This window comes from Streptomyces sp. NBC_01288, assembly GCF_035982055.1.
Taxonomy (GTDB): domain Bacteria; phylum Actinomycetota; class Actinomycetes; order Streptomycetales; family Streptomycetaceae; genus Streptomyces.
This window is the reverse complement of sequence record NZ_CP108427.1, coordinates 4,867,286-4,922,777: the sequence shown is the minus strand read 5'-3', so window position 1 is coordinate 4,922,777 and position 55,492 is coordinate 4,867,286. Positions and strand designations below refer to the sequence as shown.

Annotated in this window: 55 protein-coding genes and 2 pseudogenes (2 of these 57 cut by a window edge); 36 read left to right on the top strand and 21 right to left on the bottom strand. The window is 70.5% G+C overall.

The window, feature by feature from the left end; genetic code table 11:
- A protein-coding gene (locus OG194_RS21910; protein ID WP_327402515.1) for a circularly permuted type 2 ATP-grasp protein crosses the window boundary here: on the bottom strand, positions 1–413 show its start. It extends 1,135 nt beyond the left edge of the window; the window shows 413 of its 1,548 coding nt (coding positions 1–413); its start codon is at positions 411–413; the stop codon falls past the left edge of the window.
- Between the two features lie 262 nt (positions 414–675).
- On the opposite strand from OG194_RS21910, the gene OG194_RS21905 reads away from it, so the two are divergent.
- Positions 676–1,737, top strand: a complete 1,062-nt coding sequence (locus OG194_RS21905) for a helix-turn-helix transcriptional regulator (protein ID WP_327402514.1) — start codon at positions 676–678, stop codon at positions 1,735–1,737.
- Here OG194_RS21905 and OG194_RS21900 read toward each other — a convergent pair.
- Positions 1,700–1,966 carry a hypothetical protein gene (locus OG194_RS21900; RefSeq protein WP_327402513.1) on the bottom strand — a complete coding sequence of 89 codons (267 nt, stop codon included), beginning with the start codon at positions 1,964–1,966 and terminating at the stop codon, positions 1,700–1,702. The two genes, OG194_RS21905 and OG194_RS21900, sit on opposite strands and share 38 nt — an antisense overlap.
- Positions 1,963–2,967, bottom strand: a complete 1,005-nt coding sequence (locus tag OG194_RS21895; RefSeq protein WP_327402512.1) for a helix-turn-helix transcriptional regulator — start codon at positions 2,965–2,967, stop codon at positions 1,963–1,965. The genes OG194_RS21900 and OG194_RS21895 overlap by 4 nt, the downstream gene beginning before the upstream one ends.
- Before the next feature lie 369 nt (positions 2,968–3,336).
- On the opposite strand from OG194_RS21895, the gene OG194_RS21885 reads away from it, so the two are divergent.
- On the top strand, positions 3,337–3,633 hold the full coding sequence (locus OG194_RS21885; RefSeq protein WP_327407160.1) for a (2Fe-2S)-binding protein: 297 nt from the start codon (positions 3,337–3,339) through the stop codon (positions 3,631–3,633).
- Between the two features lie 141 nt (positions 3,634–3,774).
- Here the strand turns inward: OG194_RS21885 and OG194_RS21880 are convergent, their stop codons facing one another.
- Entirely contained in the window at positions 3,775–4,212 is a 438-nt protein-coding gene (locus OG194_RS21880) for a pyridoxamine 5'-phosphate oxidase family protein (RefSeq protein WP_327402511.1), read from the bottom strand.
- Between the two features lie 121 nt (positions 4,213–4,333).
- On the opposite strand from OG194_RS21880, the gene clpB reads away from it, so the two are divergent.
- On the top strand, positions 4,334–6,931 hold the full coding sequence (gene clpB, locus OG194_RS21875) for an ATP-dependent chaperone ClpB (RefSeq protein WP_327402510.1): 2,598 nt from the start codon (positions 4,334–4,336) through the stop codon (positions 6,929–6,931).
- A 31-nt stretch (positions 6,932–6,962) separates the two neighbouring features.
- Here the strand turns inward: clpB and OG194_RS21870 are convergent, their stop codons facing one another.
- Entirely contained in the window at positions 6,963–7,421 is a 459-nt protein-coding gene (locus OG194_RS21870) for a hypothetical protein (protein WP_327402509.1), read from the bottom strand.
- A 108-nt stretch (positions 7,422–7,529) separates the two neighbouring features.
- On the opposite strand from OG194_RS21870, the gene OG194_RS21865 reads away from it, so the two are divergent.
- On the top strand, positions 7,530–8,063 hold the full coding sequence (locus tag OG194_RS21865) for a YbjN domain-containing protein (RefSeq protein ID WP_033284794.1): 534 nt from the start codon (positions 7,530–7,532) through the stop codon (positions 8,061–8,063).
- A gap of 90 nt (positions 8,064–8,153) precedes the next feature.
- Here the strand turns inward: OG194_RS21865 and OG194_RS21860 are convergent.
- The 4 genes and pseudogenes from OG194_RS21860 to OG194_RS21845 all read right to left on the bottom strand — a co-directional run.
- Positions 8,154–8,306, bottom strand: a pseudogene (locus OG194_RS21860) (aminotransferase); the annotation flags it as partial.
- A gap of 19 nt (positions 8,307–8,325) precedes the next feature.
- Positions 8,326–8,586, bottom strand: coding sequence for a Txe/YoeB family addiction module toxin (locus OG194_RS21855; RefSeq protein WP_327402508.1), 261 nt, complete (start codon positions 8,584–8,586; stop codon positions 8,326–8,328).
- Between the two features lie 10 nt (positions 8,587–8,596).
- Entirely contained in the window at positions 8,597–8,854 is a 258-nt protein-coding gene (locus tag OG194_RS21850; RefSeq protein WP_327402507.1) for a type II toxin-antitoxin system Phd/YefM family antitoxin, read from the bottom strand.
- 79 nt (positions 8,855–8,933) lie between these two features.
- Positions 8,934–10,142, bottom strand: coding sequence for a pyridoxal phosphate-dependent aminotransferase (locus OG194_RS21845; protein ID WP_327402506.1), 1,209 nt, complete (start codon positions 10,140–10,142; stop codon positions 8,934–8,936).
- A 129-nt stretch (positions 10,143–10,271) separates the two neighbouring features.
- Here OG194_RS21845 and OG194_RS21840 point away from each other — a divergent pair, with 129 nt between their 5' ends.
- From OG194_RS21840 to kynU, 11 genes are all read left to right on the top strand, one after another.
- Entirely contained in the window at positions 10,272–10,601 is a 330-nt protein-coding gene (locus tag OG194_RS21840) for a hypothetical protein (protein ID WP_327402505.1), read from the top strand.
- A gap of 429 nt (positions 10,602–11,030) precedes the next feature.
- The gene (locus OG194_RS21835) at positions 11,031–11,567 is read left to right on the top strand and encodes a DUF2617 family protein (RefSeq protein WP_327402504.1); all 537 of its coding nucleotides are present in this window, start codon (positions 11,031–11,033) and stop codon (positions 11,565–11,567) included.
- A gap of 92 nt (positions 11,568–11,659) precedes the next feature.
- Positions 11,660–13,261 carry a polyamine aminopropyltransferase gene (locus OG194_RS21830; protein ID WP_327402503.1) on the top strand — a complete coding sequence of 534 codons (1,602 nt, stop codon included), beginning with the start codon at positions 11,660–11,662 and terminating at the stop codon, positions 13,259–13,261.
- Positions 13,262–13,390: 129 nt separating this feature from the next.
- A complete protein-coding gene (locus OG194_RS21825; protein WP_327402502.1) occupies positions 13,391–14,290 on the top strand; it encodes an SRPBCC family protein in 900 nt (299 codons plus the stop codon).
- Positions 14,291–14,346: 56 nt separating this feature from the next.
- Complete coding sequence (locus OG194_RS21820) at positions 14,347–15,135, top strand: aldose epimerase family protein (RefSeq protein WP_327402501.1); 789 nt, start codon at positions 14,347–14,349, stop codon at positions 15,133–15,135.
- 10 nt (positions 15,136–15,145) lie between these two features.
- On the top strand, positions 15,146–15,694 hold the full coding sequence (gene pyrE / locus OG194_RS21815; protein ID WP_327402500.1) for an orotate phosphoribosyltransferase: 549 nt from the start codon (positions 15,146–15,148) through the stop codon (positions 15,692–15,694).
- A gap of 132 nt (positions 15,695–15,826) precedes the next feature.
- Positions 15,827–16,858: a class II fructose-bisphosphate aldolase gene (fbaA, locus tag OG194_RS21810; RefSeq protein WP_327402499.1), complete on the top strand. Its 1,032-nt coding sequence runs from the start codon at positions 15,827–15,829 to the stop codon at positions 16,856–16,858.
- A gap of 87 nt (positions 16,859–16,945) precedes the next feature.
- Positions 16,946–18,415 carry an MFS transporter gene (locus OG194_RS21805; RefSeq protein WP_327402498.1) on the top strand — a complete coding sequence of 490 codons (1,470 nt, stop codon included), beginning with the start codon at positions 16,946–16,948 and terminating at the stop codon, positions 18,413–18,415.
- A 64-nt stretch (positions 18,416–18,479) separates the two neighbouring features.
- Positions 18,480–18,893 carry a DUF3151 domain-containing protein gene (locus tag OG194_RS21800; RefSeq protein ID WP_327402497.1) on the top strand — a complete coding sequence of 138 codons (414 nt, stop codon included), beginning with the start codon at positions 18,480–18,482 and terminating at the stop codon, positions 18,891–18,893.
- Positions 18,894–19,062: 169 nt separating this feature from the next.
- Positions 19,063–19,902, top strand: a complete 840-nt coding sequence (locus OG194_RS21795; RefSeq protein WP_327402496.1) for a tryptophan 2,3-dioxygenase family protein — start codon at positions 19,063–19,065, stop codon at positions 19,900–19,902.
- On the top strand, positions 19,895–21,100 hold the full coding sequence (gene kynU / locus OG194_RS21790) for a kynureninase (RefSeq protein WP_327402495.1): 1,206 nt from the start codon (positions 19,895–19,897) through the stop codon (positions 21,098–21,100). The genes OG194_RS21795 and kynU overlap by 8 nt, the downstream gene beginning before the upstream one ends.
- Before the next feature lie 15 nt (positions 21,101–21,115).
- On the opposite strand, the gene OG194_RS21785 is transcribed toward kynU, so the two are convergent.
- On the bottom strand, positions 21,116–21,778 hold the full coding sequence (locus tag OG194_RS21785) for a TetR/AcrR family transcriptional regulator (protein ID WP_327402494.1): 663 nt from the start codon (positions 21,776–21,778) through the stop codon (positions 21,116–21,118).
- Between the two features lie 240 nt (positions 21,779–22,018).
- Here OG194_RS21785 and OG194_RS21780 point away from each other — a divergent pair, with 240 nt between their 5' ends.
- The 10 genes from OG194_RS21780 to OG194_RS21735 all read left to right on the top strand — a co-directional run bounded on the left by OG194_RS21780 (position 22,019) and on the right by OG194_RS21735 (position 31,870).
- Positions 22,019–22,936, top strand: a complete 918-nt coding sequence (locus OG194_RS21780; protein ID WP_327402493.1) for an alpha/beta hydrolase — start codon at positions 22,019–22,021, stop codon at positions 22,934–22,936.
- Positions 22,937–23,138: 202 nt separating this feature from the next.
- Positions 23,139–24,209 (top strand): alpha/beta hydrolase, encoded by a 1,071-nt coding sequence (locus tag OG194_RS21775; protein WP_327402492.1) that lies wholly within the window; start codon positions 23,139–23,141, stop codon positions 24,207–24,209.
- The gene (locus tag OG194_RS21770; protein ID WP_327402491.1) at positions 24,202–25,446 is read left to right on the top strand and encodes an acyltransferase family protein; all 1,245 of its coding nucleotides are present in this window, start codon (positions 24,202–24,204) and stop codon (positions 25,444–25,446) included. The genes OG194_RS21775 and OG194_RS21770 overlap by 8 nt, the downstream gene beginning before the upstream one ends.
- 10 nt (positions 25,447–25,456) lie before the next feature.
- Positions 25,457–26,848, top strand: a complete 1,392-nt coding sequence (locus OG194_RS21765; RefSeq protein ID WP_327402490.1) for a sensor histidine kinase — start codon at positions 25,457–25,459, stop codon at positions 26,846–26,848.
- Positions 26,845–27,522, top strand: coding sequence for a response regulator transcription factor (locus OG194_RS21760; RefSeq protein WP_327402489.1), 678 nt, complete (start codon positions 26,845–26,847; stop codon positions 27,520–27,522). The genes OG194_RS21765 and OG194_RS21760 overlap by 4 nt, the downstream gene beginning before the upstream one ends.
- Before the next feature lie 137 nt (positions 27,523–27,659).
- On the top strand, positions 27,660–29,045 hold the full coding sequence (locus OG194_RS21755) for a sensor histidine kinase (protein WP_327402488.1): 1,386 nt from the start codon (positions 27,660–27,662) through the stop codon (positions 29,043–29,045).
- A complete protein-coding gene (locus OG194_RS21750) occupies positions 29,042–29,710 on the top strand; it encodes a response regulator transcription factor (RefSeq protein WP_327402487.1) in 669 nt (222 codons plus the stop codon). The genes OG194_RS21755 and OG194_RS21750 overlap by 4 nt, the downstream gene beginning before the upstream one ends.
- Positions 29,711–29,911: 201 nt before the next feature.
- Entirely contained in the window at positions 29,912–30,556 is a 645-nt protein-coding gene (locus tag OG194_RS21745) for a hypothetical protein (RefSeq protein ID WP_327402486.1), read from the top strand.
- Between the two features lie 18 nt (positions 30,557–30,574).
- Positions 30,575–31,450: a glycine betaine ABC transporter substrate-binding protein gene (locus OG194_RS21740; RefSeq protein ID WP_327402485.1), complete on the top strand. Its 876-nt coding sequence runs from the start codon at positions 30,575–30,577 to the stop codon at positions 31,448–31,450.
- A 51-nt stretch (positions 31,451–31,501) separates the two neighbouring features.
- Positions 31,502–31,870: a hypothetical protein gene (locus tag OG194_RS21735; RefSeq protein WP_327402483.1), complete on the top strand. Its 369-nt coding sequence runs from the start codon at positions 31,502–31,504 to the stop codon at positions 31,868–31,870.
- Here OG194_RS21735 and OG194_RS21730 read toward each other — a convergent pair.
- The 4 genes and pseudogenes from OG194_RS21730 to OG194_RS21715 all read right to left on the bottom strand — a co-directional run bounded on the left by OG194_RS21730 (position 31,849) and on the right by OG194_RS21715 (position 38,017).
- Positions 31,849–32,724 (bottom strand): response regulator transcription factor, encoded by an 876-nt coding sequence (locus OG194_RS21730; protein ID WP_327402482.1) that lies wholly within the window; start codon positions 32,722–32,724, stop codon positions 31,849–31,851. The genes OG194_RS21735 and OG194_RS21730 overlap by 22 nt on opposite strands.
- A 112-nt stretch (positions 32,725–32,836) precedes the next feature.
- Positions 32,837–36,808, bottom strand: a complete 3,972-nt coding sequence (locus OG194_RS21725; protein WP_327402481.1) for an nSTAND1 domain-containing NTPase — start codon at positions 36,806–36,808, stop codon at positions 32,837–32,839.
- Positions 36,809–37,322: 514 nt separating this feature from the next.
- Positions 37,323–37,604 (bottom strand): hypothetical protein, encoded by a 282-nt coding sequence (locus OG194_RS21720; protein WP_327402480.1) that lies wholly within the window; start codon positions 37,602–37,604, stop codon positions 37,323–37,325.
- A pseudogene (locus OG194_RS21715) lies at positions 37,601–38,017 on the bottom strand (ATP-binding protein). Before OG194_RS21715 ends, OG194_RS21720 begins: the two are co-directional and overlap by 4 nt.
- A gap of 224 nt (positions 38,018–38,241) precedes the next feature.
- Here OG194_RS21715 and OG194_RS21710 point away from each other — a divergent pair.
- From OG194_RS21710 to OG194_RS21700, 3 genes are all read left to right on the top strand, one after another.
- Positions 38,242–39,093, top strand: a complete 852-nt coding sequence (locus OG194_RS21710) for a helix-turn-helix domain-containing protein (RefSeq protein ID WP_327402479.1) — start codon at positions 38,242–38,244, stop codon at positions 39,091–39,093.
- Positions 39,093–39,278 (top strand): DUF397 domain-containing protein, encoded by a 186-nt coding sequence (locus OG194_RS21705; protein ID WP_327402478.1) that lies wholly within the window; start codon positions 39,093–39,095, stop codon positions 39,276–39,278. The genes OG194_RS21710 and OG194_RS21705 overlap by 1 nt, the downstream gene beginning before the upstream one ends.
- A 352-nt stretch (positions 39,279–39,630) precedes the next feature.
- Positions 39,631–40,839 (top strand): cytochrome P450, encoded by a 1,209-nt coding sequence (locus tag OG194_RS21700; protein WP_327402477.1) that lies wholly within the window; start codon positions 39,631–39,633, stop codon positions 40,837–40,839.
- Between the two features lie 27 nt (positions 40,840–40,866).
- On the opposite strand, the gene OG194_RS21695 is transcribed toward OG194_RS21700, so the two are convergent.
- Positions 40,867–41,352: a MarR family winged helix-turn-helix transcriptional regulator gene (locus tag OG194_RS21695; protein ID WP_327402476.1), complete on the bottom strand. Its 486-nt coding sequence runs from the start codon at positions 41,350–41,352 to the stop codon at positions 40,867–40,869.
- Positions 41,353–41,560: 208 nt separating this feature from the next.
- Between OG194_RS21695 and OG194_RS21690 the strand changes: the two genes are divergently transcribed.
- Positions 41,561–43,024 carry an MFS transporter gene (locus OG194_RS21690; RefSeq protein WP_327402475.1) on the top strand — a complete coding sequence of 488 codons (1,464 nt, stop codon included), beginning with the start codon at positions 41,561–41,563 and terminating at the stop codon, positions 43,022–43,024.
- A 73-nt stretch (positions 43,025–43,097) separates the two neighbouring features.
- Complete coding sequence (locus OG194_RS21685; protein WP_327402474.1) at positions 43,098–43,526, top strand: hypothetical protein; 429 nt, start codon at positions 43,098–43,100, stop codon at positions 43,524–43,526.
- A gap of 36 nt (positions 43,527–43,562) precedes the next feature.
- Here OG194_RS21685 and OG194_RS21680 read toward each other — a convergent pair whose 3' ends face one another.
- The 4 genes from OG194_RS21680 to OG194_RS21665 form a co-directional block, all read right to left on the bottom strand.
- On the bottom strand, positions 43,563–44,060 hold the full coding sequence (locus OG194_RS21680) for a hypothetical protein (protein ID WP_327402473.1): 498 nt from the start codon (positions 44,058–44,060) through the stop codon (positions 43,563–43,565).
- Positions 44,057–44,845, bottom strand: coding sequence for a hypothetical protein (locus OG194_RS21675; RefSeq protein WP_327402472.1), 789 nt, complete (start codon positions 44,843–44,845; stop codon positions 44,057–44,059). The genes OG194_RS21680 and OG194_RS21675 overlap by 4 nt, the downstream gene beginning before the upstream one ends.
- Positions 44,846–44,985: 140 nt before the next feature.
- The gene (locus OG194_RS21670) at positions 44,986–46,596 is read right to left on the bottom strand and encodes an ABC transporter permease (protein ID WP_327402471.1); all 1,611 of its coding nucleotides are present in this window, start codon (positions 46,594–46,596) and stop codon (positions 44,986–44,988) included.
- Positions 46,593–47,480: an ABC transporter ATP-binding protein gene (locus OG194_RS21665; RefSeq protein WP_327402470.1), complete on the bottom strand. Its 888-nt coding sequence runs from the start codon at positions 47,478–47,480 to the stop codon at positions 46,593–46,595. The genes OG194_RS21670 and OG194_RS21665 overlap by 4 nt, the downstream gene beginning before the upstream one ends.
- 74 nt (positions 47,481–47,554) lie before the next feature.
- On the opposite strand from OG194_RS21665, the gene OG194_RS21660 reads away from it, so the two are divergent.
- On the top strand, positions 47,555–48,049 hold the full coding sequence (locus OG194_RS21660; protein WP_327402469.1) for a GbsR/MarR family transcriptional regulator: 495 nt from the start codon (positions 47,555–47,557) through the stop codon (positions 48,047–48,049).
- Between the two features lie 136 nt (positions 48,050–48,185).
- Here the strand turns inward: OG194_RS21660 and OG194_RS21655 are convergent, their stop codons facing one another.
- Entirely contained in the window at positions 48,186–49,697 is a 1,512-nt protein-coding gene (locus OG194_RS21655; protein WP_327402468.1) for an APC family permease, read from the bottom strand.
- Positions 49,698–49,857: 160 nt separating this feature from the next.
- Between OG194_RS21655 and OG194_RS21650 the strand changes: the two genes are divergently transcribed.
- From OG194_RS21650 to OG194_RS21640, 3 genes are read left to right on the top strand one after another with little or no spacing between them, the layout of a single operon-like run.
- Positions 49,858–51,246 carry an ethanolamine ammonia-lyase subunit EutB gene (locus OG194_RS21650; protein ID WP_327402467.1) on the top strand — a complete coding sequence of 463 codons (1,389 nt, stop codon included), beginning with the start codon at positions 49,858–49,860 and terminating at the stop codon, positions 51,244–51,246.
- The gene (gene eutC / locus OG194_RS21645; protein ID WP_327402466.1) at positions 51,243–52,049 is read left to right on the top strand and encodes an ethanolamine ammonia-lyase subunit EutC; all 807 of its coding nucleotides are present in this window, start codon (positions 51,243–51,245) and stop codon (positions 52,047–52,049) included. The genes OG194_RS21650 and eutC overlap by 4 nt, the downstream gene beginning before the upstream one ends.
- Entirely contained in the window at positions 52,046–52,654 is a 609-nt protein-coding gene (locus tag OG194_RS21640) for a Uma2 family endonuclease (protein WP_327402465.1), read from the top strand. Before eutC ends, OG194_RS21640 begins: the two co-directional genes overlap by 4 nt.
- Here the strand turns inward: OG194_RS21640 and OG194_RS21635 are convergent.
- On the bottom strand, positions 52,635–53,597 hold the full coding sequence (locus tag OG194_RS21635; RefSeq protein WP_327402464.1) for a diacylglycerol kinase: 963 nt from the start codon (positions 53,595–53,597) through the stop codon (positions 52,635–52,637). The two genes, OG194_RS21640 and OG194_RS21635, sit on opposite strands and share 20 nt — an antisense overlap.
- 186 nt (positions 53,598–53,783) lie before the next feature.
- Here OG194_RS21635 and OG194_RS21630 point away from each other — a divergent pair, with 186 nt between their 5' ends.
- Together OG194_RS21630 and OG194_RS21625 are read left to right on the top strand one after the other, a co-directional pair.
- On the top strand, positions 53,784–55,067 hold the full coding sequence (locus tag OG194_RS21630; protein WP_327402463.1) for an adenylosuccinate synthase: 1,284 nt from the start codon (positions 53,784–53,786) through the stop codon (positions 55,065–55,067).
- 187 nt (positions 55,068–55,254) lie between these two features.
- Positions 55,255–55,492, top strand: partial view of a bifunctional metallophosphatase/5'-nucleotidase gene (locus tag OG194_RS21625; RefSeq protein WP_327402462.1) — the 5' portion only. 1,580 nt of this gene lie beyond the right edge of the window; 238 of the gene's 1,818 nt are visible here — the first part of the coding sequence; the start codon lies at positions 55,255–55,257; its stop codon lies beyond the right edge, outside the window.

Below are 55,492 nucleotides of genomic sequence, written 5' to 3'. Positions count from 1 at the left end.
GGTGGCTCGACCCCCTGCGCGGCCCGATGGAAGTGGGCCGAGTTGAGGAGCAGCCGCCAGGGCACGACACCGTCCTCGAAGGCACGGCAGTGCGCGTAGGCGTCGGAGAGATAGGCCTCCAGGGCCCGTACCCGTTGCGCCACCCCGCGCTGGATGAGATCCCACTCCAGCGCGTCGATGATCCTCGGCACCAGGTCCAGTGGCCAGGGCCGTTCCTCGCCCGCGAAGGCGTAGGTCACGCCGCGGTCGGTGAACGCGCGGGCCATCTGGTCCGCGCGGAAGCGCAGTTCACTCGGCTCGATGGGCTGGAGTGCCGCCAGTACCGGCTCGTAGGCGGTTCTGACCTCACCCGGCCGCACAAACATCTCGTCCCACGCATCGGCCAATGCGTATGCGTCAAATATGTCCGCCATGAGGGGACGTTAAGTGCGATACGTAACACGGTGATCTCTGAGTGATTTCCGGCAGCTCACGCGGAAAGTGATACGAGGAGAGACTCGGAGTTACTGGCCGGTCACCCCCCAGCTTGTTGCAAGGCGAGGTACGGAGGCCGGGAGATAGCGGTCGATATCGGAGGTTTTCGGGGGCTGTTCTAGGGGGAGCCGTGTTGCGGAGCAGGACCTGTCCGCGCATAGTTGCGCTGCAAAGAGCCGGGAACCGGGGGTGGGATGGGCGATGGCCGGGCACGCGACGGACGAGCATCCACACGGTGCTGACCGACTCTGCGACGCCGGGGACCGCGTGTACTCCCGGGCCGTACGGCGGGGCCGCGTACCGCGCACGGACGCCGAACCGGTGCCGTGCCTGCTGGAGCTGGCCCTCCTCCACCCGGACCCCGACGACATGGACTGGCTGGTCCCGACCGCCCCGCAGGAGGTCATGACCCGGCTGCTGCGCGGGGTCTACGACGAGGTCAGCGAGAGCCACCGGCGGGTGGGTTCGGCGGTCGCCGCCTTCGAGTGGTACGCCGGTCTCGGCCGCCGTATCCAGGCGTCCGCGATGGCGTCGGCGTCGCTGGAGGGCGGTGCCGCGATCCGCGTCCTGGACGGGCTCTCCCGGATCCAGGCCGCGATGGACGACGCGACGGAGGCCTGCACCCGCGAGGTCCTCACCGTCCAGCCGGGCGGCATCCGCCGCGAGCCGGAACTCACGGAGGGCCTGCACCGGGCACTCACCCTGCGCTCACGCGGGGTACGGATGCGCGACCTGTACACCCACGTCGCCCGGCACGGCCAAGGCCTGCTGAACTACCTGGAGTTGATGGGCGACGCGGTGGAGGCGAGGACGCTCGACGAGGTCGTCGACCGCCTGATCCTCTTCGACCGCACGGTCGCCTTCATCCCCGCCAACGCCGACCACACGATGGCCCTGGAGCTGCGCCACCCCGCGCTGATCGAGTACTTCGTCACGGTCTTCGACCGCCTGTGGCGCCTCGCGATCCCGGTCGCGGCCGCCCTGCCGGACACCGGCATCGAGGGCATCTCCCACCGCGAACAGTCCATCGCCGCCCTGCTCGCGGACGGCCACCAGGACGCGGTGATCGCGGAACGGCTCGGCATAAGCGTGCGGACGTGCCGCGCCCACATCGCCCGCCTGTCGGAGACCCTGGGCGCGGCGAGCCGTACCCAACTGGGCGTCCGCATAGCCCAGGTCGGCCTGGACGGCGCCTCGTCCCGCCTGCCGGACGTCCCCGTGCAGCTCACCCCGGCGGATCGAGAATCCCCGACTGCCCGATGAGATAGCCGAGTTGGGCCCGGCTCTCGCTGCCGAGGGTGGCGGCGGGCGCGACGGGGCGCAGCCGGCCGGGGGCGTTCCCGGGCTCGGGGTCCAGCAGGCCGAGACCGACCAGGCACGGTGCCTCGTCGGTGTCGTCGGTACTCACCCGTCCGACGCGCAGGGCTCGGACATACAGGGTCAGGCCCGCCCCGCACAGGTCGTCCGCTCCGTGCGTGTGCGCCTCCGTCACGGTGTGCCGTCTCCTCCCGGTGCGGGGTCGTCCTTGTTCAGGATCCCCGACTGGGCTATGAGAAAGCCGAGCTGGGCGCGGCTGCCGCTGCCGAGGGCCGTGGCGAGCTTGGCGATGTGGGCCCGGCAGGTCCGCACGTTCATGCCCAGCCGGCGGGCGATGGCCTCGTCGACGTGGCCCTCGATGAGGAGCTTGGCGATGGAGTGCTGGATGTCGGTGATGCCGTCGGGAGCGGTTTCGTAGGGGGCGCCGGCGCTCAGCGGGACCGCGCGGCTCCACATGAACTCGAAGACCTTGATCAGGTAGCTCACGAGACCGGGGTGACGCAGTTCCAGGGCGACCTGGCGGTCGTCCCGGATGGGGATGAAGGCGACGGTCTCGTCGCAGATGATGAGGCGCTCGACCAGTTCGTCGATGGTGCGGTACTCCACCTTGCCGTCGGTGAAGTTGTCCACCCACGCGAGCCGCTCGGGGCTGTACCTGGCCGTGTGCTGGTAGAGGGTCCGGATGCGCACCCCGCGCTCGATCAGCGGCCTGTCGCGCTCCAGCGCCTCGACGAGCCGGCGTTCCGGGTGACGGTGGCTCGGCTGCACCGCGAGCACCTCGTTCTGGCACTGCGCCGTCGCCAGGTCGAGCGCCGCGTTGATGCGGTCGAGTCCCTCCAGTACGGAGATCGAGTGAGTGGACTCCGTCACCTGGGCGCTCAGCGCCATAAACGGCTCGAAGACGTCGGCCATGTCGATGGACAGCCGTCGGCGGTCCGTTATCTCGCGTTCGATCGGATTGAGCCGCTGAGCCAGGGCGACCGCCGGGGGAACCGGGCACAGCCAGTTCGCGTCGTCCGGATCCGGGTGGAGCAGGGCGAACTCCATCAAACACGGGGCAGGCTCCACGTCTGCGCGTGCGATACGTCCCGTGCGGAGTGCGTTCGCGTAAAGACGACCTCCTTCCTCACACAACTCCGTCACAGCGTGGGGATGTGTCGCTTTGGTCCGATTCATTGTCAAATCTCCACCCCCCAGGGTCCTGAACATGCAGGAACATGATGCACCGATCGTGTGGCCATGACGTGCCCGAATGAGCCATCGTCTTACTCGACGGGGGAAGAGGGGACCTTCAAGTGAGGACGAAGCCGACTATGCGTAAGAGAATGCTTCGCTCGGTGCTTGTCGCCGCCTTCTCCGCCGTTGTGGCCTTCGGAACGCTGAGTGGCCTCTCTGGTGCGAAGAGTGAGGTGCGACAGGACACCGCTTGGTCACTCGCGGCCGACACCGCGACCGTGACCGCGGGCGACACTTCTGTGACAGCAGATGACACTGCGTGGAGTTGACGTGACCACCCCACCCGACGACCGCAGTTTCCGCCGCGAAATGGCCACGGCCTACCGGTCCGGCTGGCACTTCATCGATCTGGCCACCGCCATCCCCCACAGCGGTGACTCGCTCATGGTGACCGTGTTCGGTGAGCCGGTCGTCGTGACGCGGGACGAGGACGAGGACGTACGGGCGTACCGGTGTCTGCGGCGGCCTCGGGGGGCGCCGCAGCCAGTGCGATGTGCCATCCGGTACGGAATGATCTTTGTGAATCTTGACCAACGAGACCACCGGCTGGTGGAACCGGATGCCCCCGACATCCAGACCATCTCAGCCACCCCCCGCAGTGCCTGACGCGATTCCCCCGTCGTAACAAGATCGCTCAGGTGCTTCCCCCCGCAGCGGCGTCACCGTGACCTGAACACGGTGACGCCGCTGCAGTTTGTGCGAAATCTCCGGGTATCGGCCGATCCCGGGTGGCTGAAAATCGGCGCTTCAGCTTTTCCCCGCCGCCTTCGCCACGGCCTTCCCCATCGCCCGCGTCAGCTCGATCTCGATCACCACCCGGGACGGGTTCGGCGACGGCGCCCGCTCGTAACGCTCCGCGTACCGGCGCTCCGCCTCGGCGACCCGCTCGCGTTCGACGCGTACGAAGGCCCGGCCCTCCAGCGTCGCCCAGCGCCGCCCGTCCACCTGGCACACGGCGACCCGTGCCCCCTCGGGGCCGGCGGCCAGGATGTTCGCCACCTTCCTGCTCGACTTGTTCGCGATGACCCGAGCAAGGCGTGCCTCCGGGTCGTATGTCACTCCGACAGGGACGACGTGCGGGCTGCCGTCCGCGCGCGGGGTCGTGAGCGTGCACAGGTGCCGTTCCCGCCAGAAGCCGAGGTACGACGGGTCGGGATCGCCCGGGTCCACCGGATATGCGGCCATGGTCCCGGAACTTAGTCCCTCGATCCTCCCCGCCACTGCCTTGAGTGGAATAGACTCAACTTTGTGCACGTTGACCGTGTCATTCTGTGTACGAAGGTCGTAGGAGGAGGAGTACGCGAACGTGGACGCCGAGCTGACCAACAGGAGCCGGGACGCGATCAACGCGGCCAGCAACCGTGCCGTGACCGGGGGGCACGCCGATCTGACCCCGGCGCATCTGCTGCTCTCGCTGCTGGAAGGGCAGGACAACGAGAACATCACCGACCTGCTGGCCGCCGTCGACGCCGACCAGGCCGCCGTACGGTCGGGTGCCGAGCGGGTGCTCGGTTCGCTGCCCAGCGTGACCGGGTCGACCGTCGCGCCGCCGCAGCCCAGCCGCGAGCTGCTGGCCGTGATCGCGGACGCCGGCCAGCGCGCGAAGGAGCTCGGCGACGACTACCTCTCGACCGAGCACCTGCTGATCGGTATCGCCGCGAAGGGCGGCGCGGCCGGGGACGTACTCTCCCAGCAGGGGGCCGGCGCGAAGAAGCTGCTGGACGCGTTCCAGAAGAGCAGGGGAGGGCGCCGGGTGACCACACCCGACCCCGAGGGGCAGTACAAGGCGCTGGAGAAGTTCGGTACGGACTTCACGGCCGCCGCGCGCGAGGGCAAGCTCGACCCCGTCATCGGGCGGGACCAGGAGATCCGGCGGGTCGTCCAGGTGCTGTCCCGCCGCACGAAGAACAACCCCGTCCTCATCGGCGAGCCCGGCGTCGGCAAGACCGCCGTCGTCGAGGGGCTGGCCCAGCGGATCATCAAGGGGGACGTGCCGGAGTCCCTCAAAAACAAGCGGCTGGTCGCGCTGGACCTGGGTGCGATGGTCGCGGGGGCGAAGTACCGGGGCGAGTTCGAGGAGCGGCTGAAGACCGTCCTCGCCGAGATCAAGGACTCCGACGGCCAGATCATCACCTTCATCGACGAGCTGCACACCGTCGTGGGCGCGGGCGCCGGGGGCGACTCCGCGATGGACGCCGGCAACATGCTGAAGCCGATGCTCGCCCGCGGCGAACTCCGCATGGTCGGCGCGACGACCCTCGACGAGTACCGCGAACGCATCGAGAAGGACCCGGCGTTGGAGCGCCGCTTCCAGCAGGTGCTGGTCGCGGAGCCGAGCGTCGAGGACACGATCGCGATCCTGCGCGGCCTGAAGGGACGCTACGAGGCGCACCACAAGGTCGTCATCGCGGACAGCGCGCTGGTCGCCGCCGCCACCCTCTCCGACCGCTACATCACCTCCCGCTTCCTCCCCGACAAGGCCATCGACCTCGTCGACGAGGCGGCCTCCCGCCTCCGCATGGAGATCGACTCGTCCCCTGTGGAGATCGACGAACTCCAGCGCGTCGTCGACCGGTTGAAGATGGAGGAGCTGGCGCTCGACAAGGAGACGGACGCCGCCTCGATCCAGCGCCTGGAGAAGCTGCGCCGCGACCTCGCCGACCGCGAGGAGGAGCTGCGCGGCCTCAACGCCCGCTGGGAGAAGGAGAAGCAGTCCCTCAACCGGGTCGGCGAGCTGAAGGAGAAGCTCGACGAACTCCGCGGCCAGGCCGAACGCGCCCAGCGCGACGGCGACTTCGACACCGCGTCCAAGCTGCTCTACGGCGAGATCCCTTCCCTGGAACGGGACTTGGAGGAAGCCTCCGAGGCGGAGGAAGAAGCCTCCAAGGACACGATGGTGAAGGAGGAGGTCGGCCCCGACGACATCGCGGACGTCGTCGGCTCCTGGACCGGCATCCCCGCGGGCCGCCTCCTGGAGGGCGAGACGCAGAAACTCCTGCGCATGGAGGAGGAGTTGGGCCGCCGCCTCATCGGCCAGCGAGAGGCCGTACAGGCGGTCTCCGACGCCGTACGACGCACCCGCGCGGGCATCGCGGACCCGGACCGCCCCACCGGCTCGTTCCTGTTCCTGGGCCCGACGGGCGTGGGTAAGACCGAACTGGCCAAGGCCCTGGCCGACTTCCTCTTCGACGACGAGCGGGCCATGGTCCGCATCGACATGTCGGAGTACGGCGAGAAGCACAGCGTGGCCCGACTGGTCGGCGCCCCGCCCGGATACGTCGGCTACGAGGAGGGCGGGCAGCTCACCGAGGCGGTGCGCAGGCGCCCGTACTCGGTGATCCTCCTCGACGAGGTCGAGAAGGCGCACCCGGAGGTCTTCGACGTCCTGCTCCAGGTGCTGGACGACGGGCGGTTGACGGACGGTCAGGGCCGCACGGTCGACTTCCGGAACACCATCCTGATCCTCACCTCGAACCTGGGCAGCAACTTCCTGATCGACCAGACAACGGGCGAGGACGAGAAGAAGGACCAGGTGCTTCAGGTGGTCCGGGCGTCCTTCAAGCCGGAGTTCCTGAACCGGCTGGACGACATGGTGGTCTTCTCCGCCCTGAACCGGGAGGAGCTCGGCCGCATCGCCGCCCTCCAGATCGGCCGCCTCGCCAAGCGCCTCGCGGAACGCCGCCTCACCCTGGAGATCAGCGACGAGGCCCTGACCTGGCTCGCGGACAACGGCAACGACCCGGCGTACGGCGCGCGACCGCTCCGCCGCCTCGTCCAGACCGCGATCGGCGACCGGCTCGCCAAGGAGATCCTGGCGGGGGAGGTCAAGGACGGGGACACGGTGCGGGTGGACGCGTTTGGGGACGGTCTGATCGTGGGGCCGGCCACCGGGAAGACGTTGTGACGCCCGGTGTTCAGGTCGTGACGTCCGGCGCTCAGTAGGTACTCGCGTCGAAGGTGACGAGGGCGGTGTCCCCGGCGGACCCGCCCTCGTAGCGCACGCTCACCGTCACGTCGTAGGCGCCGGCCGTGTGCGGGTCGCGGACGGTGCGGACGCACGGCTCGCCGTCGTCCTCGCAGGAGATGCCCACACCGTCCGGGAACGACGCGGTCAGCCAGCCCTGTACGGCCGCGCGCGGTATGCGGAAGGTGCCGTCGTGGGCCTGGCCTCCCCAGGTGTACGAGGTGCAGTGCGCGTCCCGGGTGTCCTCGGGCAGCGTGGCGCCGGCGAAGTCCATGGCCTCGGCGCAGCCGGCCTTGCCGACGGTGTCGGGAGGGTCGTCACCGGAGGAGGCGTGGAGCGTCGCCTGGACGAACGACCAGCCCGCCCACACCACGAAGACCAGGCAGATCCACCACAACCCCCACAGCGGCCACCGCGTCCCCCTCCGCATGGGCATGACCGTATCCGGTCAGCCCGTGGCGGACAGGTCCGTCAGGGGTTGCCACCCCCCTCCCCGGATGGGGGAGGATGGCGGAATCCGTACGAAGGGAAATACACGGTGAGCATCGACCCGTCCTCGATTCCGAACTTCGGGGGCCAGCCCGAGCCGAACCCCCAAGGACCGGCGGGCCCCGTCGTCCCGGATCAGGACCTCGTGAAGCAGCTCCTCGACCAGATGGAGCTGAAGTATGTCGTCGACGACGAGGGTGACCTCGCGGCGCCGTGGGAGCAGTTCCGTACGTACTTCATGTTCCGCGGTGAGGACGACCAGCTGGTCTTCTCGGTGCGGACGTTCTACGACCGCCCGCACGACATCGACGTCAAGCCGCAGCTGCTGGAGTCGATCGACGACTGGAACCGCCGCACCCTGTGGCCCAAGGTCTACACCCACACCCATGACGACGGCACCGTCCGTCTCATCGGTGAGGCGCAGATGCTGATCGGCACCGGCGTCGACCTGAACCACTTCGTGTCCTCGACGGTCAGCTGGGTGCGCGCGGCGATCGAGTTCGACCGCTGGCTCGTCGAGCAGCTCGGCCTCACCGAGGAGGTCGACGAGGCCGTCGAGAAGCCTGAGGACGACGAGGAGTAGTTCTCGTCAGTACCGCTCAGTCCCGCATGACGTAGGGCCGACGCCCGTCCACAGCCTGTGGACGGGCGTCGGTCGTCATGCCGCTCCGTCTCAGCCGGCCAGCTTCTTCAGCCGTCCGACCGCTTCCTCCAGCACTCCCACCCGCTTGCAGAACGCGAACCGCACGAAGGGCGCGCCCTCCTCCCGGTGGTCGTAGAAGACCGCGTTCGGGATGGCGACGACACCGGCCGGCTCCGGCAGTGAGCTCGGTCCTTGGGTCCTGTCAGCCTTCGTAGCGGTAGCGGCACTGCGCGATGAGGACGCCGTCCTCGGTGGCCTTGTAGACCAGTCGGTGCTCGTCGTTGATGCGGCGCGACCAGTAACCCTGGAATCCGTGCTTGAGCGGTTCCGGTTTGCCGATTCCCTCGTTGCCGTTCCGGGTGATGTCCGCGATGAGCGTGTTGATGCGCTTCACGATCTTCCGGTCCTGAAGCTGCCACCACAGGTAGTCCTCCCAGGCACGGGAAGAGAAGGTGATCTTCAACTCGCGGCCCCTACTCGTCGGTCGCCAGCTCGCGCACGGTGCCGCCGCCGTTTTCCAGCTCGTCGATGGACGTGAGCAGGCGCCGGGCGTTGGCCGGACTGCGCAGCAGGTATGCCGTCTCCTTCAGGGACTCGTAGTCCTCAAGGGAGACGATGACGACCGGCTCATGTCCGGCCCGGGTGATGACGACCTCTTCGCGGTCGTCGGTGACGGAGTTGAGCACCTCGGCGTACCGCGCGCGCGACTCGGAATACGTCATGGTCTTCACGATCGAACCTCCTTCGACGTACAGGAAATTGTACGTCGATGCCTTCAGTCCGGGCAAGCGTCGGAACGGCGGACGACGGTCAGTGTGCGAATGCCTTGCGGAGCCGTTCCGTCGCGTCCGCCAGTACCTCGGTCCGCTTGCAGAACGCGAACCGCACGAAGGGCGCGCCCTCCTCCCGGTGGTCGTAGAAGACCGCGTTCGGGATGGCGACGACACCGGCCAGCTCCGGCAGCGCGCGGCAGAAGGCGAAGCCGTCGCCGTTTTTGGACAGCTCCGTGCCGAGGGGGCGGATGTCGGTCGTGACGAAGTACGTGCCCGCCGGGCGGAAGACCTCGAAGCCCGCCTCCGTCAGGCCCGTCGCCAGGACGTCCCGCTTGGCCAGCATGTCCGTGCGGAAGGCGTCGAAGTACGAGTCGGGGAGGGAGAGGGCCTCCGCCACCGCGTACTGGAACGGGCCCGACGCCACGTACGTCAGGAACTGCTTCGCCGAGCGCACGGCGGTGACCAGTGGTGCCGCGGCGGTCACCCACCCGACCTTCCACCCCGTGAACGAGAACGTCTTGCCCGCCGAGCCGATCGACACCGTCCGCTCCCGCATCCCCGGGAAGGTGACGAGCGGGATGTGCTCGGCGGCGTCGAAGACCAGGTGCTCGTACACCTCGTCGGTGATCACCAACAGATCGCGTTCTACGGCGAGTTCGGCGATGGCGGCGAGTTCCTCGCGGGTGAGGACGGTGCCGGTCGGGTTGTGCGGGGTGTTGATCAGGAGGAGGCGGGTGCGGTCGGTGACGGCGGCGCGCAGCTCGTCCAGGTCGAGGCGGAAGCTGCCTTCGGAGGGGCGCAGGGTGACCGGTACGCGGGTGCCGCCCGCCATCGCGATGCAGGCCGCGTAGGAGTCGTAGTACGGCTCGAAGGCGATGACCTCGTCGCCGGGTTCCACCAGGGCCAGGAGCGCCGCGGCGATCGCCTCCGTCGCGCCCGCCGTGACCAGGACCTCGGCGTCGGGGTCGTAGGAGAGGCCGTAGCGGCGCTGCTGGTGGGCGGCGATCGCGGTGCGGAGTTCGGGGACGCCGGGGCCCGGCGGGTACTGGTTGCCGCGTCCGTCGCGCAGGGCGCGGACCGCCGCCTCGCGGATCTCCTCGGGGCCGTCCGTGTCGGGGAAACCCTGGCCGAGGTTGATCGAACCGGTCTTCAGGGCCAGGGCGGACATCTCGGCGAAGATCGTCGTCCCGAACTCGGCGAGCCGGCGGTTGAGGAGGGGGCGTGCGGTGGAGGTCATGCCCGTCATCCTGCGCCCAAGCTCTGGAGTTCCTCAACTCTGCTTTGGCAGGTGAGACGGCCGGGCATCCCTGTGTCACGCACCACACGAGGCGCCCACGGGGGGCCGCTTCGGGGGAATCGGAAGGAGGGTGACGCCATGTTCAGCATCCTCGGTGGAGGCATGTTCTTCTTCGTCATCCTGGCGGTCGTCGCGGCCGCCTTCATCACGGCGATCGTCCGCGCAGGGCGCAAGGACAAGCTCAGCAAGGGATCGGGCCGTCGGGCCGGGTCCTACGGCGGTAGCGCCGCCGGTACGAGCAGCAGCTGGTGGGCGGGGGACGGGGGTTCGTCGTCCTCGGGCGGCCACTCCGGAGGGCATCACGGGGGCCACCACTCCTGCGGTGGCGGCGGGCACTCGTCCTGCGGGGGCGGGTCGTCGTGCGGCGGGGGATCGTCCTGCGGGGGCGGCTGCGGCGGCGGCAACTGAGCCGGGCGCGGTGACCGACCGGGCCGGACGCGGTGACCCGGTGGCCTGGTGAGCCGGACGCGGTGACAGCTGACACGGGGCAGCTGAGCGCCGTCGACGGGGATGGGACGGGGGTCGGGGCGCCCGTCGGGAGACCGCTCCCGGCGGGCGCTCCGGCGCGCGCCTGACACGCCTGGGCGTACGCCTTGGTTGAACAGTTGAGCTGTGCAGCCCCCTGAGGGATGGAAACCCCACGAAGTTGGGTAAAAACGCTGTGGTGGCGCCACCGCTCATGATTCCCTCTAACACACCGACGCAGCCCCAACGCAGCCCCTCGGGCGCCTGCGGACACCTTCTCCTGACTGGGCCGACCGGGCCGATGCCCGGTGTCGGCCGGGGTGTGCCGGACCCCACACCTCCCCTTTCTTTGCGTGCTAGCGGAGCCGATCCATGCTCACGACCCTGAAGACCTCCTACACCGATACGCGCGCGGCCGACCTCGCCTGGACCCTGGGGCGCGAGCCGCTTCCCGCCCTGGCCACGCTCGATCTCGAACTGGCCGGTGCGAAGCTCCAGTTGAGACTGCTCGGCGCGTCCCACCAGGTACTCCTGGACGAGGAGCGGGGCTGCTGTTCGGAGACGGTCGCGTGCATCCCGGGTTCCAGCACACCGCTGCCGCTCGGGGTGGCCAAGCGGGTCGGCGACTGGGAGTACGAGTTCGCGGCCCGGGTCGAGGTGCTGTCCCCGGGGCAGTTCGCGGGCCGCGCCCAGGAACTGCTGGCCCTCGTCGCCGACCATCCCAACGGCCTGGCCGGGGTCTTCCCCGGCAGCCCGCACGCCTTCACCGCGATGCTCGCCCAGCGGCACGAGGGGCAGGTGCACTGGCGCACCTGGCACGCGTATCCGCAGGACGGGCAGCTGGTGGCGACCCGGACGCGGGTGGGGGTGCGGGTGCCGGTGGGGCACGCGGTGCCCTCCCCTGCGTGAGTTGTACGGCCGACACCGACCCCGGTCGCCGTAAACACATTCCACACGTGTGGGTGACGAAGCGTGCCCGTCATGTGACGTAACGTCGCAGCGTGATCGAACCGCACGCGCCGGCCCGGCCGGGTACCCAGCCACCGTGGGCAGGCCCCGCGCGGCTGCCCGTACGGCCGGGCACGGGCCGGTTCCTGGTGCTCGCGGGTGTCTTCGTCTGCGCGGCCTGCGGACTCGTGTACGAACTCGAACTCGTCGCCCTCGCCTCGTACTTGATCGGCGACTCGGTCACCCAGGCGTCCGTCGTCCTCTCCGTGATGGTGTTCGCGATGGGCATCGGCTCGCTCGGCGCGAAACGGCTGCGCTGGCACGCGGCGGCGGGTTTCGGCGCGGTCGAGGCGGCCCTCGCGCTGATCGGCGGGTGCAGCGCGATGGCGTTGTACGCGGTCTTCGCCTGGACCGGGAACTGGGGCGGCCTGTGGGCGCAGGGCCCGCGCTGTCTCCTGGTCGCCTTCTCGCTCGCCATCGGGCTGCTGATCGGCGCGGAGGTCCCGTTGCTGATGGAGCTGATCCAGCGGATCCGCCGCCAGGACGCGGGGGGTGCGGTGGCCGACCTGTTCGCGGCGGACTACGTCGGCGCGCTGGTCGGCGGCCTGGCGTTCCCCTTCCTGCTCCTGCCCTTCCTGGGCCAGCTGACCGGCACCCTGCTCACCGGCACGGTCAACGTGGTCGCCGGCGGCTGCCTGGTCCTGGGCCTGTTCCGCCGCGACCTCTCCCGCCGGGGCCGCTGGCTCCTGGTCATCACCAACCTCACCGTCCTCGGCCTGCTCGCCTCCGCCGCCGTACTGGTCGACGACTTCGAACGGGCCGCGCGGCACGCGGTCTACGGAAAGGACGTGCGGGTCGCGCTCCAGACCGACGTCCAGGAGGTCGTCCTCACCGGCGGCGACCACGGCCGCCCCCTCGACCTCTTCCTCGACGGCCGCCTCAGGGTCAGCGGCCGCGACGAGAACCGCTATCACCAGGCGCTCGTCGCCCCCGCGATGAACGGCCCCCACGCGCGCGTGCTCGTCCTCGGCGGCGGAGACGGCCTCGCGGCGCGGGAAGTGCTGCGCCACCGGGGCGTGCGCCGCGTCGACATCGTCGAACTCGACGCGGGCGTCGTCCGGTTGGCCCGCCACGACAGCGCCCTGTCCGCCCTCAACGGTCATGTCTACGACGACCCGCGCGTCCACGTGACCACGGGTGACCCCTTCGACCGGCTGCGCGCGGTGCGCCCGGGGTCGTACGACGTGGTGATCGCGGACCTCCCGGACCCCGGCATCACCGCCAGCACGAAGCTGTACTCCCAGGAGTTCTACGGCCTCGCGCGCCGCGCCCTCACGGAGCGGGGGCGGCTGGTCGTGCACGCGGGTCCCGTCTCCTCCCGGCGCCATGTCTTCTGGACGGTGGTCTCGACGGTTCGCGCGGCCGGGCTCCACCCCGTCCCGTACCGGGTGGGCGGCCGTGCCTCGGGGTTCGCGGCGGGGCCGGACCGTACGACGGGCACGTCCCGGGCGCCGCGCGACTGGGGGTTCGTGCTGGCGACCCGGGGGGTGGCGCCGGTGGAGCCGGGACCGGGGCTGGCGAGCGAGGAACGGGCGGCGGAGCGGACGCGGGTGCCGGGGCTGGCGGCTTCCACGTTGGTGCATCCGCGGTACTGAAGTCCTGTGTGCGGGAGGGACGCCCGCTTTTCGGCGCGGGTCGGCGTCATCCGACGCCCGCGTCAACACGCCGGCACTTCCGGGCAACGGCAGGTGTACCCCCGGTCAACCTAGGTAGGCTCGGCAAGCATGGAGCATGAGGTGTACGTTCCGGTTCCCGCCGAGCGACTGTGGGCCGCGTTCGCGGACCCCGCCCGGGTCGCCCGCGCCGTCCCCGGCTTCCAGCAGGACGCCGGTACCGAACCCGTCGCCGGACGCCTGAAGGTCCGCGTCGGCGGCCACTCCATCACCTACCGGGGTTCCGCGCGCGTCTCCGCGCAGGACGACGGTACGTACGCCGTGGAGGGCGACGCGACCGAGGCCCGCGGCACCGGTTCCGTGAAACTCGCGCTCACGTTGCGCGTCCGCGAGTCCGACGGCGGCTGCACCCTCGTCTTCGACGGTACGGCGACGGCGGACGGCCGGATCACCGAACTGGCGCCGGACGCGGTGCGGGCGGCGGCGACCAGGCTGCTGGACCGGTTCGCGGACAACCTGGGGGCGGAAGCGGAAGGGGAGACGGATGGGGTGGCGGAGGGGGAGGCGGAGGAATCGGGTCCGGCCGAACTCGCCGACCCCACCGCCGTGTTGGAGCCACTGGAGGCCGAGGTCCCGCCTCCGCCCACGGGCCCACTGGCCGACGAGCCCGATGAGATCGACGACAACGACAACGACGGCATCGACGACGGCATCGATGACATCGACGAGCCCGTGGCCGGCATCGGTGGCCTGGACGAGCCCGAACCGCACGTCTCCGAGACCTTCGCCGACACCCCCGAACCCCCCGCCGAAGCCGCGCACGCGCGCCGCACGATGATCGGGCGCAGCGCGGAGGAGGTCGACCACGCACCCCCGCGCGGCCGTTACGCCCCCGTCCCCGCCCCGCAGACCGTGGCGGCGAACGCCACCCTCCGCTGGGCCGCTCCGGCCGCGGCGGTGCTCGTGGCCTCGGCGATCGTGGTCAACAGGGTGTTGCGCAAACGCCGTTGACGGTTCGCCGTTCGCCCTCTTGATCGGACCGTCGATCCGCCCAGTAGGGTCGTGCCGTGAGTAACGAAGAGATCACGCTGACCGCGGGTGACGCGGAAGTGACGGTGCAGCCGGGCAACGGCGGCCGTATCGGAGGGCTCCGCGTCGGCGGCACCGAACTCCTGCGCCAGGGCGAGCGGTTCGGGTGCTTCCCGATGGTCCCCTGGTGCGGCCGGACCCGCGACGGCCGCTTCCTCGACGGCGGCACCCTCCGCCAGATGCCGCTCAACTCCCCGCCGCACGCCATCCACGGCACCGTCCGCGACGGCGCCTGGCGCACCGCCCGCAGGTCGGCCGACGAGGCGGTCATCACGTACGACCTGGTCGAGCCCTGGCCCCACCCGGGCCGCGTCACCCAGGTCGTCGCGCTGACCGGGGACGCCCTGACGCTCACGATGGCGGTGGAGGCGTACGACGACTCGTTCCCGGCGCAGATCGGCTGGCACCCGTGGTTCCACCGCAACCTCGGCGGCGAGGACGTGACCGTCGACTTCAGCCCCGCCTGGCAGGAGGAGCGCGGCGACGACCACCTCCCCACCGGCAAGCGCATCGACGTGCGGCCGAGCCCCTGGGACGACTGCTTCGGCATGCCCGGCGGCGTCGACGTCACGCTGACCTGGCCGGGGCAGCTGGAGCTGAAGGTGACGAGCCCGGAGGAATGGGTCGTCGTCTACGACGAGCAGGAGGCCGCCGTGTGCGTGGAACCGCAGACCGGCCCGCCGAACGGCCTGAACACCCTGCCCCGGCTGGTCACCCCGATCGAGCCGCTGGAAGCCACGATGACCTGGGCGTGGACCCGCCTCTAAGCTGGGCGGCATGACGGACGTACGCGGCGTGGTGCTGCAGCAGATCAAGGACAAGGCCGTGGTGCACGGCAAGGTGACCCTGTCGTCGGGGCTGGAGGCCGATTACTACATCGACCTCCGCCGCGTCACCCTCGACGGCGAGGCCGCCCCGCTCGTCGGGCAGGTGCTGCTGGACCTGACCGCCGACCTCGACTTCGACGCGGTCGGCGGGCTGACCATGGGCGCCGACCCGGTCGCCACGTCGATGCTGCACGCCGCCGCCGCGCGTGGGCGGAAGCTGGACGCCTTCGTCGTGCGCAAGGCCGCGAAGGCGCACGGCATGCAGCGTCAGGTGGAGGGCCCCGAGATCAAGGGCCGCCGCGTCCTGGTCGTCGAGGACACCTCCACGACCGGCGACTCCCCGCTCACCGCGGTCGAGGCCGTGCGCGCGGCCGGTGCGGAGGTTGTCGGCGTCGCGACGATCGTGGACCGGGCTACCGGCGCCGCCGAGAAGATCGAGGCCGGTGCGGGAGTGCCGTATCTCTTCGCCTACTCCAAGGACGAACTGGGCCTGGACTGACCGCCCACTCTTAGCATCAGGCCCCGTCTGGAAAGATGGGCACGACGATGACGTCGCACCCAAGGTCTAGGTCAGGGCCGTAGCACGCAGATCGCGAAGATCGCCAACCCGCACATACCAAGGAGCGGACAGATGCCCATCGCAACCCCCGAGGTCTACAACGAGATGCTCGACCGGGCGAAGGCAGGCAAGTTCGCCTACCCGGCCATCAATGTGACCTCGACCCAGACCCTGCACGCTGCGCTGCGCGGCTTCGCGGAGGCCGAGAGCGACGGCATCGTCCAGATCTCCACGGGTGGCGCCGAGTTCCTGGGCGGCCAGTACGCCAAGGAGATGGTTCTGGGTTCCGTGGCCCTGGCCGAGTTCGCGCACATCGTCGCCGAGAAGTACCCGGTCACGGTCGCGCTGCACACCGACCACTGCCCCAAGGACAAGCTCGACGGCTACGTCCGTCCGCTGATCGCCGTCTCCGAGGAGCGCGTGAAGGCCGGTGGCAACCCGCTGTTCCAGTCGCACATGTGGGACGGTTCGGCGGAGACCCTCGCCGACAACCTCGCCATCGCGCAGGAGCTGCTGGCCCGCGCGGCCGCCGCGAAGATCATCCTTGAGGTGGAGATCACCCCGACCGGCGGCGAGGAGGACGGTGTCTCGCACGAGATCAACGACTCCCTCTACACCACGGTCGAGGACGCGATCCGTACGGTCGAGGCGCTCGGCCTCGGCGAGAAGGGCCGCTACCTGCTGGCCGCGTCCTTCGGCAACGTGCACGGCGTGTACAAGCCGGGCAACGTCGTGCTCCGCCCCGACCTGCTCAAGGAGCTGAACGAGGGCGTGGCCGCGAAGTACGGCCAGCCGGCCGGCAGCAAGCCGTTCAACTTCGTCTTCCACGGCGGCTCCGGCTCCACGCCGGAGGAGATCGCCACCGCGCTGGAGAACGGCGTGGTGAAGATGAACCTCGACACCGACACCCAGTACGCGTTCACGCGCCCCGTCGCGGACCACATGCTGAAGAACTACGACGGTGTCCTGAAGGTCGACGGCGAGGTCGGCTCCAAGAAGACCTACGACCCGCGCACCTGGGGCAAGCTCGCCGAGGCGTCGATGGCGGCGCGCGTCACCGAGGCGTGCTCGAACCTGCGCTCCACGGGCACGAAGATCAAGTAACCGTCTCTTCGAGGCGTTCACGAGGGTTTACGGCGCCCTTTTCGCGAGCCCGGTGCTACGGCACCGGGCTCGTTGTATACCTGGGTCATGTCCTCCGACGTCCGGCTCGCCTCGCCCCAGGGCAAGTGGATCCTGCTGACCACGGTGCTCGGCTCCAGCATGGCCATGGTGGACTCCACCGTCGTCAACGTCGCCCTGCCCCGCATCGGCCGCGATCTCGACGCCGACCTGGCCGCCCTCCAGTGGACGGTCAACGCGTACATGCTGACGCTGGCCGGCCTGATCCTCCTCGGCGGTTCGCTCGGCGACCGCTACGGCCGCCGCAAGATCTTCGTCCTGGGTGTGGTGTGGTTCGCGGCGGCGTCCCTGCTGTGCGGACTCGCCCCGAACGTGGGCGTCCTGGTCGCCGCCCGCGCCCTCCAGGGCATCGGCGGCGCGCTCCTGACCCCCGGCTCCCTCGCCCTGATCCAGGCCTCCTTCCACCCCGACGACCGGGCCAGGGCGGTCGGCCTGTGGTCCGGCTTCGGCGGCATCGGCGCGGCGATCGGCCCGTTCCTGGGCGGCTGGCTGGTGGACGGCCCCGGCTGGCGCTGGGTGTTCCTGATCAACGTCCCCATGGCCCTGATCTGCGCCCCCATCGCCGTACGCCACGTCCCCGAGTCCGCGGACGGCCGCAAACACGGCCGCTTCGACGTCCTCGGCGCGGCACTCGGCGCCGTAGCGCTCGCGCTCGTGACGTACGCCCTGATCGAGGCGCGCAACGGCTCGCTGGTGGTCGTACTGACCGCCCTGGCCGGTGTGGCGGCGGGCATCGCCTTCGTCTACGTCGAGAAGCGCAGCGCCGACCCGATGATGCCGCCGGACATCTTCGCGTCGCGCCAGTTCACGGCGGTCAACCTCGTCACCCTCTGCGTCTACGCGGCCTTCGGCGGCTTCTTCTTCCTCACCGCGCTCCAACTCCAGGTAGTGGCGGGCTACTCGGCACTCCAGGCCGGCACGGCGCTCCTCCCGACGACGGCCCTGATGCTCCTGTTCTCGGCCCGCTCGGGCGAACTGGCCCAGCGCATCGGCCCCCGCATCCCCCTCACGGTCGGCCCTCTGCTCTGCGCGACGGCGATGCTGCTGATGCTGCGCGTCGGGCCGGACGCCTCCTACCTCGTGGACGTCGTACCGGCCCTCCTGGTGATGGGCGCCGGCATGGTCACCCTCGTCGCCCCGCTCACGGCCACGGTCCTCGCCTCGGTGGACACCGCACGGGCGGGCCTGGCCAGCGGCATCAACAACGCGGCGGCCCGCGCGGCGGGCCTCATCGCGGTGGCAGCCCTGCCCCTGCTGGCAGGCATGGGCCCGGACGCGTACCGCTCGGCGACCGCCTTCGACCACGCCTTCGACCGGGCGATGTGGTGGTGCGCGGGGGTGCTGGTGGTGGGGTCGGTCCTGGCCTACGCGACCGTCCGCCGCCCGGCCCCGGACTGCCGCCGCCCGGAGTGCCTCACGCACGGGTGGGTGACGGCTCCGCCGTTGGAGCCTCGGGTGGGGAAGGGGCGTCTTGAGTAGCGGCTTGATGCCGTGCGGCACTGGGATGCCAGGCAATCGCCACCCCTGGGGGAGACTGGAACCCATGACGATTCACGAGAACCTCCTCGGGGGACCGCCCCCGACCCACCTCCCCGAAGATCCCGGGCCGCGCGACCTCCTCGCGAGCGGTGCGACGCCCGCCGATGTCGCCGCGAAGTACCCGACCTCCTCGCTGGCCTGGGCGCTGTTGGCCGATGACGCGTTCGAGCGCGGCAGTGTCGTGGAGTCGTACGCCTATGCCCGTACGGGCTACCACCGCGGGCTGGACTCGCTGCGCCGGAGTGGATGGAAGGGGCACGGCCCCGTCCCCTGGGAGCACGAGCCGAACCGTGGGTTCCTGCGCGCCCTGCACGCCCTCGCCCGTGCGGCGCAGGCGATCGGGGAGCAGGAGGAGTACGCGCGGTGCAGCCAGTTCCTGAAGGACTCCTCGCCCACGGCGGCCCAGACGCTCGGCTAGTCCCGTAGTCCCGTAGTACGTGGGTATTGATGCAGGTCCGCCTGGTGTGACCAGGCGGACCTTGCGGTCTCGGGGGACGATTGGGGAGGATGCCCGTTGGGGACCGGGGCCACCGTGTCGAAAACGGCAGGGGCGGACCGCTACCCGGAGTACGCATCAGGAGACAGCGATGTCCCAACCGGCTCAGGAACCTCAGGAGCCCGAGGCCCCGCATCTCGACTTCCAGGGGACGACCCCCTACGAGGACTACGTCCAGGCCGACGTCCTCACCCACCTCCAGCACACCCGCTCCGACGACCCCGGCGAGATGGTCTTCCTGGTCACCACCCAGGTCATGGAGCTGTGGTTCACCGTCATCGTCCACGAGTGGGAGACCGCCGCGCGGGCCCTGCGCGAGGACCGGGTGCCGGTCGCGATCGACGCGCTGAAGCGTTCCGTACGGGAACTCGACGCGCTCAACGCCTCCTGGCGGCCCCTCGGCCAGCTCACGCCGGCCCAGTTCAACTCCTACCGCGCCGCCCTCGGCGAGGGCTCCGGCTTCCAGTCCGCGATGTACCGCCGCATGGAGTTCCTCCTCGGAGAGAAGTCCGCGTCCATGCTCGTCCCGCACCGCGGAGCGCCGCGCGTGCACGCCGAGTTGGAGAAGGCCCTGCACGAACCGAGCCTCTACGACGAGGTGTTGAGGCTCCTCGACCGGCGCGGGCACGCCGTTCCCGAGGCCGTACTGACGCGTGACGTGACGCTGCGGTACGAGCCGTCGGACGCGGTGGAGCAGGTGTGGACCGCCCTCTACTCCGGTGACGCCGACGACGAACTCGCCCGGCTCGGCGAGGCGTTGACCGATGTCGCCGAACTGGTGTGGCGATGGCGCAACGACCATCTCGTCGCCACCCGGCGCGCGATGGGCGCGAAGACCGGGACCGGCGGGTCCGCGGGCGTGGCCTGGCTGGAGAAGCGGGCCCAGAAGAACGTGTTCCCCGAGCTGTGGACGGCGCGGTCCCATGTCTGAACTCGCTCTGAAGGCCGAGAAGTTGGACGCCGGTGACGAACTGGCCGGTGTGCGTGCGCAGTTCGTCCTCGACGGCGTTGTCTACCTCGACGGGAACTCGCTCGGCGCGCTGCCGGTCGGTGTTCCCGGGCGGGTCGAGGACGTCGTGCGGCGTCAGTGGGGCGAGTTGCGTATCCGCTCCTGGGACGAGAGCGGCTGGTGGACCGCGCCCGAGCGGATCGGTGACCTGATCGCTCCGCTGGTCGGGGCGGCGGCCGGGCAGATCGTCGTCGGCGACTCCACAAGTGTCAATGTCTTCAAGGCACTTGTGGCGGCTGTGCGGATGACGGCCGGCTCGGGGCGGGACGAGATCGTCGTCGACGCCACGACCTTTCCCACGGACGGGTACATCGCCGAGTCGGCGGCCCGGATGACCGGGTGCACGCTGCGGCCGGTGGCCCCGGCGGAGGTGCCGGGCGCGCTCGGCGACCGTACGGCGGCGGTGCTCCTCAACCACGTCGACTACCGCACCGGCCGGCTGCACGACCTGCCCGCGCTGACGGCCACGGTGCACGCGGCGGGTGCCGTGGTCGTCTGGGACCTGTGCCACAGCGCGGGCGCCCTGCCGGTCGGGCTCGACGAGCACGGGGTCGACCTCGCGGTCGGCTGCACCTACAAGTACCTGAACGGCGGCCCGGGTTCACCCGCGTACCTGTATGTGCGCCGGGAGTTGCAGGACCGCTTCGACTCGCCGCTCCCCGGTTGGAACTCGCACGCCGAGCCCTTCGGCATGCGTTCCGAGTACGAACCCGCCACCGGTGCCCTGCGCGGTCGTGTGGGTACGCCGGACATCCTGTCCATGCTCGCCCTCGAAGCGGCCCTTGAGGTGTGGGACGGCGATGGCGATGGCGGCGGCGTCTCGATCGAGGCGGTGCGCGCCAAGTCCCTTGCCCTGACGGACTTCTTCCTGGAGTGCGTGGCGTCGTACGTCCCCGACGGGCGGGTGGAGTCGGTGACTCCGGTGGCCCACGCGGAGCGCGGCAGCCAGGTCGCGCTGCGGTGCGCGGACGCCGGGGACGTGATGAAGCGGCTGATCTCGCGGGGCGTGGTCGGCGACTTCCGGCATCCGGACGTGCTGCGGTTCGGATTCACGCCGTTGTACGTCGGGTTCGGGGACGTGGAGCGGGCGGCCCGGACGCTGGGAGACGTGGTCCGCTAGAAGCTGTACCTCGATCTAACCGCCGTAGGACATGGGAGCGGTTAGATCGTCGGAGAGGCTGATGACGTACACCCCGGCCACGGCGGCGGCCCGCGCGGCGAGCGCGGCCCGCTCCGCGGCGGGGGTGTCCGGAGCGGTCCCGGTGGTCAGCAACTCGTAGTAGAGGGGCGCCGATACGGCCCGTACGACCTGAGAGGGATCGGTACCGGCGGGCAACTCCCCGCGCGCCACGGCCTGTTCGACGCAGGGCGTCCACTCGGCGACCCGCACCTCGTAGAAGTGGCGCAGGGCCTCGGCCGTACGGGCGTCGCAGGTCGCGGCGGCGATGACGGCGCGGAACAGGGCACCCTGTCGGGGATCGGCGAGGGTGCGCTGCACGAGCAGGGCGTTGGCGCGCAGGTCGCCGAGCAGCGAGCCCGTCTCCTCGCGCGGCAGCGACTGTTCGGCCATGTCTACGAGGAGGTCCGCGACCAGCGCGGTCACCGAACCCCAGCGCCGGTAGACCGTGGTCTTGCCGACCTCCGCCCGCCGCGCGACGTCCGAGAGGTCGAGCCGGTCGACGCCCTGCTCGGCCAGCACGTCACCCGCGGCCCGCAGTACCGCCGTACGCACGCGTGCCGTGCGGCCACCGGGGCGCAGGGTGCCGGGCTCGGGTTCGGGTTCGGGTTCGGCAGACATGATGGGCTCCTGGGGGCGCTGATGAGGTGCCGTGACGGGCACGGCGTCAGCGTAACGAAACAGCAGAACCGTTTAACTCTCACCCAGCGTGACATCCGCGTGTCCGCGCACGTCACCGGCCTGATAGCGTCCCGCCAACGGCCGCAACCTTCCCCAGGTCCGCCACATCCGAATCGTCCAAATCCTCCCCCAGTGCCGAAAGCCTGGGAGGTGCCCCCATCGTCGCTGAGAGGTTGGAGCATGCCGGACGCCGCAGCCGCACGTGCCGCCGCAGAAGAGGAGTCGGCCTTCTCGCATCCCGCCGTCGACCCCGACAGCACCGCCGCGTACGGCGACCACCCCGACCAGGTGATCGACTTCTACGCCCCGCGCGGCGAACGCCTGCCGGGCGAGGCTCCACCTCTGGTCGTAGTACTGCACGGGGGCGCGTGGCGCGCCCCGTACGACCGCCGGCACATCACCCCGTTCGCGGACTTCCTGGCACGACGGGGGTTCGCGGTGGCCAACGTCGAGTACCGGCGGGGGCCCGCGAGTCCTGCGGAGGGCGCCTCAATTCCGGCGCAGGGCAGTGCGATTGGCGCTACCGGAGGCCCGATCGCCGGGCGCTGGCCCGACACCTTCGACGATGTCGCCGCCGCGCTGGACGCGCTCCCCGCGCTGGTACGGGAGGCGCTGCCGCAGGCCGATCCGCGCCGCACGGTGATCACCGGGCACTCGGCGGGCGGCCACCTCGCCCTCTGGGCCGCGGCCCGGCACGTCCTCCCGAAGGACGCCCCCTGGCGCACCGACGCCCCCGCCGCGCTGCGCGGCGTCGTCGCGCTCGCCCCGATCGCCGACTTCACGGTCGCCGAGAAGCTGGCGGTGTGCGACGGAGCGGCCGCTCAACTCCTGGGCGGAGCAGCCAAGTTCGCCGAGCGCCTGCCGTACGCGGACCCGTCGCTCCTCCTCCCCAGCGGCATCGCCACCACCCTCGTCCAGGGCCGCGCCGACATCGTCGTCCCCCAGGCGGTCGCCGAGTCCTACGCGGACGCGGCGGCGAAGTCCGGCGAGGTCGTCGGCCTCACGCTGCTGGAGGACATCGGCCACTTCCCGCTGATCGACCCGGCGGCGGACGCGTGCGCGGTGGTGGCGGAGGAGATCGCGCAGTTGGCCTGGTGAGCGGCCGGGGGAGTGGTGGGTGACCGGGTGGGTGGCTGCCGGTTGTCGGTTGTCGGTCGGCCGTCCCGGTCATACCCGTAATACCTGAGAGCTACGGCGCAGATGAGCTCCCTGGTGTGACGCGGACGACGACCTCGGATCCGTAATTTTCCTTCCAGATGATCCAGCCCGACAACCGGGCGGACGGGGAGGGGAGACCGGGATGGGTACGGGGGCGGGGCTCGACACAGGGCTCGATACGGGGGCGGCCGAGGCGGCAACTGCCGAGCTGAGTGCGGAAGTTGCCGTCGCTTCCGTGCGGCGGCCGGGCAGGCGTCGCCGTACCGGCAGATGGCGTCGCGCCCTTCTCGCCGCGTTCGTCACCGGTGCCGTAGTGATCCCCCTCTCGGCCGCGGCGCAGCCCGAGATCCCCGCGCCCTCGCCCGCCGTCCTCGCCCCGCTCACACCGGCCACGCTGGACGAGGCCTACGCGGCGAACCGGGCCAACGCCGGCGAGGCGTCCCGGATGGCCGCCGCCAACGGCGACGACCGTCGCGCTACGGCGGACCGCGCGATGGCCGACCCGGACCGGAACCTCCTCACCTTCGACGGTCGGGGCGAGGGCCAAGCGACCGAAGTCTTCGGCGACTTGGCGCACGCCGACCGCGTGGCCGTCCTGGTCCCGGGCTCCGACACCACGCTCGACACCTACGACCGCTTCCGCGCGACCGCGCTCAACCTGCACCGCCAACTGGCCCTGGAGGCCCCCAAATCCCGTACGGCGGTGGTGTCCTGGCTCGGCTACCGGACCCCGCGCACGGTGAGCAGCACGGTCCTGACGGCGGACAGAGCGGACCAAGCGGCCCCGCACCTACGGGAGTTCATACGGCAACTGCACGCCGTCACCGGCCGCGAAGCGCACATCACGCTGGTGTGCCACTCCTACGGCACGGTGGTCTGCGGCCGAGCCGCCCCCGGCCTGGCCGTGTCCGACATCGCCCTCATCGGCAGCCCCGGCACGGGAGCCGACTCCGCCGCCGGTCTGCGCACCCCGGCCCGGGTCTGGGCGGGGCGCGGCGCCGACGACTGGGTCGGAGGTGTGCCGCACGTCAGCGCGGACCTGTTCGGCACGACCGTCGGCTTCGGCACCGACCCGGTGTCCCCGGCGTTCGGCGCCCATGTCTTCGCGGCCGGCGACGTCGGCCACAGCGACTACTTCACCCCGGGCACGGCCTCCCTGGCCAACCTCGCCCGGATCGTCCTGGGCGAGACCTCGGAGGTGACCCATGCGTGACCGGACCCTGCACGGTACGACGGACGGGATCGGGACACGGCACGGCGGCCTGCACGGCATACGGCGTGGCACGCACGGCATACGGCGCTCCGCCGCCCGAGTCGACGCCACGACCCCGCCCGACCGGGACCGCGCCGTGGACGCCCTGCGCGCCCTCGCGATCCTCGGTGTCGTCCTGGGCCACTGGCTGGTGACGGCCCTGGTCGCGGACGGCGGCACGTTGCACACGGCGAGCCCGTTGCAGCACATGCCGTGGCTGGCGCCCATCTCCTGGGTGTTCCAGACACTGGCGGTGTTCTTCCTGGTGGGCGGCCATGTGGCGACCCGGGGTTACGCCTCCGCGCGGGCCCGGGGTACGACGTACCGTCAATGGCTGACCGCCCGGCTGGCCCGGCTGTTCAGACCGGCGGCGGCGCTCCTCGCCCTGTGGACGGTGACGGCGATCGCGCTGCTCGTGTCCGGCGCGGACTTCGAGACGGTGCGCACCCTGGTCAAGCTGGCGCTGTCGCCGATGTGGTTCCTGGTCGTGTTCGCGGGACTGACGGCGGTGACTCCCCTCGTCGCCAGGCTGAACCCGCTGTGGCCGCTGGCCGTCGTACTACATGTGGACCTGATCCGTTTCGGACTCGGCGGCCCGTCCTGGCTCGGCTGGGTCAACGTGGCGGCGGGCTGGCTGGTGCCGTACACCCTGGGCGCGGCCTGGACCCGGGGCGAGTTGGACCGCGCCCGCGCGGGCTGGGTCCTGCTGGCCGGCGGTACGGCGGCGACCGCGATGCTCGTCCTCCGGGCGGGCTACCCGGCATCGATGGTCGGCGTCCCCGGCACCACGGTCTCCAACCTCGACCCGCCGACCCTGGCCGCCGTCACCTTCGGGCTGGCCCAGTGCGGCCTCGCCCTGCTCCTCCGCGACCGGCTGCGCCGCACGATGCGCCGTCCGCTCGCCTGGTCGGCGGTGGCCCTGGTCAACCTCTCCGCGATGACGATCTTCCTTTGGCACCAGACGGCCCTGATGGCCACCACGGCCACGACCCTCCCCACGGGCCACCTCCCCGGCCTGCACACCCACCCCGACGACCTGATGTGGGTCGCCGCCCGAGTGGCCTGGCTCCCGGTGTTCGCGCTGGCCCTGACGATCTGCTGGACGGCGTTCCGGACGTACGAGCAGGACCCGCGCCCGATCCGTACCGGCATCCGCACCCGCATCCGCATCCGAGCCAAGAGCCTTCACCGTGCCTAGGGTTGCCCAGGTGAACGCAGCCGCCGACGGTGCCGAGCCCCAACAGGGGACCTCCGCCTCCGCCTCCGCGCCCGCACCACGGCTCTCCGAACGCCGATGGGTCCGCCGACTGGCGTATGCCCTCCTCTCCCTCGTCGCCCTCGTACTCTCCCTGTCCGGCATGGACGAGATGATGAGCGACTACGAACTGAGCGTGCCGCAGGGCTTGCTGGCCGGCTTCGGGCAGGGGGTCGCCCTGGTTCTCGCCGTGCGGCGCCCCATCCCCGCCTGGGCCCTGTCCCTCGTTGTCACGGCCGTCACCGCTCTGTCGGCGGGCCCGGCCCTGGAGGTTCAACCTGCCCTGGCCCACGGCCCGTTCCCCGGCCCCAACTGGCCCTGGAGCACGTCCGAAGTCGTCGTCCAGGCCGCCGTCCTGCTGATCCTGTCCCTGCGCGAACCTGCCCGCAGAGCCCTCGCGGCGCTGGCCGTGACAGGGCTGACGACGTTCGTCGTCCAGGGCCTGATCGGCGCCCAGCGTTTCACCTCGACGGGCGTGGTCGCGGTCGCCGTCTGCGCCGTGGCCGTCCTCGTCGGCACCGCCCTGCGCGGTCGCAGCGAGGCCCGTACCCAGCTCGTCGAGCAGGTGACGATCACGGCTGAGGAGCGACACCACCGCACCCTCCTGGAGGAGCGCAGCCGTATCGCCCGCGAACTGCACGACGTGGTCGCACACCACATGTCGGTGATCTCCATCCAGGCCCAAGTGGCGCCCCACCTGGTCGAGAACCCGTCGGACGAGCTCAAGGAGAACCTCGACGGCATCCGGCAGAACGCCCTCGAAGCCCTCGCCGAACTGCGCCGGGTCCTCGGCGTGCTCCGCTCCGAGAACCCGGAGTATCCGGAGGACCCGTACGCCATCGCCGCCCCCGGCACCGGTGCCGCCCCCCACTCCCCGCAGCCCACCCTCGACCGGCTCGACGCCCTGATGGAGAACACCAGGGCCGCCGGGCTCGACGTACACAGCGACATCAGGGGCGAGGCGCGCCCGCTGGCACCCGGCGTGGAGCTGTCGGCGTACCGGATCATCCAGGAGGCGCTCAGCAACGCGTTGCGTCACGCGCCGGGTTCCACCGTCGCCGTCGAGGTCACCCACCTCGCCGAGGGGCTTCAGCTGACCGTCACCAACTCCCGCCCGCGGCAAGCCGTCCAGCCCTCCCCTGGCGCCGGTCACGGCCTGCTCGGCATGCGGGAGCGCGCGTCGATGCTCGGCGGACACCTCACCGCGACGAGAACACTCCACGGCGGCTTCGCGATCGTCGCGTTCCTGCCCCGGGACGGCGTCGCGCTCCCCGACGAACCCGTCGATCCCGACGGACTCCCCGTCCCCGAGATCATCTTCCCGACAGGAGACGAGAACCCATGACGAGCGGCACCATCCGCGTACTGATCGCCGACGACCAGCAGATGGTCCGGCAGGGTTTCACCGTGCTGCTCAACGCCCAGCCCGGCATAGAGGTGGTCGGCCAGGCGGTCGACGGCCTGGACGCGGTGGCCAAGGTCACCGAACTCGCCCCGGACGTCGTCCTCATGGACATCCGCATGCCCGAACTCGGCGGCATCGAGGCGACCCGCCGCATCACCGCCGAGACCCCGCAGATCAAGGTCCTGGTGCTCACCACCTTCGACCTCGACGAGTACGTGTACGAGGCACTGCGCGCCGGTGCCTCCGGCTTCCTCCTGAAGGACGCGTCCGCCGACCAACTGGCCGAGGCGGTACGGGTGGTGGCGGCCGGCGACGCACTGCTCGCACCCGGTGTCACCCGCCGGCTGATCGCCGAGTTCTCCCGGCTGAACGGCACCCCGCGCACCCCGCTCAAGTCACGCGTCGGCGACCTCACCGAGCGCGAGACGGAGGTCCTCGCACTGATCGCGCAGGGCCTGTCCAACGCGGAGATCGCCGAGCACCTCGTCGTCGCCGAACAGACCGTGAAGACCCATGTCGGCCGCATCCTGGTGAAGTTGGGGCTGCGGGACCGTACGCAGGCGGCGGTGTTCGCGTATGAGTCGGGGCTGGTCCGGCCGGGCGGTGGTCGCTGAAGCCACGGCGGCCACGGCAGCCACCCAAGCCGCTGAAACCAGCCCGTCAGGCATACCCGTAGTACTTGAGACGGACGGCCCAGGACCCTTCTCACAGGTGACGACGGCTACCCGCCCCGACGCCTACCGTTTTGAACGTGACCGAGACGACCCAGCAGTTGCCGCCAGGCGCCGCCGCCAAGCCGCGCAGCCCGGAGTTCAGGCTGGCCGCGGACGCCCTGCGCGGGCTGCGGCAGGACCTGCTCCACGACGCCTTCGCCTACCGCCCGTTGCCCCGCTCCACCGCCGACGGCCCGCTCACCCGGCGCCTCAAGGGGCGGCAGCGGGAGTACGCGACCTGGAGCCCGCACGCCCTGATCATCGCGGCCGGCCTGCTCGCGATGCTCATCGCCTCGGACAACGGAATCCGCGGCGCGGGCAGCAACACGATCCTCGGCCTGCTCGCCCTGCTGCCGGTGCTGCTGACCATGGTGCGGCCGGTCGGCGCGTTCTGGCTGTCCATGGTCGCCACCCCGGTCGCCACGATGCTGGCGAACGAGTGGGACGACTCGTGGCCGTGGCTGGCCGGTAGTTTCGCCTGTCATCTGTTCGTGCTGACGATCGTGGCCATACGCACCCGGCCGCGCACCGCCGCCTGGATGTGGGCACTGACGGCGGTCTACGGCTTCATCGCCGGCAACGTCTCCGACGGCCGCGATTTCCGCTCCGACACGGCGGAGGTGCTGTTCAGCTCCGCGCTGGTCCTGCTCGGCGTCGCGGTCTGGCAGATACGCCGCGAGGCCCGCCAGGAGGTGACCGCCCAGCAGACGGTCACGGCCCACGAGCGGTCCCGGCGCACGCTGCTGGAGGAGCGCACGACGATCGCCCGTGAGCTGCACGACGTGGTCGCCCACCACATGTCGGTGGTCGCCATCCAGGCGGAGGCCGCGCCCTACCGCGTGGAGAACCCGCCGCCGGAGCTGGAGCGCGCGTTCGTCACGATCCGGGAGAACGCGGTGGCGGCCCTGACCGAACTGCGCCGGGTCCTGGGCGTGGTCCGCGCGGAGGACTACGAGGCGCCCGACGCCCCGCAGCCCACCCTCGCCGACATGGACGCGCTGCTCGCCAATGTGCGCGACGCCGGCCTGAGCGTCGACAAGGCGGTGACGGGAGCGGTGCGTGAACTCCCGCAGGGCGTCGAGCTGTCGGCGTACCGGATAGTGCAGGAGGCGTTGAGCAACACCCTGCGGCACGCGCCCGGTGCGAGCGCCCGGGTGGAGATCGGTTACGTGCTGGGCGGGCTGGGCCTGCGGATAGTCAACGGCCCGATGCCCGAGCCGAGCCTGGTGAAGCCCTCGCCGGGTGCGGGGCACGGCATCACCGGGATGCGGGAGCGGGTGTCCATGCTGAACGGCGAGATGACGGCGGCCCCGGCGGACGACGGCGGTTACGAGGTGACGGTGTTCCTGCCGGTGCCGAGTGCGAGTGAACAGGTGTCGAGCGCGAGCGAACCGGTGCCGGGTGCGAGGGGAGGGGACGCATGACGATCCGCGTACTGATCGCGGACGACCAGATGATGGTGCGCGAGGGCTTCTCGGTCCTGTTGGGCGCGATGCCGGACATCGAGGTCGTCGGCGAGGCGGTGAACGGGCGCGACGCGGTCGAGCGGGTGCGCGAACTGGCCCCGGACGTCGTGCTGATGGACATCCGTATGCCGGAGATGAACGGCATCGAGGCGACCCGGGAGATCGTCGCGGCGGACGGTGCGGCGAAGGTGCTCGTGCTCACCACGTTCGACCTCGACGAGTACGTGTACCAGGCGCTGCGGGCGGGAGCCTCCGGCTTCCTCCTCAAGGACGCCTCCGCACGCCAACTCGCCGACGGGGTAAGGGTGGTGGCGGCCGGCGAGGCGCTGCTCGCGCCCTCCGTCACCAGGCGCCTGATCACGGAGTTCTCGAAGCTGTCCGAGACGCCCCGCCTGATGCCGGCCGCGCAGCAGGGGACGTACGGGGATCTCACCGAGCGGGAGACGGAGGTGCTGGTCCTCATCGCGCAGGGGCTGTCGAACGGGGAGATCGCCGAGCGGCTGGTGGTCGCCGAGTCGACGATCAAGACCCATGTCAGCCGGATCCTGGTGAAGTTGGGACTGCGGGACCGTACGCAGGCGGCGGTGTTCGCGTACGAGGCGAGGCTGGTGAGACCAGGCTAGGGACAGGCTCCCCGCCGGTCCGGGCAGGCCGCGGGGACGCCGGGACGCTGCGGACGGGCTCTGAGGAGACTCTGATGGAACGCTGAGGTGACTCTGTGCCGGGCTCTGAGGGGACGTTGATCAGCGGCGGAGGATTCCGTCCGAGAGTGGTGGACAGCAACTGGTACTTCCACCGAACTCCCCCTCTCGATGGAGTGATCCATGGCATTCGCCCCGCGCAAGAAGAAATCCGCCCGGTACCTCTCACCCCGTGCGCTCGGCGTGCTCGGTGCCCTCACCGTGGGCGCCTCGCTGCTCACCGCTCCGCAGGCACTCGCCGCCGACACCCCGACCAACGCCGAGCTGTTGAAGGCGTGCAACTGGGCCAGTTTCTGCAAGTTCCGCCCGCAGAGCTACTGGGGCTACACCGGCCCGGCGCACCAGGTGGGCAGCACCGCGTACAACTGCGGCACCCAGACCAACCAGCACCGGATCGACTGGGCGGACACGACGAGCGCCGCCAACACGGTCGGCGTGACGGTCTCGGCGAGTTACAAGTTCGCCGAGGTCTTCGAGGTCCAGGTCGAGACCAGTTACAGCCACACCTGGACGAACTCCCACACCGACACCGAGTCCAACACGGTCAACATCCCCTCGCAGAGCGTCGGCTGGATCGAGCGCGGCACGTCGAAGCAGCAGGCGAAGGGCTGGTGGGAGATCCAGTTCAAGGACAAGTACTACGGCCACTACGACTGGTACGTCTACGACTACCAGGAGTCCGGCTTCAACAACGACAACCCCAGCTACGGGTACGTCACCTTCAAGGACCGGCCGATGACCTTGGCGGAGCGAGGGCGGCAGTGCTGACGGGCAGGGCGTGACGTGATGGTGCGCATCACCGCGTTCGCCGTCTGCTCGCTCCTCCTCCTGACCGGGTGCGCGACCGCGAACGCCGAGGGCACGCACGTCGGTTACGCGGACAGTGCGGGGCCGGCGGTGATCGGTACCGACGGTTCGGCACAGAGCCGGGTGGTGGCGGCGCTCTACGGCGAACTCCTCACCCGGGCAGGGCAGAAGGTGCGGACGGCGGACACCCCGTACGCGTCGCCGATCGACACCGCACAGGCCGTGGTGGACGGGCGGATCAGCATCGCGCCCGCCTACGAGTCCACCCTGCTGCGGGCGATGCCGGGCGGGCAGACCATGCCCGGGAACATGGAGGCGACGCTGAGCATGGCGTTGCCACCGGGGATCGTCGCGCTGCCCCCGGCGGCGGCGCAGGGCGGGGTCGTCCTCGCGGTCACCGAGTCCACCGCGGGGAAGCACAAGCTGCACAGCCTTACGGATCTCCGCAGGGCCGGCACCGGTCTGACGCTCGGCGGCTCCGCGTCCGGCGATCCCGATGCCCCGTCCGTCGCCGTACTCAAGGAGGCGTACGGCGTCACGCTCACCCCGGCCGGGACGGCATCAGGGGCGACATCCGGGGCGGCGGATGTCCGGGTCCTGCGCAGTACCGACCCGGCGATCGCCCGGGACGGGCTGGTGGTGCTGGCTGACCCCAAGTCCGTCGTACCGCCGGAGCATGTCTTCCCGCTGATCAGTGCCCCCGCCGTGGACCCGGCCGGGCGGAGGGCGTTGGCTCGGGTCAACACCCGGCTGACGACAGCCCAGTTGGCGAGGCTCACCGCGTCCGTCGAGGCGGGCGAGACCCCGGGCAGGGCGGCGAAGGCCTGGCTGCGCGCCAAGGGCCTGCTGCGCTAGCACACAGCGGGGCAAATATTCACCAACCCACGTAAGGAAGGCGGTAGTTCTATGCGCACGGTCAGACGCAAAGTGGTCATGGCGATGCTCGCGGCGGCGGCCGCGGTCGGTGGTCTCGCGGCCCCCGGTACGGCCTCCGCGGCGAGCGACAAGTTCGTGACGCTCAGGGTGTGCAGCGGGTCCACCGAGACGGTGAAGTTCTACTTCGTCGGGGAGAACCAGTACGGGGACTGGATCGGCTCGCAGTTCTGGGAGATCGCGCCCAAGGGCTGCACCACGGCGAGCGGTTACTGGTGGAAGGCCGGGCAGTCGGTCGAGTTCCACCACCGCAAGCCCAGCACCGGCTGGCGCTGGGAGCCTCGGCTGATCTCGTACAACGACACGCAGGACAAGGCGGTCTACGACCTCTGGATCGGCTGACCGACGGCACCACCGCCGGCCCCGTCACCGCCGATCCCCGTACTGCCGACCCCACCACCGGTGTTCCCCTTCTCGGTGGTGGGGTCGGCGCTCACCAGATAGCCCGCGCCCCGCACGGTACGGATGAGTGACTGGCCGGAGTCGTCCAACTTCCGGCGCAGGTAGTAGACGTAGGTCTCCACCACCCCGGACTCGCCCTGGAAGTCGTACTTCCAGACGCTGTCGAGGATGGCGCCCTTGGAGACGACCCGGCCGGCGTTCTCCATGAGGACCCTCAGGAGGGCGAACTCCGTGGCCGACAACCGCACCGGCTGTCCGTGGTGCCAGGCCTCGCGGGTGTCGACGTCGAGTTCGACACCGGCCGCGCGCAGGCGGCGCGGGGCGGCGGGGGCGTCGTAGCCGATGGTCCGGCGGGGGACGGAGACGCGGGAGCGGCGGATCAGGGCGCGGACGCGGGCGCTGACCTCGGTGAGGTCGAAGGGCTTGGTGACGTAGTCGTCGCCGCCCATCGCCAGGGCGCGGCACTTGTCCGCGACCGAGTGGCGGGGGCTGAGGAAGAGCACCGGGGTGTTGTCGCCCGAGGCCCGCAGCAGCCGGCAGACCTCGGTGCCGTCGGTGCCGTCAGTGCCGTAAGGGTTGTCGGGGTCGGGGAGTGCGAGGTCGAGCAGGACGGCGTCGGGGCGTCGTTCGCGTACGGCGGCCAGCGCCTCGGTGCCGGTGCCGCTGGTGCCCGCGGTGACGGTGTGCGCGTCGAAGCCGAGGAAGCCCAGGGCCGTCACGAGGGGCGCGGAGGTGCCGGCGTCGTCCTCCACCACGAGGACAGAGGGGCGGTCGGGGGAGCGTTCTCGGATCACGTCTGACGCGCCTTCGGTCAAGGGGATCTGTCAGGCCTCACCTCCAAGGCTGGCGATCCAGGGGTTGTCCAAGTAGCCCCTTCGATCACTCCAGACAAACAATCACCGCAGTTCATCGCCGTTCGCAGGTGCTCCGGTAGGGCGCGTCCGGGATGTGGGCGGCCCACTGGGCCCGGGTCAGCGCGGTGCCCGCGCGGGCGCACACCTGGGTGAGGGCGGCGGACGCGGAGATGGCGTAGCGCCGGAGCGGGACGTGGTCGCCGGCGACGTAGAGCGTGCTGTTGTCGGGGCTGAAGGCGAGGGAGCGGACGGCTTCGCCGGGGGTGGGGAGGTTGCCGCCGAGGGGTTGCCGGGTGGCGGTGTCCCAGAGCTGGACGGTGCCGGCGTCGCCCGCGACGGCGAGGGTACGGCCGTCCGGGCTGAAGGCCAACGCGCTGACGGCTTCGGGGGTGTTGGTGGCCGAGGCGGGGAAGGCGTTCGGCAGGATGCCCGTGCGCTCGCGCAGCGCCCCGTCCCACAGGGCGACCCGCCCGGTCAGATCACCGGCCGCCAGCCGCGAACCGTCACCGCTGAACGCCAGGGCCCCGATCCGCCCGCTCTGCCCGAGGGCCTGCGCGGTGACGGGACCGGTCCGCACCCTGGTGGGATCGGTGGGCAGTTCGACGGAGTGGCTGTTGCCGACGAGGAGTCGACCGTCCGGCCGGAAGGCCAGGGTGCCGCTGTCGAAGTCGTCGAGCACGGCGGTCCTACGGTGGCGAGCGATGTCCCAGACCTCGTCGGTGACCCCGGTGGTGCTGGTGGTGCTGGTCGTGTCCGGGGCGGTGCCCGTGAGGCCGGTCAGTTTGCTGAGTTCGGGGAGGTCGTCGAGGTCGGGGAGTGGAGTGGCGGCGGCCGGGGCGTTCCAGGTGCGCGCGGCGAGCAGGGTGCGTCCGTCCGGGCCGAGGGCGACCGAGACGGCGGGCCCTGAAGTGGACGCCGAACTCGAACCCGAACTCGACGCCGAACCCGAACTCGACGCCGAACTCGAACCCGACGCCGATTCCGATGAGGCGGCGCCGAGATCCACCGTGCCACGCTCCCGCCGACGCGCGACATCCCACACGATCAACCGCTGCCCGACCGTGTCCCGCCCCGGTGCCGTCACCCCGTACACGAACGCGCGGCCGTCCGGACTGAACGCCATCAGCGACTTGGTGTCGCCCGGCACGACCGCCTCGCTCAGGCCATCGCGGGAGACCGGCAACGCAGGTGCCCGCAACTCCCGCACCAACCGCCCGTCCGAGGCCGCCCGGAGCTGGAACCGGTAGCGCCCGCCGCTGAGTTCGGCCGTGGCGAGCAACCGTCCGGACGGATCGAGCAGCGCGTTGTCGAGTGGACGGTCCCGCCACCGCGAGGTGGTAGCCGCGGCCACGTCCAGCGTGTGGACGGTCGCGCCTTCGAGATACCGCAGCACCGGCCGCGACGGATCCCAGGCCAAACTCCCGGACGGCAACTGCCCGTTGAGGGTGTACCGGAAAACCGGCGCGTCCGGCGCCGACACCCGCCACACCCGGATCTCGTCCCGGCACGAGGCCGCCAGGAACTCCCCGTCCGGGCTGAACGCGGCGTACTGCACATCCGGATAGAAGATGCCGGCCAGCCGCCGCCCGGACACGGTGTCCCAGGCGCGGATCCCGGTGCTCGACAGCGCGATGAGCCGCCGCTTCCCGTCGAACCGGAGCAGTTCGTACGAGTCGTCGCAGATCCCGTGCGTGCGCTCCCACGCCCCGTGCACCACCCGCCGACGCCCGAGGTCCCGCACGACGGGCGCGTGCCCCTTGCTACAGACGGCCACCTGCCGGTCGTCCGGACTCGGCGCCACATCGGGCGCACCCGAGCCCGAGGCCTCGTACAACACCCGGTCGTCCGAGACGGCCCGCACCCACGTCCGCCCGCCGCCCTTCCCCTTGCTTCCCCCGCTCCGCCCGCCACCGCCCGGATCACGCACCACATAGCTACGACCGCCCGGCCCGAAGCCGATCCGGTACGACGACGGAAGCACCCGCGCCGGCCCGGTCCACTTCCCCGTGCGCGTGTCCAACAGCCGCTGCCCACCCGGCACTTGAAGCACCACGACCCGCGCGTCGGGCCCGACGGCGCGGACGGTGCTCCGGCGGGGCAGCGACCCCGAGGCGGTACGACGATGCCCGGCGACGTCCCACGTTCGCCAGGTCCGCCCCTCCGAACTGAGCACGGTCCGGCCGGAGTCGGCGAGGAAGCGCGGGGTGTCGCCGTCCGCCCCGGGCGCGGTGAAGGCGTCCACCTGCGGCTGGGTGAGCGCGCCGAGCAGGGCGGAGCGGCTCTCGGTGAGCGGTGCCGTACGCCAGGCGGCGACGCTGAGCAGCATGGCGGTGCGCGGGTCGGTCGTCCGCATCGACCCGGCGACCGAGGCGACCCGGCGGGCGGCCGTTTCGAGGTGCTCGCGGACGCCGTTGCGGTGCAGTTGCCAGGCGACCAGACCGGTGACGAGCGAGAGGGCCACGGCGACGGACAGCGAGACGATCAGGCGCCGGGCCCGGCGTGCGGTACGGGTGGCGGTGCGGTGTTCGTGCGCACGGGCGTCGAGGGCGGCGGTGATGAACTCCCGTTCCAGCGTGTTGAGTTCGGGGGAGTGCCCGGCCGCGAACAACTCCTCGGCGTGGGCCAGCCGGTTGCCCCGGTACAGCGTGCCGGTGTCCCGGCCGAGCTCCTCCCACGTCTGCGCGGCCTGGGTGAGACTCCGGTGATGGCGCAGCCGTTCACGATCTTCCTCGACCCAACTGTGCAGCCTGGGCCAGCTGTTGATGAGGGCTTCATGCGCCAACTCGACACAGTCGGCGTCCACGGTCAGCAGCCGGGCACGCGCCAGCCGCTCCACGACCTCGCACAACTCCGGGTCACCGGAGTCCAGTTCGGCACGCAGGACCGGGCGCCGGGTGTCCGTGGTCCCCTGCCCCGGTTCGACCAGCCTGAGCAGCACGCGCCGGGCGGTGCGGGCCTGCGCGGGGGAGAGGCTGTCGTAGAGGCGTTCTGCGGTGGCGGCGATCGCGCCGCACACTCCGCCCGCCGCGTCGTAGGCGGCCATGGTCAGGGTCCGGCCGTGGCGCCGGTGCCAGGTCTCCAGCAGGGCGTGGGACAGCATCGGCAGCGCGCCGGGCCGTTCCACGACCTCGTCGATGATCCGGGCGGTCAACTCCCGTTCGACCAGCAGCCCGGCAGCGGCGGCCGGCCGTACGACGGCCTCCCGCAACTCCGTCGCGTCCATCGGCCCGACCAGCAGATGCGCCTCGCGCAACGCGTCCACGAGCCCGCGGTGCTCGGCGCAGCGGGCGTAGAAGTCGGCCCGTACGGCGACGACGACCCGCAGCCGAGTCCTCGGCTCCCGGGCGGCGAGCAGCAGCTCGATGAACCGTGCCCGCTCCTCCCGGTCCCGGCACAGCGTGAAGATCTCCTCGAACTGGTCGACCACCACCCAGCTGTCCGGCTCCCCGTCCTTCGGGGCGAGCAGATGCCCGTGGGTCGCGGCGGGCGTGGCCCCCGGGGTGAGCACGCGCAGCACGGCCGCGCAGCCGTCCTCCTGCACGCGGCGCCGCAGCCGGGGTATCAGCCCGGCCCGCAGCAACGACGACTTCCCGCTCCCCGACGCCCCGAACACCATCGCCAGCCGGTGCTCGTACACCAGCTCCAGCAACTCCCCGACCAGCCGCTCCCGCCCGAAGAACAGCGCCTCGTCCCCGGGCTCGAACCGCACCAGCCCGCGATACGGCGGCTTGTCCACCCCCTCTTCCCGTACGGCGGCCCGCTCCTCCTCGGCCGCGGCCTTCCACCGCGCCTCCCACTCCCCGGGATCGGCGTCGCAGGCCGTCGCGTACGCCTGCACCACGGCCAGCGACGGCAACCGTTCGCCCCCGGCCGCCTGCGCGAGGGTGGCCGCCGAGTAGTGCGCGCGCCGGGCCATCACCCGGTACGACGGCCCGCCGCACCCGGCGCGCAGCTCCCGCAGCTCGTGCGCGAGCCGCTGCACGGCTCCGGCCTCGGGGTCCACCGGCCGCTCGGGACGTCCCATCGCACCACCAATCGCCGCGTTCCTGGCAGGTCGCAAAGATTGAAACATCAAGAAGCGGGGTCGGGGCGGGGAGCGGGGACAACCTCCTGCGATGTTCACCACAAGTCCACAGGCGCTACGGTCGCGAGCCGGGACATCCCTGGTCAGCAGCGTGTCCAGCGGTCGGCGTCCGTCGATGGCGGCCGGCAGCGGCAGCGGCAGCGGCAGCGGCAGTGGCAGCAGGGGCTTGCGACGTCATGGCCCGGTCTACCGAATACCGATCACAACTCGTCGGCGGTCGCGCACCGCGCCGGCGCCGCGTGGGGGAGACGTGTGGCCGGGTTCGGGAGGAAGGGCGTCGTAGACGTAGGTGACGGTGAGTGTGGGGCGGAGGCCCCTGCCTTCGAGGGGGGTCGTGTAGACCTTCATGCCACCGACGGCGCTTTGTGCTCTCCGGCCGAGTGCCGGGTTCTTCTCCAACAGCGAGCGCGGGCCTCACGGGTGATCTCGGCGACGGTCGGCTGCTGGTCGTCGTTCACTGATCGGTTTCCCGAGCCGATTCCCGAGCCGAGCGGATTTCGGCGACGGCCGCGGCGACGGCTGAGCCGAAGGAGGGGTCCTGGCGCGCGGTGACTCGGCCGCGGAACTCCTCGACGAGGCGGACGACGCCGGAGAGGTCCGCCGGGTCGGCATGGTTGATCTCGCGGGTCAGCTCGGCCTCGAAGTCGTCCGCGTCGCCGGGGAAGCCGTAGCCCATGGTGAGGGCGGCACGGAGCTCCCCCACGGTGCGCATGGAGGGGAGGTGGGTGCCTCTCACGCTGCGTCCAGTTCGCACCAGACGTACTTGCCGCGGTGACCGTTCCTGGACAGGGGCTGCCAGCCCCACTGGTTCGCGCAGGCTCTGACGAGGGCGAGCCCGCGCCCCTCCTACAGATCGGTGATGGACGTCAACTCGTTTGGGGGCTGCGGGGGTTCGGGGTTCGCGTCCCAGGCGCCGATACGGAGGGTGCCGGGCGACCAGGAGACGCGTAGGGCGGCGGGGCCCTCCGTGTGGCGAACTGCGTTGCCCACCAGCTCCGTTGCGAGGAGTTCGGCGGTGTCGACCAGGTCGATCAGTCCGTGCATCGTGAGGATGAGGCGGAGGGTGCGGCGGCTGATCGTGATGGCGCGGGGGTCGTTGGGGATGTTGGGGGAGTACTCCCAGGGGGCGGGGTGTTCGGGTTCGGGCATGGGTGAACTCCGTTTGTGGTGTGGGGAGTTGGCGTTCAGGGCCGGTGGCAGTGCCGCAGCCGTCGTGGCAGGACGGAGCGGTGCGCTTCCGGTGCCCCGGGGTTTCGCAGGGTGTGCGGCGCGTCACTGACGGTATGGCACGAATTGGTGCCAGTGCAACCGGCTGGCGTAATCTGACACCCGAACGTGGCGCCGCTACCGGCGCGTTGGGAACAGGAGGGCGCATGCCGCCGAGGAGTAACCCCACAGCGCGACAGGTGCGTTTGGGGACTGAACTGCGCAGGCTGCGCGAGGCCGCCGGTTTGAAGGCCCGGGAGGCGGCGGCCCTCCTGAACTCGACCTCCGGCCAGATGAGCCACATGGAGTTGGGTATCGCGGCGGTCAGTGCAGAGCGCGTTCGCCGACTGGCTGTCCACTATGCCTGCACGGACACGGAGTTGATCGACGCGCTCGTGGCGATGGCGACCGATCGGACACGTGGCTGGTGGGAGGAGTACCGGGGAGTGCTACCGCCGGCGTTCCTCGACACCGCCGAGGCCGAGCATCACGCAACCTTCCTTCGCGAGGTCGTGGTCATGCTCGTTCCCGGGCTGCTCCAGACCTCCGACTACGCCCGCGCCGTCTACTCGTACATGCGCCCCGAGCTTCCCGAGAACGAGGTGGCCCTACGTGTCGAACATCGGCTGAACCGGCGCGTCGTCATCGAAGGCGACGATCCCACCCCGTACGAGACGGTCATCCACGAGTTCGCCCTGCGTGTCCAAGTGTCGGATCGCCGGGCGTCACTCGCCCAACTCGGCTTCATCCTGGAGGAGATCGAGAAGGGGCACGCCATTGTGCGGGTCATCCCCGTCGACTACGTGGGTTTCGCGGGCGCCGGAGCCTCGATGATGTATCTGGGTGGCCCTGTGCCCCGGTTGGACACCGGGTTGCGCGACTCGCCGACCGGTGTCGGCTTCTCCGATGCGGAAGCACAGTTGGAAAAGCTCCGCACGCTGTTCCATAGGGTGAGGAGCGCGTCACTGGACCCGGTGGCGTCGCGGGACTTCATCCACCGGCTGACCAAGGAACTGTAATGAACTGGCGAAAGTCGACGTACTCCAGCGGCGGCGACGGCGACACCTGCGTCGAGATAGCGGAACTCCCCACCCGCACAGCCGTCCGCGACTCCAAGGTGCCCACCCGTGCCACCCTCTCCTTCCCCACCCTCTCCTTCACCGCCCTCGTCGAGCACATCAAGGGTGACCGGGTTCCGCGGTGAATCGACCCCGGGCTTGAGCGGTGCGGCTCTTTGCCGGTGCCCGCCAGAGGGGACCCTCTCCGCGAAAGTGTGACACTTCAGGGCTAAGTGTCACACTTTCGGGGGGAGGGTCCCCCGCCCCCCGATCAACGTCCGCAACTGCGGCTCGAACACCCGGCAGTGGTGGCGGGTGCCCGACCAGTCCTGACCGGAGCCCGCACCACGACGAACGATCCACGGGGGCGCCCGTCTCCGTGGCGGTGCCAACAGCAGGTCGCGCAGGGGTGACCGGCGGTCCCGCCGCCTCCTGGGTCACCGGGATCACCGAGGTCGCCCCTGGTCAGACCGGGTGCTGTCGGGCTAGCGTCCGTGCATGGCAGCCTTTGACCCCTGGGACCCCGCGTTCGTCGACGACCCGTACCCCGCCTACGCCGAACTGCGCGACCGGGGCCGGGTCACCTACTACGAGCCGACGGACCAGTGGCTGGTCCCCCGGCACGCGGACGTCTCGGCACTCCTCCGCGACCGCCGCCTCGGCCGCACCTACCAACACCGCTTCACCCACGAGGACTTCGGCCGTACGGCACCCCCGCCCGAGCACGAGCCCTTCCACACCCTCAACGACCACGGCATGCTCGACCTGGAACCCCCGGACCACACCCGCATCCGGCGCCTGGTCTCGAAGGCGTTCACCCCGCGCACCGTCGAGCAACTGAGGCCCTACGTCAGCCAGTTGGCGGGCGAGCTGGTGGACGCCCTGGTGGCGAAGGGCGGCGGCGACCTCCTCACGGACGTGGCCGAGCCGCTCCCCGTCGCGGTCATCGCCGAGATGCTCGGCATCCCGGAGTCGGACCGTGCCCCGCTGCGCCCCTGGTCGGCGGACATCTGCGGGATGTACGAACTGAGCCCGTCCGAGGACACGGCGGCGAAGGCGGTCCGCGCGTCGAACGAATTCTCGTCGTATCTACGCGAGTTGATCGCGGCCCGTCGCAAGAACCCGGGCGACGACCTCATCTCCGGCATGATCGCGGCCCACGACGAGGACGACGACCGCCTCACCGAACAGGAGCTGATCTCCACCGCCGTCCTCCTGCTGAACGCGGGCCACGAGGCGACGGTGAACTCCACGGTGAACGGCTGGTGGGCGCTGTTCCGCAACCCGGACCAGCTGGCGGCCCTCCGCGCGGACCACTCCCTCATCCCGTCCGCCGTCGAGGAGTTGATGCGCTACGACACCCCGCTCCAGCTCTTCGAGCGGTGGGTGCTGGACGAGATCGAGATCGACGGTACGACGATCCCGCGCGGCGCGGAGATCGCGATGCTGTTCGGCGCGGCCAACCACGACCCGGCGGTCTTCACCGACCCCGAGCGCTTGGACCTCACCCGCGCGGACAACCCGCACATCAGCTTCAGCGCGGGCATCCACTACTGCATCGGCGCACCCCTGGCCCGTATCGAACTCGCCGCCTCCATGGGGGCGTTGCTGGAGAAGGCCCCGACGCTGAGGCTCGCGGCGGAGCCGGCACGCAAGCCGAACTTCGTGATCCGGGGACTGGAGGGGCTGAGCGTCGAGGTGGGGTAACAGACCCCCATAGGCCCCGAGTTGGATCTACGTCGCCGACCCGCCCCGGGGTCCCCGGACCTGCCGGCCGCCTGTCCGGGTGGGGCCGGTGGCGGGCGTTTCCCGCAACCGCTCGACGTGCTGCTGCTGGATGTCGCGGGAAAAGGTCAGATAGTCGATGACCAGTTCCAGCTGCTCGGGGGTGTAACGGCCGAACACCTTCCGCCCGGCGTCGTCGAGGAACGGCCCGATCAGGCCGAAGGCGCGCCGGGCCGCCTCCGGGGTGACCCGGATCAGGGTCTTGCGCCGGTCGTCGGGGTGCGGCGTGCGGGTGAGATAGGCGAGCTTCTCCAGCCGGTCGAGCATCGTGGTGACGCTCCCGGTGGTCAGGCCCAGCTGCCGGCTCAGCTCACGCGGGGTGATCTCCTCGACCGCGAAGAGGATCTCCAGGCAGCGCAGATCGGTCTCGTTGACCCCCATGAGCCGGGCCAGTTCGCGGTCGAAGTCGTCGACGGCGCTCTGGTAGGCCTGCACGGCCGCGCCCAGCCGCGCTTCGACCGACCCTGAGCCCGACCCTGAGTCCGACCCCGAGGCAGCACCCAAATCTGCCCCCGAGCCCGCCTCCGACTCCGTTCCGCTTGACATTCGAGATATCTCCCTGCATCGTAACTATCGGTTATTAGCTTGAAAGCCAAGATGTATGAAAGTCAAGCAGAACTGACCGACCCGAGGAGTCCACGCCATGTCGTCCAGCACGACCAACCCCATGAACGTAGCCGCTGACGGCGGCGGCGGGCCGGTGCCCTATCCCAAGCGGTGGGCGGCGGCGTTCGTGATGATCCTCGCGGCGCTGCTGGACATGATCGACGGATCGATCGTGAACACCGCGCTGCCCTCCATAGGCAAGGGCCTCAAGGCCACCCCCGCCGATCTCCAGTGGACCGTGTCCGCGTACATGCTCGGCTTCGCCGCCACGCTGATCATCGCCGGGCACCTCGGCGACCGCTACGGCCGCAAGAAGCTGTTCCTGCTCGGCGTCACCGCGTTCGCGCTGACGAGTCTGGCCAGCGCGCTGGCGACCTCGGCCGGGGTGCTCGTCGCCTCGCGCGGTCTCCAGGGCGTGGCCGCGGCGGTGATCATGCCGCAGATCCTCGCGTCGTTCCGCACGATGTTCGACGGCGAGGAACGCGGCAAGGCCTTCGCCCTGTACGGCGCGATCGCCGGCATCTCCACCGCCGTGGGCGTGCTGCTCGGCGGCGTGCTGACCGACTGGGACCTGTTCGGCTGGGGCTGGCGCACGATCTTCGTCATCAACCTCCCGCTGGCGGCCGTGGTCGTCGTCCTCGGCGCCAAGTGGATCCCCGCCTCCAAGGACCACGCCTTCACGGGCCGGACAGACCTGCCAGGCAACCTGGTCCTCGCCGCGGGCCTCGTCGCGATCGTGCTCCCGCTGGTCCAGGGCCGCTCCAACGGCTGGCCGCTGTGGGGCTGGCTCTGCCTGACCGCGGGCGTGGCCGCGATCGCCGCGCTGACGCTCTCGGAGAAGCGCCGAGGCATCGAACACCCGCTCCTCCCCACCGACTTGTTCAAGAAGCCCGCCTTCAGCGCAGGCCTGCTCGTCCAACTCCTCTTCTACGGCGGCATGTCCGGCTTCTTCCTGGTCTTCACCATCTGGCTCCAGTCCGGCCAGGGCTACACCCCCACCCAGGCAGGCCTGTTGATGGTCGCCTTCAGCGCGGGCTCGATCCTGGCCGCGCCCGGCGTCGACCCGCTGGTCGCCAAGTTCGGCCGTACGGTACTGATCCTCGGCGCGCTGGTCATGGCGGGCGGCCTGTTCTGGGTCCGCCACGCGGCCCAGCACTCCGCCCAACTGCACACCGGTGCCTGGCCGTTGGTACCGGGCCTGTTCCTGGCGGGCGTCGGGCTGATCCTCCTGATCATCCCGCTGGTCAACACGATCCTGAGCACCGTGCCGAGCGGCCTCGCGGGCGGCGCCTCCGGAATCCTCTCCACCGCCCAGCAGTTCGGCGGAGCGCTCGGCGTCGCGGTCATCGGCAACGCCTTCTTCTCCCACGCCGGCAAGGGCCTCACCGACGCCATCGCCCACGCGGGGCCCTGGGCGATCGGCGCCTACGTCCTGTGCGCGGTCCTGTGCCTGGCCCTGCCCCGCAAGGCAGTTGGCAACCAGGCCGAAGCCACCGCCTGACCTTCGACCCCAACAGACCACTGCCCTACGGCAGTTGCGCCACGCCCCACCCACCCTCACGAAAGAGACCCCCATGTCCGAGAAAACCACCTCCACCGAGATCCTCACCTCCACCGAGAAGCTCACCCTCCAGACCGCGGCCCACGGCGTCGTCTCCCTGATGGCGGCGGCCGACCCCGGCCTGATCTCCTCCACCCGCTCCGGCATGGCGGGCGGCAAGGCGCTGTCGTCCGCGACCGGCCTGGTCGGTCACGTCCTCGCCGAGAAGCTCAAGGGCCTTGATCTGGACGGCAGTTCCACCGCCGACCTGGCCGACCACACCTTCACCGCGCTGACCGCCTCGATGACCCTCCTCAAGACCAAGGCACCCGCCGAGGCCGAGAACTTCCACGCCACCATCACCACGATCATGGAAGCCGCCTCCCGCGCACACAAGGGCGGCGCCGGGCCCGCCGAGACGGCCATGATCCGGAAGATCACGGCGGCTCTCGACGCCGCCTGATCACCCGCCCTGCCTTGCCCCGCCCCGCCCCGCAGGTCAGCCGCGGGTGGCGCCCTCGGGCCAGAGCACCTTCACGGGTACGTCGTGCTCCCGCGCGTAGGAGACGACGTCGGCGGTGCCGCCGTAGCCCCGGGCAGGTCGGCCGTCCCAGACGGCGAGGAGTACGTCGACCTGGTCCACGAGGAGTTCGCTGCCCGCCATGTAGGCATCGGGGCCGGAGGCGTCGAGTCCCGTGCGGTGGACCTCCGTGGCTCGGCGGAGGAGGTCGTCGTAGGCGGGGTGGTACCAGGCGGGCAGGTCGGCGCGGTACTGCTCGGCGGGCAGGGCGACTTCGAGCCGCCCGCCGTGGCCGAGGACGGCCTCGGCGAACCAGGCGTCGGGTCCGTCGGCGATACAACTGACGCCCACCAGGCTCGCGTTGCCGCTGCCGCTGCCGCTGCCCGTGTACGACGCGACCGTCTCCTCAATGAGCGCGCGCACCGTCCGCTCCACCTCGCCGGACAGGCCGCGGTGTCCGGTGATCCCGATTCTCATGGGCGGCCGACTCCTGCTGGGCGAGGGGGAGTTCGGGTGGTCCGGTCGATCGCGATCTCCACCGTGTCGCGTACGCCGACCTCGCGCAACGCGTCGACGAAGACCTCCGCGAGCCAGGCCGCGGCGTCCGGGGTCCACTCGGGCAGGCCGCAGGCGAAGGCGGCCGTACGGTCGTGGGCGCTGGCTCTGACCTCGGCGTGGAGCAGTCCGTGCCCGCGCTGTACGACCAGTTCGCGCACCCGCTCCGCCACGGTGTCGACCGGCCCCAGGACGGAGACGACCGCCTCCGCCCGCGCGTCCGGTGCCGCCAGGGCGAACCAGGCGGCGTCCCCCACCAGGTCGAACCGGGTGTCCGGCGCGAGCCGCACCGGCACCCGCACCGTCAGCCCCGTGAAGTCCAACTCGCCCATCCGGCCCAGGGATTCGACCATCACCCGGGTCAACGGCAGCACAGGCAGGTGCTGTTCGCGCAGGTCGGTCGCGGGATACACGGTGATCCACGCGAGTTGCCGCACCCGGCCGTCCTGCGACCAGTCCCCGCCCGCGTCCGCATGCCCCCAGCGCTGCCCGCCGAGTTCGGCACCGGCGCTGAGACGGGTGGAACTCCAGCCGTAGGCGGCGGCCCGTTTGACCGCCAGGCTGAAGAGGTCTTCGTCCAGGTCGTGGTCCGCGCTGACCTGCCCGATCCAGGGGTGCTCGCGCAGCACGCCGTAGATCTCGGCGGTCATCGGGAGGTCGACGCCGTCTTCGTCGTCGTCCGCTTCCTCCAGCGGGCTTGTGCCCAACGCCGTTTCCTCTCAGTTCAGTTGAGTGCGCCTGGCGCGCCGCACCGGAGTCCGGACGCCGAGTGACAGCACGACTCCACCCAACACCGCCGACGGCAACTCCGCGTAGAGGACACTCCAGTCGTCAGGGAGCGCCCTGGTCAGGTCGTGAGGTCGCGGCGCCGTAGAGCCGTCAGCCCTACGGCGACCAGGGCCGCGGCGATCGCCGTGAGGGCGATCACCGGCCCCCACGCCATGTCTCCGCCCGGGAGCTTCGGGAGGTGGCCGAAGGGGGAGAGGTCCAGGACTGCCTGGGGGAGGTTGAGCGCGGGGCCGATCCAGCCGAGGAGGAGGGCGAGGCCGGCCGCTGCCCAGGACAGGGGGGACAGGCGGGGGGAGAGGCCGTGGAGCAGGACCGCGAGCGCGCCCAGGGTCCAGATCGCCGGGAGTTGGACCAGGGTGGCGGCCAGGATCGGGCCCGGGTCGGCGCCGTAGCCGAGGGTCAGGCCGAGGCCGCTCAGGAGCATGATCAGGACCGCGCCTCCGAAGGCGATGACCAGGTGGCCCGCTGCCCAGCGCAGGCGGCCCACCGCGTTCGCCAGGATCGGTTCGGCGCGCTGGCCGGTCTCCTCGCTGTGCAGGCGGAGGACCGAGGAGACCGCGTACAGCGCGGCGAGCATGCCGAACATGCCGACCATCGTGGCCAGGAACGCGTTCTCGATGCCGGACCGGCCGCCCATCCGCTCGATGATCTCGCGGGTCTTGGCGTTGTCCCCGACCAGGTCCGCCGCGCCCTTCGTGATGCCGCCGAAGGCGACCCCGGCCGCGAGGAAGCCGAGGCTCCAGCCCAGGACACTGCCCCGCTGGAGACGCCAGGCCAGTGCGCCCGCCGTGCCGAGGCGGCCGTGGGCCGGGCCCGGGCGGGCCGGGAAGAAGCTCATCCCCACGTCTCGGCGGCCCGCCAACTCGTAGGCCAGCAAGCCCTGGAGGAGAGGCGCGGCCACGAACAGGGCCAGGACCCACCACCGTTCGGACGCGAACGGGCGCAGGTTCTCCAGCCAGCCGATCGGGGAGATCCAAGTCGCCGGGGACGAGCCGTTGTTGGTGGTCGAGTCTCCTACGGCGCGGAGGACGAAAGCTGCTCCCAGTAGTCCGCCGGTCAGGCCCTTCGCCAAACGGCCGCTGTCCGTGAACTGCGCGACGATCGCCGCTAGCGTCGCGAACACCATGCCCACTCCGCCGATGCCCAGCCCGAGGGCCAGCGCGCCCGCCGATCCCTGGCCGGCCATACCTCCCGTGATCAGCAGCGCCAGCGCGGAGTTGGCGACCAGCGCCGTCAACAGGGCCGCCGTCAGCGGGGCTCGGCGACCCACCATCGCCGAGGAGACGAGTTCCTGGCGGCCGCTCTCCTCCTCGTCCCGCGTGTGCCGTACGACGACGATCAGGCTCATGACCCCGGCGAGGATCGCGGCGTAGCCGCCGATGCGCCACGCGGTGAGACCGCCGAGGGAGTCGCTGAACACCGGGCCGTAAGTCGCGCGCAGCGAACTGTTGGTGAGCATCTGGCGGGCGATGTCCGTGCGTTCGGCGGGGGTGGAGTACACGGTCTTCAGGGAGCCGGGGAGGGAGAGGACAAGGAGGCCGGTCACCGCCACCCAGGCCGGGATCACCACGCGGTCGCGGCGCAGGTTGAAGCGCAACAGGGCGCCGGTGCCTGCCAGTTGGCGCGAGCCGCTGGCGGCGGGGCGTGCGGGGAATGTGGCGGCCGTCATGCCGTCTCCTGGTAGTGGCGGAGGAACAGCTCCTCCAGCGTCGGCGGCTTCGAGGTCAGCGAGCGCACGCCGGACTCGCTCAACGATCGCAGTACGGCGTTGAGTTGGTCGGCCTCTACCTGGAGGCGGACGCGGTGACCTTGTACGTCGAGGTCGTGCACGCCGGGGATGGACGCCAACCCGTTGGGCGCGCCGGTGAGTTCGGCCGTCACGCTGGTGCGGGTGAGGTGGCGCAGGTCGGACAGCGAACCGCTCTCCACCGTGCGGCCCTTGCGGATGATGCTCACCCGGTCGCACAACTCCTCGACCTCGCTGAGGATGTGGGAGGAGAGCAGGATCGTACGACCCCGGTCGCGTTCCTCCTCCACGCAGCGCTGGAAGACCTCCTCCATCAGGGGGTCGAGGCCGGAGGTCGGTTCGTCGAGGATCAGCAGGTCGACGTCGGAGGCGAACGCGGCGACGAGGGCGACCTTCTGGCGGTTGCCCTTGGAGTACGTGCGGCCCTTTTTGGTGGGGTCCAGCTCGTAGCGGTCGATCAGGTCGGCGCGGCGCGTCTTATCGAGGCCGCCGCGCAACTTGCCGTAGAGATCGATGACTTCGCCCCCGGAGAGGTTGCGCCACAGCGTCACGTCGCCGGGGACGTAGGCGACCCGGCGGTGCAGTTCGACGGCGTCGGTCCAGGGGTCGCGACCCAGGAGCTGGGCCGCGCCGGAGTCCGCGTGGAGGAGGCCGAGCAGGACGCGGATCGTCGTGGACTTGCCGGAGCCGTTGGGGCCGAGGAAGCCGTGCACCTCGCCGGCCTCGACGTCCAGGTCGAGACCCGCGAGGGCTTGCGTCCTGCCGAACGCCTTGTGCAGTCCGGAGACGGTGATTGCCTTCGTCATGGAGCCGAACGTACGCTTCTTTCAGAAATTTGTGAAGTTAAGGAAGTGTGTGAAGCGCGGGTAAGGTTGGGCCTATGACGGATGGGGCGGAGCGGGACCAAGAGGCGGTCTCGAAGTTCGTGGAGAGTTTCGCGGCGCAGCTTGTCGAGGCCGGGATGCAGCGGATGCCGGCGCGGGTCTTCGCCGCGCTTCTGTCTTCCGACGACGGTGCGATGACCTCGGCGGAGCTGGGCGAACAACTGCGGATCAGTCCGGCTGGGGTCTCCGGGGCGGTGCGCTATCTGGCCCAGACGCACATGGTCTCGCGTGAGCGGGAGCCGGGTTCTCGTCGGGAACGGTATGTGGTGCACGGCGATCAGTGGTACGAGGCGCTGACCAATCGCGAGGCGCTGATCAAGCGCTGGGAGGGGGCTCTGCGTGAGGGTGTCAGCAGTCTGGGCTCGGATACGCCTGCGGGGCGTCGTATGGCCGAGACGCTCGCGTTCTTCGAGTTCGTGGACGGGGAGATCGTGGCGATGATGGAGCGGTGGAGGGTTCACCGGGAAACACGCTTCGGCGGAGCCACGTAAGGGGCGCGGGGCTGTAGCGATGTGCGGCTCCGCCGCGTGGGCGCGACCAGCCGCAACGCTCCCGCAGATTCGTACTCGTCCGCAGACCGTGGTGGGCTGGTCGCGCAGTTCCCCGCGCCCCTGAAAGCAGGGAACCTCAGCGCTCCTTTGTTTCTTCGAGGACCGTCCTACCCAGCAGCGCGTACCGCTCGGGCGCCCTGCGCTTCAGGTACTGGGCGTAGCCGATGCCCGTCGCCGCGACCAGCAGGACCAGCCACGGGGTCGCCTTGAGGACCAGGGAGCCGGACTCCGACCCCGCCGCGACGCTCATGTTGGACACCAGCAGTACGACGACCGCCAGCATCGCCACACCCCCGACCAGCGGAGCGGTGAACGTGCGGAACCAGTGCCGGCTCTCGGGGTGGTTCTTGCGGAAGTAGGCGAGGACAGCGAAGGAGCAGACGGCCTGGACGACGAGGATCGCCATCGTGCCGAGGATGGCCAGCAGGACGTACAGCGCGTTGGCCGGGTCCTTGCTCGTGGCCCAGAAGCCGAGGATCAGCACCGCGCTCACCGCCGTCTGGACGAGCCCCGCGATGTGCGGGGAACCGTGCCGGGCGTGGGTGCGGCCGATGGTGTTCTTCAGCGACGGGAGGACGCCTTCGCGGCCCAGGGCGTACATGTAGCGGGACGCGCAGTTGTGGAAGGCCATGCCGCAGGCGAGCGAGCCGCTGATCATCAGCCACTGCATGAGGTCGACCGCCCAATGGCCGACGTAGTGCTCGGTGGGGTTGAAGAAGAGGGCGAGCGGGTTCGCGGAGGACGCGGCCTTCACGGCCTCCGTCTCGCCGTTGCCGATGATGGCCATCCAGGAGACGAAGACGTAGAAGACGCCGACGCCCAGGACGGAGATCATCGTCGCCTTGGGGATGATCTTCTTCGGGTCGCGGGACTCCTCGCCGTACATCGCCGTCGACTCGAAGCCGACCCACGACCAGAAGGCGAAGAAGAGACCGAGACCGGCGGACGTCCCCTTGAACGCGTTGACCGGGTTCACCGGGCCGAAGGTGAAGCCGTGCGGGCCGCCGCCGTGCAGGGCGACCGAGATCGCCATCGCCGCGAGGACGGTCACCTCGGTGCCGAGCAGGACCACGAGGAGCTTCTCGGCGACCGAGACGCCGAACCAGGTGCCCATCGAGTTGACGGCGAGCATCACCAGCGCGAAGGCCCACCACGGGATGTCAAGTCCCGTCTGGTCCTTGAAGGTTCCGGTGGCGAAGGTGGAGAAGATGCCGATGAGGGCCGGCTCGAACACGGCGTACGCGAACGTGGCGAGGAGCCCGGAGGCCAGTCCGACGGTGCGGCCGAGGCCGTAGGAGATGAAGCCGTAGAAGGCGCCCGTGGACGTTATGTGCTTCGCCATCGAGGTGAAGCCAACGGAAAAGATTGCCAGGACGACCATTGCGACGAGGTAGCTCGCCGGGGCGCCTATGCCGTTGCCGGACGAGACCATGAAGGGCACGTTGCCGGTCATCGCGGTGATCGGGGCGGCGGTCGCGACGGCCATGAAGACCACGCCCAGCAGGCCGATGGCGTTGGGCTTGAGCCGGTGAACGGCGCCGTCCTCGCTTGCTTTCGCCGCCGGGGCGACTGACTCGTCCACTGCCATCGGGATGGTTCCTCTCGTGCTGCTCGGGTGGTGCACTGGACCGGAACTCTGTATGTCCAATGAGTCGGGAAAGGGTCGTGGGACGTTAAATGTTTGTCAACCAGACCTTTAGAAATCTGAGGAAATCTGCGGGCAACACGCGCCTCGTACGGTCACCGGCATGAGTACGTACACCTCCACGCTCGGCGGCCACAGCTACCGCTTCGGCTCCCTCGCGCGCCTGCTCGCCGCCGCGAGCCCGGAGCGTTCCGGCGACCGGCTGGCAGGGCTGGCCGCGTCGTCCGCGCAGGAGCGGGTCGCGGCGCGCTGGGCGCTGGCGGACGTACCGCTGACCGCGTTCCTCGCCGAGCCGGTGATCCCGTACGAGACGGATGACGTGACCCGGTTGATCCTCGATACGCACGACGTGGGGGCGTTCGCGGCGGTGGCCGGTATGACGGTGGGCGCGTTCCGGGAGTGGCTGCTGGCGGCGGATACCGGTGAACTGGCCGCTGTGGCCCCCGGGTTGACGCCGGAGATGGTCGCGGCGGTGTCGAAGCTCATGGGGAACGCGGACCTGGTCGCGGTCGCGCGGAAGGTACGGGTGGTGACCGCCTTCCGCTCGACGATCGGTCTGCCGGGCCGCCTGGCCACCCGCCTCCAACCGAACCACCCGACCGACGACCCGGCGGGCGTAGCCGCGGCCCTTCTGGACGGGCTGCTCCTCGGCTCGGGCGACGCGGTGATCGGCATCAACCCGGCGACGGACAGCCCGAAGGCGGTACGGGACCTGCTGGAACTGCTGGACGGCGTGATCCAGCGGTACGCCATCCCCACCCAGTCCTGCGTGTTGTCCCACGTCACGACGAGCATGGACCTGATGGCACGCGGGGCGCCGGTGGACCTGGTCTTCCAGTCCATCGCGGGCACTCAGGCGGCGAACGCGTCCTTCGGCGTGACGCTGGGGCTGCTCGACGAGGCGTACGAGGCGGCGCGGGGGCTCGGCCGGGGCACGGTCGGCTCGAACGTCATGTACTTCGAGACGGGCCAGGGCAGCGCGCTGTCGGCGGACGCGCACCACGGCGTCGACCAGCAGACGGTGGAGGCACGGGCGTACGCGGTGGCCCGCCGCTACGACCCCCTCCTCGTGAACACGGTGGTGGGCTTCATCGGCCCGGAGTACCTGTACGACGGCCGCCAGATCCTCCGCGCGGCCCTGGAGGACCACTTCTGCGGAAAGGTGCTGGGCCTGCCGATGGGCCTGGACATCTGCTACACCAACCACGCCGACGCGGACGACGACGACATCGCCACGATGCTCACCATGCTCGGCGTGGCCGGCGCGTCCTTCGTGATCTGCACCCCGGGCGGCGACGACATCATGCTCAACTACCAATCCGCCTCGTACCACGACGCGTTGTACCTCCGCGAGGTCCTCGGGCTGCGCCCGGCACCGGAGTTTGAGACCTGGCTCGCGTCCATCGGCCTGCTGGGCGAGGGCGGCGAGATCAGGGACGTGTCCGGTACGGCCCACCCGTTGACGGCGATCGGAAGGGAACTGGCGGCATGACACTCAGTCAAGTAGTGCCTGTGGAACTGGAGTTGTGGCCTTCCCTGCGTCGCCACACGCAGGCGAGGATCGGCCTGGGCCGAGCGGGTACAGGCCTTCCCACCCACCACCGGCTGGAGTTGCAGGCGGCGCACGCGGCGGCGAAGGACGCGGTCCACTCCCCGTTCGAGCCGGACGTGGTGGCGGCGGCGCTGCGGGGCGAACCGACGGTCCGCGTCCGCAGCGCGGCCCCCGACCGCCTCACCTACCTCCAACGCCCGGACCTGGGGCGCCGGTTGGACCCGGCGGACCGCGCGCACCTGCCGGTGGGGGAGTGGGACGTGGTCTTCGTGGTCGCCGACGGCCTCTCCAGCCGGGCGGTCCACGAACACGGCGCGGCGATGGTCCGGGCGACGACGGCCCTGTTGCCCACGGCGTGGCAGGTGGCTCCGGTGGTGTTGGCGGAGCAGGCGCGGGTTGCCCTCGGCGACGACGTGGCCTCGGCGATGGGCGCGGCCATGGTCGTGGTCTTCGTCGGGGAGCGGCCCGGGATGTCGGCGGCGGATTCGCTGGGCGCGTATCTGACGTACCGCCCGAAGCCGGGGGTCACGACGGACGCGGACCGGAACTGCCTGTCCAACATCCGGCCGCCGTTGGGGCTGTCGTATGAGGTGGCGGCGGGGAAGTTGGCGGGGCTGATGGGGCGGGCGCGGGAGTTGGAGATCACGGGGGTGGGGTTGAAGGATGAATCCGATCACATGGAAGTAAGTGGGCGACTACTCCAAGTTGCGGCTGGTCCGCATCAAGGGGAGGGCGCATCATGACACTCATGGCAGAGCGACCGGTGATTGACGGCACTGAGCCCCACAGCGACTTCGAGGAGCTTTTGGACGTCCTCGACGAGCTGCATGTGCCGGACGGCTACAAGGCCGAGATCATCAGGGGGAGCATCGTCGCGTCGCCGTGGTCGAGGGCGTATTGCTTCCGTGTCATGGAACTGGTGTGTGATCGGCTGAGGCCGCATGCACCGCAAGAGCACCGCATCGGTTCCAGCCCGTTTCTCTACGTCTTCCCGGGTGACGAGCGGGCTTACGGGCCCGACATCTATGTCGCACACCAGCGGACGTTCGAGTCGCTGAGCAATCACCTGGACGGCGAGGCCCTCGCCTTCGTCGCCGAGCTGACCTCTTCGTCCACGCGTGGCGACGACCTGACCGACAAGGTTCGCGTCTACGGCAAGGCGGGCGTCCCCGTCTACCTGGTGCTCGACATGCAGGAGGAGCAGGCGACCGTCTTCTGGACGCCCTCCGACAAGGGATACGACTCGCACTGCACGGTGCCGTTCGGCGAGGGACTCGCCATCCCCGCCCCCTTCGACTGCACCCTCGACACCACCGGCTTCGAGCCTCCTACCCCGCCGGCAAAGTAAGCCCCCAAGCCCCCTCCCGAACAACCCACGTCCGGGTCCGCACCGGCCCGCTCACCACCGCATCCGCCCGGTACCGAAAATCCGCCCCGGACACGGTGACCGTCCGCCCCCGCGCGTACAAGGGCGAAGCCTCCGCACCCACCGACACCGGCCGCACCTCCACCTCGGCGAACCCCGACGCCCCGGGCGTCACGGAGATCCCCTCCACGGGCTGGTCCAGATCCACCAGCGTCACCCCGTCCACCTCGACCCGCAGCCGCGCCGGAGCGAGCCGGGTCACACCGGTAAGCGGCTCCCGCGAAGGCCGCACCGGCACCAGCGTCCGTACCAGCGACTGACAGGTCCGCAACCACGACGCATGCGCGGAACCGGAACCGGAGCCAGGACCGGAACCGGAACCGGAACCGGAACCGGAACCGGAACCGGAACCGTAGCCGAACGAGGAAGCCCCCGTCACCGCATCCTCCTGATCCACCGGCGGAGCCTCCCGCATCGTGGGCAGCGACGGGATCCGCAAGGCACCGAGCACCACCCCGTCGCTGTCGTCCACCAGTAGATCCATCCGCCGTACGACCCCGTCGAGCACGGCGCGCGCCGCCGCGACCGCCCCCGTAGGCACCCCCAGCGCCCCCGCCAGGGACAGCCCACCCCCCACCGGCACCATCGACAGCACACATCCAGCCAGCTCCCGCTGCCGGTGCAACAGGGACACGGCCCGCATCAGGGCCCGGTCGTCGCCCACCAGCACCGGCCGGCGCGAACCCCGCCGGGCCAGGACCCGGGCGAATTCCTCGGGCCCCTCCGGCAGGCACACCTTCGTCGCCGCACCCGCGCTGAGCACGTCTTTCGCGATGCGGACGGACTCCGCGTCGGTGCGCCGGGCGGCCGGATCGATGACGATCAGCAGCTGATCGGAAGTCGCGAAAGTCGCCACCTCGGCCATGCCTCGCTTCCTCGGGTAGCATCTTTGTGCAAGAGCCCCTTGCGCTATTGCGCCAGGGGCTTCGTCTATTCCGGGGCATCCGGTCCGACGGGTCGCGACCGACGAGGGTCGCCGGCGTGCGAGGCACACACGTGCCGCGTACGCCCCTGACCTTGGACATGCCCCGCCCGGAAGGGGTGTACGCGCGTGCCCGCACTTGTGCTGCTCGGTGCTCAGTGGGGTGACGAAGGCAAGGGAAAGGCGACGGACCTGCTAGGTGGGTCCGTCGACTATGTGGTGCGCTACCAGGGCGGCAACAACGCCGGCCACACGGTAGTCGTGGGCGATCAGAAGTACGCCCTTCACCTGCTCCCTTCCGGGATCCTCACACCGGAGTGCACTCCGGTCATCGGCAACGGTGTCGTCGTCGACCCGTCGGTCCTGTTCTCCGAGCTGAACGGGCTGAACGAGCGCGGCGTCGACACGTCCAAGCTCCTGATCAGCGGCAACGCTCACATCATCACGCCCTACAACGTGACGGTGGACAAGGTGACCGAGCGCTTCCTCGGGAAGCGGAAGATCGGAACGACGGGCCGCGGTATCGGGCCCACCTACGCGGACAAGATCAACCGCGTCGGCATCCGGGTCCAGGACCTGTACGACGAGTCGATCCTGACCCAGAAGGTCGAGGCGTCCCTCGACATCAAGAACCAGATGCTCACCAAGCTCTACAACCGGCGCGCGATCGCCATCGAGCAGGTCGTCGAGGAGCTGCTGTCCTACGCGGACCGCCTCAAGCCCTACGTCGCCGACACGGTCCTGCTCCTCAACAAGGCGCTGGACGACGACAAGGTGGTCCTCTTCGAGGGCGGCCAGGGCACCCTCCTGGACATCGACCACGGCACGTATCCCTTCGTGACGTCGTCGAACCCGACCGCGGGCGGCGCCTGCACGGGTGCCGGTGTCGGCCCGACGAAGATCAGCCGGGTCATCGGCATCCTGAAGGCGTACACGACCCGGGTCGGCTCGGGCCCGTTCCCGACCGAGCTGTTCGACGCGGACGGCGACGCGCTGCGCCGCATCGGCGGCGAGCGGGGCGTCACCACCGGCCGTGACCGGCGCTGCGGCTGGTTCGACGCGGTCATCGCCCGCTACGCGACCCGCGTGAACGGCCTGACCGACTTCTTCCTCACCAAGCTGGACGTCCTGACCGGCTGGGAGGAGATCCCGGTCTGCGTGGCCTACGAGATCGACGGCAAGCGCGTCGAGGAACTCCCGTACTCGCAGACCGACTTCCACCACGCGAAGCCGATCTACGAGACCCTGCCCGGCTGGAGCGAAGACATCACGAAGGCCAAGACCTTCGCGGACCTCCCGAAGAACGCGCAGGCGTACGTGAAGGCGCTGGAGGAGATGTCGGGCGCCCCGATCTCCGCGATCGGTGTCGGCCCCGGCCGTACGGAGACGATCGAGATCAACTCGTTCATCTAGAGCGGCGGTTGAAGCGGCTGCCGTAGCCGCAGTTGATGGCTGCACTTGGGCCGGTCTTGGGAATCCTTGACCGGCCCTTGGGCTGTCCGTGGTTACGCCGGTAACAGGTGAAGGCCAGCATCTACGCGGGTAGCCCGCCGCGCCCCGCACGCCACACCCGCTCTCTTTGCCCTTCCAGGAGTCCTGAATGCCCGTCAATCCCATGAACCGCCGTGAGTTCGTGCAGAAGTCAGCCGTCACCGGTGCTGCCGTCGCCGTAGCGGGCACGGCAGCGGCGACCCCGGCCGAGGCCGCCGACCGCCACCCCAAGCCCCACCCGCACCCGAAGCCGAACAAGACCTGGTCGTTCTCCGTCCTCGGCACGACCGACCTGCACAGCCACGTCTTCGACTGGGACTACTACCTCGACAAGGCCTACTCCGACT

Excerpts from the sequence above, each read along its gene's own strand:
- OG194_RS21870 (WP_327402509.1), bottom strand. The coding sequence starts at position 7,421 with ATGCGGAGGGGGACGCGGTGGCCGCTGTGGGGGTTGTGGTGGATCTGC.
- OG194_RS21745 (WP_327402486.1), top strand. The coding sequence starts at position 29,912 with ATGGCATTCGCCCCGCGCAAGAAGAAATCCGCCCGGTACCTCTCACCC.
- OG194_RS21770 (WP_327402491.1), top strand. The coding sequence starts at position 24,202 with ATGCGTGACCGGACCCTGCACGGTACGACGGACGGGATCGGGACACGG.
- OG194_RS21840 (WP_327402505.1), top strand. The coding sequence starts at position 10,272 with ATGTTCAGCATCCTCGGTGGAGGCATGTTCTTCTTCGTCATCCTGGCG.
- OG194_RS21710 (WP_327402479.1), top strand. The coding sequence starts at position 38,242 with ATGCCGCCGAGGAGTAACCCCACAGCGCGACAGGTGCGTTTGGGGACT.
- OG194_RS21690 (WP_327402475.1), top strand. The coding sequence starts at position 41,561 with ATGTCGTCCAGCACGACCAACCCCATGAACGTAGCCGCTGACGGCGGC.
- OG194_RS21700 (WP_327402477.1), top strand. The coding sequence starts at position 39,631 with ATGGCAGCCTTTGACCCCTGGGACCCCGCGTTCGTCGACGACCCGTAC.
- OG194_RS21750 (WP_327402487.1), top strand. The coding sequence starts at position 29,042 with ATGACGATCCGCGTACTGATCGCGGACGACCAGATGATGGTGCGCGAG.
- OG194_RS21880 (WP_327402511.1), bottom strand. The coding sequence starts at position 4,212 with ATGGCCGCATATCCGGTGGACCCGGGCGATCCCGACCCGTCGTACCTC.
- OG194_RS21895 (WP_327402512.1), bottom strand. The coding sequence starts at position 2,967 with ATGAATCGGACCAAAGCGACACATCCCCACGCTGTGACGGAGTTGTGT.
- OG194_RS21665 (WP_327402470.1), bottom strand. The coding sequence starts at position 47,480 with ATGACGAAGGCAATCACCGTCTCCGGACTGCACAAGGCGTTCGGCAGG.
- OG194_RS21800 (WP_327402497.1), top strand. The coding sequence starts at position 18,480 with ATGACGATTCACGAGAACCTCCTCGGGGGACCGCCCCCGACCCACCTC.
- eutC (WP_327402466.1), top strand. The coding sequence starts at position 51,243 with ATGACACTCAGTCAAGTAGTGCCTGTGGAACTGGAGTTGTGGCCTTCC.
- OG194_RS21655 (WP_327402468.1), bottom strand. The coding sequence starts at position 49,697 with ATGGCAGTGGACGAGTCAGTCGCCCCGGCGGCGAAAGCAAGCGAGGAC.
- OG194_RS21805 (WP_327402498.1), top strand. The coding sequence starts at position 16,946 with ATGTCCTCCGACGTCCGGCTCGCCTCGCCCCAGGGCAAGTGGATCCTG.
- OG194_RS21785 (WP_327402494.1), bottom strand. The coding sequence starts at position 21,778 with ATGTCTGCCGAACCCGAACCCGAACCCGAGCCCGGCACCCTGCGCCCC.
- OG194_RS21795 (WP_327402496.1), top strand. The coding sequence starts at position 19,063 with ATGTCCCAACCGGCTCAGGAACCTCAGGAGCCCGAGGCCCCGCATCTC.
- OG194_RS21725 (WP_327402481.1), bottom strand. The coding sequence starts at position 36,808 with ATGGGACGTCCCGAGCGGCCGGTGGACCCCGAGGCCGGAGCCGTGCAG.
- pyrE (WP_327402500.1), top strand. The coding sequence starts at position 15,146 with ATGACGGACGTACGCGGCGTGGTGCTGCAGCAGATCAAGGACAAGGCC.
- OG194_RS21650 (WP_327402467.1), top strand. The coding sequence starts at position 49,858 with ATGAGTACGTACACCTCCACGCTCGGCGGCCACAGCTACCGCTTCGGC.
- OG194_RS21705 (WP_327402478.1), top strand. The coding sequence starts at position 39,093 with ATGAACTGGCGAAAGTCGACGTACTCCAGCGGCGGCGACGGCGACACC.
- OG194_RS21780 (WP_327402493.1), top strand. The coding sequence starts at position 22,019 with ATGCCGGACGCCGCAGCCGCACGTGCCGCCGCAGAAGAGGAGTCGGCC.
- OG194_RS21740 (WP_327402485.1), top strand. The coding sequence starts at position 30,575 with ATGGTGCGCATCACCGCGTTCGCCGTCTGCTCGCTCCTCCTCCTGACC.
- OG194_RS21635 (WP_327402464.1), bottom strand. The coding sequence starts at position 53,597 with ATGGCCGAGGTGGCGACTTTCGCGACTTCCGATCAGCTGCTGATCGTC.
- OG194_RS21640 (WP_327402465.1), top strand. The coding sequence starts at position 52,046 with ATGACACTCATGGCAGAGCGACCGGTGATTGACGGCACTGAGCCCCAC.
- fbaA (WP_327402499.1), top strand. The coding sequence starts at position 15,827 with ATGCCCATCGCAACCCCCGAGGTCTACAACGAGATGCTCGACCGGGCG.
- OG194_RS21670 (WP_327402471.1), bottom strand. The coding sequence starts at position 46,596 with ATGACGGCCGCCACATTCCCCGCACGCCCCGCCGCCAGCGGCTCGCGC.
- OG194_RS21845 (WP_327402506.1), bottom strand. The coding sequence starts at position 10,142 with ATGACGGGCATGACCTCCACCGCACGCCCCCTCCTCAACCGCCGGCTC.
- OG194_RS21680 (WP_327402473.1), bottom strand. The coding sequence starts at position 44,060 with ATGAGAATCGGGATCACCGGACACCGCGGCCTGTCCGGCGAGGTGGAG.
- OG194_RS21835 (WP_327402504.1), top strand. The coding sequence starts at position 11,031 with ATGCTCACGACCCTGAAGACCTCCTACACCGATACGCGCGCGGCCGAC.
- OG194_RS21735 (WP_327402483.1), top strand. The coding sequence starts at position 31,502 with ATGCGCACGGTCAGACGCAAAGTGGTCATGGCGATGCTCGCGGCGGCG.
- OG194_RS21760 (WP_327402489.1), top strand. The coding sequence starts at position 26,845 with ATGACGAGCGGCACCATCCGCGTACTGATCGCCGACGACCAGCAGATG.
- OG194_RS21775 (WP_327402492.1), top strand. The coding sequence starts at position 23,139 with ATGGGTACGGGGGCGGGGCTCGACACAGGGCTCGATACGGGGGCGGCC.
- OG194_RS21905 (WP_327402514.1), top strand. The coding sequence starts at position 676 with ATGGCCGGGCACGCGACGGACGAGCATCCACACGGTGCTGACCGACTC.
- OG194_RS21825 (WP_327402502.1), top strand. The coding sequence starts at position 13,391 with ATGGAGCATGAGGTGTACGTTCCGGTTCCCGCCGAGCGACTGTGGGCC.
- OG194_RS21885 (WP_327407160.1), top strand. The coding sequence starts at position 3,337 with ATGGCCACGGCCTACCGGTCCGGCTGGCACTTCATCGATCTGGCCACC.
- OG194_RS21660 (WP_327402469.1), top strand. The coding sequence starts at position 47,555 with ATGACGGATGGGGCGGAGCGGGACCAAGAGGCGGTCTCGAAGTTCGTG.
- kynU (WP_327402495.1), top strand. The coding sequence starts at position 19,895 with ATGTCTGAACTCGCTCTGAAGGCCGAGAAGTTGGACGCCGGTGACGAA.
- OG194_RS21685 (WP_327402474.1), top strand. The coding sequence starts at position 43,098 with ATGTCCGAGAAAACCACCTCCACCGAGATCCTCACCTCCACCGAGAAG.